Origin of the sequence: Streptomyces sp. NPDC051677 (assembly GCF_044453465.1) — a bacterium.
GTDB lineage: Bacteria > Actinomycetota > Actinomycetes > Streptomycetales > Streptomycetaceae > Streptomyces.
In genome coordinates, this window is record NZ_JBITCT010000032.1 from 57672 (window position 1) to 112849 (window position 55178).

Here is a 55178-nt window from a genome sequence, read left to right on the forward strand (position 1 = left end):
TCCTCAGCAGCGACCGCCTCCGCAAGGAACTGGCGGGCATTCCCCCCGAGCGGTCGGCGGCGGCCGCCTACGGCGAAGGGCTGTACACCGCCGAGTGGACGGCCCGGACCTACGCCGCCCTGCTCGACCGTGCGGCGGCCCTGCTGGCGTCCGGTGAGTCCGTCGTGCTGGACGCCACGTGGTCCAGCACGGAGCAGCGTGTGGCGGCCCGGCGGGTGGCCGAGCGCACCAGCGCCGATCTGGTGGCCCTGCACTGCCAGGCGCCGGGCGAGGTCTCGGCGGCCCGGCTGAGCACACGTGCCCCCGGGCCGTCCGACGCCGACCTCGCCGTCGCCACCGCCATGGCGGCCGAAGAGCCCCCGTGGCCCGAGGCCGTCGCTGTCGACACCAGTGGGCCTCTGGAATCGGCCGTCTCCCGGGCGCTGGCCGCCGTACGGCCGTGGGGCACCGGCCAGGCGCCGGTCTTCCGCCGCCCCTACATGGAGCCGGACTAGGCATGGAACCGGAGGCCATGATGAGTGAACAGAGACCGCTTCCTTCGGGGGAGGCATGGCGAGCCGTGGCCGCGTGCTTCGTCTCCACCTTCCCCTTGCTCGCACGCCACCGCATCCACCTGGCCAAGGGCCGTGTCGGGACGCGGCTGCGCTTCACGGACGGGACCTCGGGCCGGGTGTACCGGGAGACCCGCCTCGGCAGCGGCCTGGCGAAGGACCCGTGCACGCTGCTGGTCACCTTCCGGCTGCGTGTCGTGCGCGGACCCGCGCACCTGCTGTTCCGCAGGGAGAGCCTGCTGAACACACCCCTGTTCGTCGGCTTCCCCGGCTTCACCTCAAAGCTGTGGCTGGCCCACGACGAGCAGGGCCGGTACCGCGGCGTGTACGAGTGGGACGGCCCCCGGCGCGCCGAGCACTACGCACGCTGCCTGTGGCGCGTTCTGGCGCTGGTGAGCGTGCCCGGTTCGATCCGGTACACGATCCTTCCCGGACTGCGTCGCGACGACGTCATCACCGAACCCGGGCTCCTCGATGACGTCGCGGATCGCGACACCACAGCTGAGGCGGCCTGGTGGCGCATACGGACCGGGACATGACGTCAGCCGTGGACGTCCTCGTCGTCGGCGCCGGTACGACCGGGCTCACTCTGGCGCTACAGGCTCATGCCCATGGAGCGCGCGTCCGGGTGGTCGAGCGGCGGCCCGAGCCGTTCCGGCCCTCCAGGGCGCTCATTCTGCACCCCCGGACGCTGGAGGTCCTGCGCCCGCTCGGCGTGACCGAGGCCCTGCTGGATCTGGCGGACACCGCCCCGACGGCCCGCCTCCATCTCGGTTCCCACAGCGTCGAGGCCGGACTCGGTGACCTGACACTGCCCGACACCGCGTTCCCTCATCTCTCACTCGTGCGGCAGACACACGTCGAAGGCGTGCTGGCGCGTGCACTCACCGAACGAGGGGTGACGGTCGAGCGGGGCACGGAACTGGTGACCACCCGCGACGACGGGCACAGCGCGCGAGCCGTGCTGCGATCGGCGCACGGCATCGAGGAGGCCCGCTGCTCCTACGTGGTCGGCTGTGACGGCCCGGCCAGTACGGTGCGCGAGAGCGCGGTCATCGGGTGGTACGGCAGGCCGTACGCCGAGGAAGTGATCCTCGCCGACGTCGATTTCGGCAGTGCGTACGACCCCTCCGGCGCCCAGGTGTTCGCGGGCCGCGACGGGCTGCTGTTCCTCTTCCCGCTCGGCGAGCAGGCCCCCTGGCGACTGCTGGCCACCCGGGCGTCCGCCGACAGATCCGCACGCGACTTCGGCCAGCCCGGACCGGCCGTCCCGCGGGCCGAGCTCCAGCGCCTTCTGGACGACACGGGTCTGCAGGCGGGCATCGAGCGTCTCGCATGGTCCGCCCGGGTGCCGCTGCAGTGCCGCCTGGCCCGGCGGTTCCGCCAGGGGCGGCTCTTCCTGGCTGGGGACGCCGCGCACAACTACTCGCCGGCCACGGGGCAGGGCATGAACGCCGGCATCCAGGACGCGGTGAACCTCGGCTGGAAGCTCGGCCTCACAGCGGACCGCCTCGGGCCCGGCACCGACGTACTCCTCGACTCCTACGACGGCGAGCGCCGGCCTGCCGCCCGCGGACGGATGGCTCTCACCCACGCGGCGTTCTGGGCAGAGGCGTCGACCGGCCGTGTCCCCTCATGGCTGCGCGCGGTGGGCGCTCCTTTGGCGGCCCCGGTCATCCCCGCCCTCCTGGACCGGCGACGGCTGGTCGCCGAAGCCGTCCGCCTCATCTCCCAGCTGCGGGTGAACTACCGGCGCAGTCCCCTGTCGGTCGACGGGACACCGCGCCTTTCGGGTGCTCCTCGCCCGGGAGACCGTCTGCCGGACGCCAGGGTGAGCATCGGCGGGCCTCCCCGACGGCTGCACGGGCTCCTGGCCCGCCCCGGAGTCCACGTGCTGCTCCAACGCGACGCGGACCCGCCACCGGACGTGGTGACCGGCCCTCAGGTCACCGTCCTCCGGCTGACGAACAGCCCCGGGCGCGGCCTCCTGGCCGTCCGCCCGGACGGGCACGTCGGCTTCCGCTGTGGGGCCACAGACCCGGCCGCGCTGGCCGACTGGCTCTCCCTGGCCGGCGCGACGGCAGCAGGCTGAGAAGACCGACGGGAGAGAAGGCCCCGGTTTGCCCGGCCGCCCGGCCGGTAGTGACCGTTGAACGGGGCAGCGAGGGAGTGAGTACCGTGCGAGCGCTCGTCTACCACGGCCCGGGACAGAGCTCCTGGGACACCGTCCCCGACCCGACGATCGAGGAGGCGACCGACGTGATCGTCCGCGTCCCTGATGTCCGCCGCCCCCGACACCTTCCCCATTCCACCGACGTCCCCCGGCGACATGGCGCTGCTGCGATGGTCGCCCACTGCTGAGCTCGAGCGGTGGAAGTCCCTTGACCCGATCACCCTGCTCATGGACCGCATGCGCGAGAGCGGTGCGCCGGTCGACAAGGACGTCGCCCGGATCGAGCGGCGGCCCCGTACCGCCCGCCACACCACCGGAGACGTGGCGATGACCCCGAACCGGGCCCTGCGCGTCGACCGCATGGCCTGCACCGGTCAGGGTCTGTGCGGCGAACTGCTCCCCGAGCTGATCGACCTCGACGAGTGGGGCTACCCCATTCTCAAGGACCGCATCGTCCCCGACCGGCTGCGCAGTCACACCCGACGGGCCGTCGCCGCCTGCCCCCGCCTGGCCCTGCACACCGACGACACATGAGGGTGGCGCGCAGGCCGACCACTTCCCTCGCTCTTCCCGGCCGTCGAAGCGAGCCGACGGCGGGTCAGTCGTCCCCGTCGCCCGACGCCGTCTTGGAGAAGCCTCCCTGCCACGCCGCCTTCGCCCCCGAGTCACCGATGCGGTAGACGTCAACGACGGCTCCCGCGGCCACCGCGAGCGACAGCACCGCCGCCGCGACGCGCACCGGCGTGGCGGACCACCGTGTGCTGCCGGAGGCGGGGGATCCCGACGCGGCGGCCCGGCCGGTAGCCCACCAGACGGCGACCGCCAGGAGGAACAGGCCCCCGGCCCAGGGGAGCAGGCCGTCGCCGAGTTCGGCGTGCCGGCGCACCAGCGCGTTGCCGTCGACGTGTGCCTCCAGCCATTCGCCGGCCTGCGTGGTGAGCGGAACGCTCACGAGCGTGACCAGGGCGAGCAGGGGCAGGACGACGCCCATGCGCTGTGCCGCCCTGGGCCGGATCGCACAGACCACGAGTGCCAGAGCGGTCAGGGGAACGAGGACCACGACGAAATGCACGAGCAGTATGTGTGCGGGCAGGCCGTTGACCAGGCTCATCTGCGAAATCCTCCAGCGAGTTGGGGTTCCCGTGTCGATCAGGCGCGCCAGCCTGGCACAGGAACTTCTGAGCTTCTTCTGAGGAGTTCCTGTGCCGTCCGTCCGGCCCGGAAGCAGGGCCCGACGTCCCCTTCCGCAAGGGCCGGGTGCCACGATGGGATGGGGGGAGACCGATCCGGCAATGACCGTGCCGGACCGAGGTGTGCCATGAACCACTCCACTCTCACAGCGCGGCTGCACCGCCTGACCGCCCCAGGCATGTCCCGACTGCCGTGTGGAAAGCGGCGCCGCCGTGCTCGACGGATCGGTGCTCACCGGTGAGCCCGTCCAGGTCGAGCGGCTCCTGGGTGAAGGAGTGCGCAGCGGTGTGGTCAACGCCGGTGGCGCCTTCGAACTGTGCGCCACAGCCGCCGCGCGGGACAGCACCTACGCCCGTATCGTGCGGCCGGCCGAGCAGTCCGGGGCCGAGTCCGCGCCCGTCGTGCGGCTGGCCGACCGCTACGCCGCCGGGTTCCTTCCCCTCTCCCTCGTCGTCGCCGGACTGGCGTGGCTGACCAGTGGCTCCGCCGTCCGGGCAGTCGCCGTCCTGGTCGTCGCCACGCCCTGTCCGCTGCTGCTGGCCGCCCCGGTCGCGATCGTCTCCGGCCTCTCCCGCGCCTCCCGTCTCGGCGTGGTCGTCCGCGACGGCGGCGCGCTGGAGAACCTCGGCCGCGCCCGCACCCTGCTGCTCGACAAGACCGGCACCCTCACCCGGGGCCGCCCGCGCGTCCTCGACGTCACCGCCGCCCCCCGATCTGAAACCCGCGGAAGTCCTGCGTCTGGCGGCCTCACTCGACCAGTACTCGCCCCACGTCCTGGCTCAAGCCATCGTCGACACCGCCAGAAAAACGCGGACTGGAGCTGGCAGCCCCCGGTCCGCTTCGTCGGCGGCCCAGGCGAGAGCCAGCCGCTGCGAGGGGTCTGTATCGACGCCCACGACGATCGGCCGACGTCCGTCCGCACCGCTCATGACGCCTCCAGGTGATCTCTGCGCCGCCTCCTGTCCGCTCTCCATCCAGCCTCACTTCTTCCGCCGAGCGCCCGCACGCCACACCTTGACGAGGGCGACGCCCTGGACGGCGTGGCGAAGGCCGTCGTCGCGTTGCCGTTCGGTCGGGACCGTCCGGCCCATGCGGCTCACGCCCACCGAGCGGAGAGTGGAAGCAGGAACGCACGCGACACAAGGAGGCGGGGAGCCATGTGGCACCGGACCGTGAGCGACCTCATGACCACGTCGGTTGTGAAGGTGCACCGGGACACCGGCTTCAAGGAGCTGGCCAAGCTGCTCGCCGAGCACGACATCACCGCCGTGCCGGTCGTGGACGACGAGGAACACGCCGTAGGCGTGGTCTCCGAGGCGGACCTGCTGCGCAAGGAGGCCGCCCAACTGGATCCGGCGGGTCTGCTGCCGGTCCTGCGTCCCCGGCCCGCCGACCGGGCGAAGGCGGAGGCCACGACCGCAGGAGGGCTGATGAACTGCCCGGCCGTGACAGCCAGGCCGCAGTGGACGGCGGTGGAGGCCGCCCAGGTCATGGAGCGCCACCATGTCAAACGGCTGCCGGTGGTCGACGAGGCGGACAGGCTGGTCGGGCTGGTCAGCAGGGCCGACCTGCTCCGTGTCTTCCTGCGGGGCGACAGCGCCATCCGGGAGGAGATCTCGGGAGAGGTCCTTCTGCGCACGCTCGGCATCACGCCCGGTGCGCTCACCCTGCGGGTCGTCGACGGCCGGGTGTCGCTGAAGGGCACCGTCGAGCGCAAGTCGCTCGTCCCGGTCGTCATCCGCCTGTGTCAGGGCGTGGACGGGGTGGTCGACGTCTCCGCGGAGCTGAACCACCGGGTGGACGACACCTCCGCGGCGCCGGAGCCCGAGGGGTCACGCCGTGCCGGACTGGCCACGTGAGCGGGGCTGGAGTCGATCGCCACGGTCATGGCGGTGATCGCCGCCGTGGTCCTCGCCTTCACCGAGAAGTACCCCCGGGACCTGTTCGACCTGATCACGGGTCTCAACCGCTGGGTCCTGCGGGTCGCCGCCTGTGCCGCCCTGATGCCGGACGCCTATCCCCCGTTCCGCCTGGACATGGGCGCCACCGAACCGTGACCTGACGAACTCGAGACGAGGTGGTCGGACATGACCGGCACTCCGCACATCGTGAGCGATGTGATGACCCAGACCGTCGTGGCCGTCGGACGCGAGGCGCCTTTCAAGGAGATCGTGCGGACCATGGAGCAGTGGCAGGTCAGCGCCATGCCGGTACTGGAGGGGGAGGGGCGCGTCATCGGTGTCGTGTCCGAGGCGGACCTGCTGCCCAAGGAGGAGTTCCGCGATGAGGAGCAGAGCCTCTCCCGGCAGCGACAGCGGCTGGTCGATGTCGCCAAGGCCGGTGCGACCCGGGCGGAGGAGCTCATGAGCACACCCGCCGTCACCGTCCGTCCGGGCGCCACTCTCGCGCAGGCCGCGAGGATCATGGCTGTCCGGCACGTCAAGCGGCTGCCCGTGGTCGACGACATCGGCATGCTCCAGGGCATCGTCAGCCGTGCCGATCTGCTGAAGGTCTTCCTGCGGTCGGACGAGGAGATAGCGGAGGAGGTCCGCCGCACGGTGGTGTCCTACCTGTTCCCGGGCTTCAGCCACGCCATCCACGTGAACGTGCACGATGGCGTCGTGACCCTGCGCGGACACATCCGCGACACCTCGCTCATCGCGGTCGCCGTGCGCCTCGTTCGCGCCGTCGAGGGCGTGGTGGACGTCGAACCGCAGCTCACCGGCGCGTCGACGGATCCCGGCGGACCACAGGCGCACGGTTCCTGAGCCGTCGTTTCATCGGCTCCCCCACGATGAACCTCTTCCGGCCAGACGACTGCCACCCCTTCTCCGCGACGACGGAACGATGCTGACGGACACCGCCGACTGACCGCGCGGCGGTGGGCCCCCGCCATGAGACGGGGGCCCACCGCTGCGTGGGATCTCAGCCGACGAACTCTCCGACGGCCGCCTTCAGTTCGCTCAGTCCCTTCTTTGCGTCGGTGAAGAACATCCCGGTCTTCGGGTTGCTGTAGAGCTCGTTGTCGATGCCCGCGTAGCCGTGGCCCATCGACCGCTTGATGACGACCACGCTCTTCGCCTTGTCGACGTCCAGGATCGGCATCCCGGAGATCGCGTTGCCGGGGCGGCGGGCGATCGGGTTGGTGACGTCGTTGGCGCCGATGACGAGGGCCACGTCGGCCTGGGAGAACTCCGGGTTGGCCTCGTCCATCTCCTTCAGCTGGGTGTACGGCACGTTGGCCTCGGCGAGAAGTACGTTCATGTGTCCCGGCATGCGCCCGGCGACCGGGTGCACGGCGTAGCTGACGTCGATGCCGTGGTCGGTGAGCAGCTTGGCCAGGGCACCGAGTTCGTGCTGGGCCTGGGCGGCGGCGAGGCCGTATCCGGGCACGAAGACGACCTTGTTCGCGTAGGCCAGCTGGACCGCCACATCGTCCGCGGAGACCGACCGCACCTGGGCCGGGGCCCCGGCCGTACCGGCCGCCGCCGGTGCGTCGTCGCCGGTGCCGAAGCCGCCGACGACGACGTTGGCGACGGACCGGTTCATGGCGTCCGCCATCAGCTTGGTGAGGATCCCGCCCGAGGAGCTGACGAGCATGCCCGCGATGATGAGGGCGGTCTCGTCGAGGACGAACCCGGCCATGGCGACGGCGGATCCGGTGAAGGCGTTCAGCAGGGCGATGACGACCGGCATGTCGGCGCCGCCGATGGGCAGCACCATGGTCACGCCGAACAGCAGCGCCACGGCGGTCAGCCCGTACAGCGCCGTGCGGGAGTCCGGCGCCAGCACCAGCCAGACCGTGCCGGCCACGAAGGACGCCGGCAGCAGCGCGTTCAGCAGCCGTGCCCCCGGGAAGACGACAGGCGCCCCGGACACGGTCCCCTGGAGCTTGCCGGCCGCGATCAGCGATCCGGAGAAGGTGACCGCGCCGATGACGATGTCCAGTGCGCCGGGCAGGGAGACCCTGGCGCCGAGTGCGGCCGGGTCCTCGGCCTGGAGCAGGTCGTTGACGGCGATGAGCGCGGCCGCGCCGCCGCCGACGGCGTTGAAGAGGCTGACCAGTTGGGGCATGGCGGTCATCCGCACCTCGCGCGCGGCCCACAGGCCCAGTGCCGCGCCGACGAGTCCGCCCGAGGCGAGCACGAGCCAGCCGGCGCCGCTGATGACGTCCTCGTCGGCCACCAGCCACACGGTGGCCCCGACCGCGACGGCCATCGCCAGGGCGGACAGGGTGTTGCCGCGGCGGGCGGTGCGCGGGTGGTTCATCAGGTGCAGGCCGAGCACGAAGCAGGCGGCCGCGGCCAGGAAGACGTAGTGGACGGCGTTGGAGACGGTGTCCATGTCGATCACACCTCCGCCTTGTCATGCTTGTCGCTCTTGTCGTTGCTCTGGGGCTTGGCCTTGAACATCTCCAGCATCCGGTCCGTGACGACGTATCCGCCGACGACGTTCATCGCGCCGAAGACCATGGCCACGAAGGCCAGGACATATCCGAGCCACGTGTGGGACTCCGCCGCGATCAGCATGGCGCCGACGACGACGATGCCGTGCACCGAGTTGGAGCCGGACATCAGCGGGGTGTGCAGGGTCGCGGGGACCTTGCTGATGACCTCGATGCCGACCAGCACGCTCAGCACGAACACGGTGATCGCGGTGAGGAGGTCGAGGTCGTTCATGACGTTTCACCTCCCAGGAGGGCGCCCGTGATCTCGTCGGCCGGGTCGAGGACGAGTTCGCCGTCGTGCACCAGGTGGCGCAGCAGGGCGACGAGGTTGCGGGCGTAGGCCGTGGACGCGGCGGTCGCCATCGCGGACGGCAGCCGTCCGGCGCCGATGACGGTGACGCCGCTGTCCAGGACGGCGGTCTTGTCGGGTTCGGAGTTCTCGACGTTGCCGCCGAGTTCGCTCGCGGCGAGGTCGACGACGACCGAGCCGGACCGCATGCGTTCCAGCACGGATGCGGTCACCAGGAGCGGCGGCTTGCGGCCGGGGACCTGGGCGGTGGTGATGACGATGTCGGAGCGGGCGATGTGCGTGTCGAGCGCCTCGCGCTGGGCCCGTTGCTCCTGCGCCGTCAGCTCTCGTGCGTAGCCTCCCCGTTCGGTGTCCGGTTCCCCGTCCGGCGGGCGCTGGACGTCGAGGAACCGGGCACCCAGGGATTCCACCTCCCCTCGTGACGCGGGGCGTACGTCGTACGCCGAGACGACGGCGCCGAGGCGGCGGGCGGTGGCGATGGCCTGCAGTCCCGCCACTCCGGCGCCGAGGACCAGGACCTGCGCGGGGCGCATGGTGCCCGCCGCGGTGGTCAGCATCGGGAGGAAGCGGTCGTAGGTGTCGGCGGCGAGCAGGGCCGCCTTGTAGCCGGCGATGTTGGCCTGGGAGGTCAGGGCGTCCATGGACTGGGCGCGGCTGAGGGTGCGCGGCAGCAGGTCGAGGCTCACCGTGCGCACTCCGCGTGCGGTCAGCTCCTCGGTCAGCGCGGGGTGGCGCAGGGGTTCGAGCAGGCCGATCAGGGTCTGTCCGGGGCGCAGGGCGCCGGCGGTCTCGGGGTCGGGCGCCGCCACGCACAGGATCAGGTCGGCCCGGTCGTACAACTCGTCCGGGGGTACGACGGTCGCGCCGGCGTCCGTGTAGTCGGCGTCGGTGAACCAGGCTCCGGAGCCCGCCCCGGTCTCGACCAGCACGTCGAGCCCGGCGCGGCGCAGAAGGGTGACGGCCTCGGGGACGAGGGCGACCCGGCGTTCGCCGGGGGCCCGCTCCCGTAGGACGCCTACGGTGACGGTGGGCATGGTGTGCTGCCTCTCCCCGTGGCCCGGTGGCTGCCGGGTCACGGATCTCTCAGAGGTCTCGGACCTCTCAGAACTCGAAGACGAGCCGGGCTTCGGCCCGCCCTCCGAGGACCTCGTCGAAGGAGTCGTTGACGTCCTCCAGACGACGGGTCTCGGCGATGACCTGGGTACGTCCGGCCGCGTGCAGCGCGAACACCTCGGTCAGGTCCTGCCGGGTGCCGACGATGGAGCCGATGACGGAGATCCCGCCGACCACGGTCTCGAAGATCGGCACGTTGACCGCCGCGTCGTCGGCGGGCATAGCTACCATGACCAGGCGTCCGCCGCGGTTGAGCGACTTGTACGCCTGCTCGAAGGCCTTGGGCGCGGCGGCGAGCACGATCGCCACGTCCGCTCCGCCGGTCTTCCTGATCTCCTCGACCGGGTCGTGGGTGCGGGCGTTGACGAGTACGTCGGCACCGAGCCGGTGGGCCAGGCCCAGCTTCTCCGGTTCGAGGTCGACAGCCGTGACCAGACCGCCGACGAGGCGCGCGTACTGCACCGCGAGGTGGCCGAGTCCGCCGATGCCGAAGACGGCGACCCGCTCGGCCGGGACCACGCGGGCGACCTTGATCGCCTTGTAGGTGGTGACCCCGGCGCAGGTCAGGGGGGCCGCGTCCAGCGACGACACGGCGTCGGGGACCCGGACGACCGCGCCCGCGCTCGCGACGGTGTACTCGGCGTAGCAGCCGTCCACGGAGTAGCCGGAGTTGACCTGCGACTCGCACAGGGTCTCCCAGCCGGACACGCAGTAGCGGCAGCTGCCGCAGGACGAGCCGAGCCACGGCACGGCGACCCGCTTGCCGAGGAGGTCCGCGGAGACGCCGGCGCCGACGGCCTCGACGGTGCCGATGCCCTCGTGGCCGGGGATGAACGGCGGCTGCGGCTTGACCGGCCAGTCGCCGTGGGCCGCGTGGATGTCGGTGTGGCAGAGCCCGGAGGCCTCCATCCGGACGAGCACCTGTCCGGGGCCGGCCTCGGGGACGGGCAGGTCCTGGATCTCCAGGGCCTTGCCGAATTCGGTGACCACTGCTGCCTTCATGGTTCTGCTCCTCAACTTCGCTGACGCCGGGGCGTCTTGATCCGGGTGACGAACCGCAGTCCGTCCCCGGCGGGGAGGGAGAAGCCGCCCGGTGTGCCCGGTTCGACGTCGAGGACGAAGAGGGGGCGGCCGAGGGCCTCGTAGTGGTCGGCGTTCATGTGGAAGGTGCAGCCGTGCACCACGCCGATCAACATGTCGCCGTCGCCCAGGGCGAATTCGCCGCCGGGGAAGCACATCGGGTCGCTGCCGTCGCAGCAGCCGCCCGACTGGACGAACATCACCGGTCTGCCCTGGGCGGCGCGCAGGGCCTCGATGGCCTTGCGGGCCGCCCGGGTGGCGGTGACGTGGCCCGCGGTGCCGTTCTCGACATTCACCGAACCGACGGACATGTCACCCCGCTCCTTCCTAGAACAGCCCGAGCGGCTTGGTGCCGTAGCTGACCAGGAGGTTCTTGGTCTGGCTGTAGTGCTCGAGCATCATCTGGTGGTTCTCGCGGCCGATGCCGGAGACCTTGTAGCCGCCGAAGGCGGCACCGGCGGGGTACTGGTGGTAGCAGTTCGTCCAGACCCGGCCGGCCTTGACGGCGCGGCCCATGCGGTAGGCGAGGGCGCCGTCGCGGGTCCACACGCCGGCGCCGAGGCCGTACAGCGAGTCGTTGGCGATCTCCAGGGCCTCGGCCTCGTCCTTGAACGTGGTGACGGCGAGGACGGGGCCGAAGATCTCCTCCTGGAAGACCCGCATCTTGTTGTGGCCCTTGAGGACGGTCGGCTCGTAGAAGAAGCCGTCCGCGAACTCCCCGCCGAGCGTGGGCCGGTGGCCCCCGATCAGTAGTTCGGCGCCCTCCTTGACGCCGATGTCGACGTAAGAGGCGATCTTCTCGACCTGCTGCTTCGACACCTGGGGGCCGATCATGGTCGCGGTGTCGAGGGGGTCGCCCTGCTTGATGGCGCGGATGCGCTCCAGGCAGCGGCCCATGAACTCCTCGTAGATGTCCTCCTGGACGAGGGCGCGCGAGGGGCAGGTGCAGACCTCACCCTTGTTGAACGCGTACAGGACGAGTCCCTCGACGGCCTTGTCGAGGAAGTCGTCGTCGGCCGCGGCCACGTCGTTGAAGAAGATGTTCGGCGACTTGCCGCCCAGCTCCAGCGTGACCGGGATGATGTTCTGGGACGCGTACTGCATGATCAGGCGGCCGGTGGTGGTCTCGCCGGTGAAGGCGACCTTGGCGATGCGCTTGTTGGTGGCGAGCGCCTTGCCGATCTCGGCGCCGGGACCGTTGACGACGTTGAGGACACCGGGCGGCACGATGTCGCCGACGACCTCCATCAGCTTCAGGATCGACCACGGGGTCGGAGAGGCGGGCTTGATGACGGTGGCGTTGCCGGCGGCGAGCGCCGGGGCAAGCTTCCACGCGGCCATCAGCAGCGGGAAGTTGAACGGAATGATCTGCCCGACCACGCCGAGCGGCTCGTGGAAGTGGTAGGCGATGGTCTCCTTGTCGATCTCGGTGATCTCGCTCTGCTGCGCGCGGATCGCGGCCGCGAAGTAGCGGAAGTGGTCGGCCGCCAGAGGGATGTCGGCGGCCAGGGTCTCGCGGACCGGCTTGCCGTTCTCCCAGCTCTCGGCGACGGCGAGTTCCTCGCGGTGCGCGTCGATGGCGTCGGCCATCCGGTTGAGGACGGCGGCGCGCTGAGTCGTGGAGGCCTCGCCCCACTCGTCCTTGGCGGCGTGCGCGGCGTCCAGGGCGAGTTCGATGTCCTCGGCCCCGGACTTCGGGATCTCGCAGATGGGCTTGGCGGTGGCGGGGCACAGGTTGGGCGTGTACCGACCCGTCGTGGGCGCCTGCCACTTGCCGCCGATGAAGTTCTCGTAGCGGGGTGCGACGTCGACGGGGCTGCCCGGTGCTCCCGGAGGCTCGTACTTCATGACCGTCTCCTCTCGAATGACGCCCGACCACGACGATCGGGGTGATGCTGTGAACGCTAGAAGGAGGAACGCTGCAACACCGCTGCATGCCGCCGGACCTGGGGGAACACGGCCGTCTCCAGGTTCAGCGCGCGGGCCCGCGCCGCAGCGGCGGCATGCTGGGGCGTGCCGACCGGCAGCGTCCGGGCCAGGGCGGCCCAGGCGCCGAGGTCCTCGGCGCCCCAGTCCGCCTCCACCCAGCGGCGCAGCAGCCCGGCGTCACCGCTGCCGAGGACGGCCCCGCGCAACAGCTGTTCCAGGCAACGGCGGTGCGCCACGACGGCCGGTGCCTCGGAACGCGGCAGCAGCGGACCCGGGTAGCGGGCGAGCGCCTCGCCGGCCCGGCCCTCGGCCAGCAGCCGGGACACCTCCTCGAAGTCCGTCCGCACGGGGCGCAGCAGCGTGTACGGGCGGGAGCCGAGCAGGTCCGGTCCCAGCGCGGCGCGCAGCCGCGTCATCTCGGCACGCAGCGTCGAGGCGGGTATCTCACGTTCCGAGAGATCCACGGCGAGCCGGTCCCCGGTCACGCCCCGGCCCGCCAGGGCCAGCGCCAGCATGATCTCGCTGTGCCGCGGGCTGAGGTGGCGCACCTGGCCCGCGTGCTCCAGCAGGGCGCTGTCCCTGCCCAGGGCCCACAGACGGGCCTCGGCCAAGGGTTCCTCCCCGCTGCGGCACACCTGCCCGTCCGGTCCGAGGAGGGGCACGGACGGCAGACGGGCCAGCTGCGCCTCGGCCGCCAGCGCGGCGGCACGCACCGCGGCCAGGGCCGGCGGCGTGGCGATGGTGGCACCGCCGGACAGATCGACCACGCCCAGCACGCGCCCCGTGCCGGGGTCGCGCACGGGGGCGGCGGCGCAGGACCAGGCGTGCACGGGGGCGCTGAAGTGCTCGCCCGTCACGATCTGTACCGGACGGCCCAACTCCAGTGCCGTACCGGGGGCGTTGGTGCCGGCCTGTCGCTCCGACCAGACGGCTCCCTCGACGAAGTTCATGCGCTCGGCCCGTCTCATGGCCCCGGTGTCGCCCTCGACCCAGAGCAGGGTGCCGTCGGCGTCACCGACCGCGAACACATGCCCGTCGTCGGCGGCGCCGGAGCCCAGCAGCTCCCGGAACAGGGGAAGCACGGCGGCGAGGGCATGGACCCGGCGATGGGAGTTCAGTTCGTCGGACGCCCAGCGCAGCGGCGGCGGACGGCTGCCGTCGGGATGTACGCCGCATGCCTGGCAGCGTCGCCAGGATTCGGCCACGAGACCGCGCACGTCCTGCTCCTGGCCGGCCTCCGTCACGAACCGCTCGTGGGCGGCGCGCAGTGCGGAGACCGAGGCGGCGCCGGAAGCGTCCATGGCGTCCTCCCTCGAACCTTTGTGCCGAACCGGTCGCATCAGCCTCACCCGTACGCCGCAGTGGCCGCAGAGGCCGAACGGCCCCATTTCCAGGGACGGTCGGTCCCGGCGCAGGGCTCTGGCGAAAGGGAGCAGGCCCCAGCTCCCAAGCTCGTCCGCCGAATTGGCCGGCGGAACGGGCCGTGGGCCCTACTTGTCCTGACCCTCCCACTCGGAGTTCGCCGATCGGCGAGGACGCCCCGTCCCCGGCACGCGCCGCCAATTCGGCAAGGACCACCACGATGTTGCCGCAGATGGCGCGGCCCTCGCCGACGGCCCGCACGATGGTGGAGAAATCGTCGTCGGTGAGGAGCATGTCCGCGGCTTCCTTGGCCGGACCGCGCCATGACGGTGCGTTTCCCGCGAGTTTGCCGTCGTCGGCCCGGTCACCGGTTCGTCCCCTCTTCATGGATCACCGCGACGGGGCAGTCGGCGTGCCGCAGGGCCGCTCGGCTGATCGTGGCCCGCAGGGCGGCGGGCCATCCGCCCCGGTGCCGCGTGCCGACCACGACGAGCTGGGCGTGCGTGCTCGCTTCGATGACCGCTCGGCGGGTCCCGCCCCGGACGCGAGGACGGCGCACGGGGACGTCCCAGTACTTCTCCCGCAGCGCGGCCACCGAGTCGTAGCGCCCGTCCTGGGGCCGCCCGTTCCGCGTCGCGGACCCGTTCAGCACCACCACGTCGGTCTCGCGAGCCGATGCCTCGGCGAGGGCGAACTCTGCCGCTTGCCGGCCGACTTGACCGTCGTCGCAAGCGAGCACGATGGGACCCGCTTCAAGCGGTCCGCCCCGGACCATCAGCACCGGAGAACCTCCGCCGGCGGCCAGCCGGGAGGCGACCGAGCCACGGCGTCCGCTGCCGAACCGACTCACGGGTCGGCTGCCCACGACGATGAGCGACGAACCGTGGGACTCGGTCTCCAGCACCGACGCGGGTTCACCCATGAGGACCGTGTGTGTGACACGCACACCGGGCGCGGCGCCGCGAGCCCGGCGCTCGGCCGCTGTCAGCGCGCTGCTGGCAGGGCCGCGTGATCCGCTTCCACCCGGATCCCACGGAGGCACGCCCGGCGACACTGAGGCAGCCGGCCACTCGCAGGCGTGCGCCAGCCGGAGCTCCACCCCCAGACGATCGGCCTCCCGTGCGGCGGCCTCCACCGCTGCCAGGCTCGTCGCCGAGCCGTCCACTCCCACGAGTACAGGGCCGCTCATGACGGCTCCCCCTTTCCCCTCGGGCCAGGCGGCCCCGTCCTTCTTCCTCGCTCCACCGTCCCCTCGCGCAGATCGCTCCGGCAGGGGCCGGTCGGTCCCTGGCACGCACCGTCCGGCCCCGTCCCGGAGGGCTCGCCGCGGCCATCTGTCGCGCCGGACACGGGAGGTGTGTCATGACGGCTGCGCACCGCGGGACACGCGACACCGCAGGCCTGGGCCGTGGACGCGTGGACGACCCTGCTGTCCCGGAATGGCGATCTGCGCTCGATCCTGGGAAACCTCGGCGTGCTGAGCGCCTTCGCGGTGGCTCTCCTGACCCTCGCTTCCCTCGCGCTGCGGCGCCGGTTGACCGGCAGCCGTCCGGCATGACGGCTACGCACGCAGCGACCTCGTCCGAAACAGGTCCGCGGCTCAAGCCAGGTCGGCGCCGGCCGCCCTGAGGACTTCGACGACCGGGCGCCGGGGCAGCGGCCGTACACACGGCGGATACCCAAGGCGGAAGATCATCTGCGGGAAGGCCCCGCCGCTGAGCGCCTGCCGGATCCTCACCCTCAGGAAAGGCACTTCCAGCGGCTGGGTGTGGAAGGCCGCCATGACCCCGTGGTCCGCCGCTTCGAGCAGGATCCGCTGGAGGGCCTCCCCGGCCCGGAGCCAGGCCGCCGGGCCGTCACGGTCCGTACTGAGGATCGCAATCAGCCCGGTTCTCAAGGGCCGTCGCTGCGGAGGGACGGGGAACATCCTGGTGAGGCCGGCATAGTCCCGTCCGGGGAAGATCGTGACATCCGGGTGTGTCACGTCGGTGTCGACGGGGATCCCGTCGTACCGCGGCTCGCCGGGCCTCCAGGTCCACCGCCTCTGCTCGGCGGCGTACTCCGGACGGGACCTGTGCGCGTCCTCGGCGATCCGGACCAGCTCGGCCAAGTGCCGTCGGCCCGCCCGGTCGGTGACGAAGTCCAGGGTGGCGCCCGCGCGGTGTGCGTGATCACGCAGATCGTCGGCCAGCGACGGCGGCAGCGGCTCCGCCAGGAACGTTCCGCGTACCGTGTGGCGGCGCCGCAGGGCACCGAACAGGCGCTCGACCTCGGGCGAGGGGCGCTGGTACGCGCCCCACGCCACCCGGGTCAGGAACGCCGGGTCCGCCGGGCTCGGAAATCGCTCGACGACCGGGTTGAAGCCCAGGTGGCGCATCGCCAGCCGGACGTTGAAAAGAGCAGCACCACAGCTGATGACCAATTCCCGGCCGGCGGGGTCGACGAGAGGAAGTCTCCGGGCTCCGTCGGCGTGCACCTCGATGCCCCTGTCCCCGTCCTCGGCGACGAAGGTCCAGGGCTGTGTGTTGTACGGAGACGGCGCGGTGACGGCGGCTCGGACCAGGTAGGCGGATGCGTGGCAGGGGTCTGCGTGGACGGCGAACATGATCAGGACCACCTTTTCTCCGGCTTGCTCCTACGGGCGGCCCCCAGAGCTGTGACGTGCTCGCCCCAGCCGCGATCTGCCCGGGACCTCGCCGTTCGGCCACACGACGTCGACTCGACGACACCGTGCGGCCGGCGGGTCGGACGGGGCCCTGCCGGCGAACGTCAGTCGTGCGGGACCGACACGACCGGCCGGTGCACGTGGTGGAGCAGTGTGTGGGCCACCGGGCCGGTGTGCGAGCCGATCGCGGCCCGCCAGCGACGACGGCCCACGACCAGTAGCCCGGCCCCGCCCGTCGCGCGTACGAGGACGTGGGCGGCGCGTCCCTCGTGGAGGTTCTCGCGGACGACCACGCCGGGGTACTTGGCACGCCAGGGTTCGAGCAGCTCCGCGAGTTCGCGTTCCGCCTCCGCCCGGATCCGGGTCCGCTCCTCGACGCCCGGGACGCCCTTGGTGAGCGGCACGTGCCAGGCGTGCACGGCGCGCAGCGGCGCCTTGCGGAGTTCCGCCGCGCGGAATGCGAAGTCGAGGACCTCGTCGCAGGGCCCGCCGATGTCGACGGCGATCGCGACGTCACGGTAGGGGGTAGCGGCCGACGCCCTTCCCGAACCGTCGGGGAGGTGTTCGTCCGCCGCCGTCTCGTCCGCCCGGACGAGGACGACGGGCCGGTCGACGTGAGCGACGGTGGCCATGGCGACCGACCCCGACATGAACCCGCCGACGCCGCCCGTCCCCTGACTGCCTATGACCAGCAACTCCGCGTTCTCCGCCGCAGCGAGAAGCGCGGGACCCGGCTGCCTGCGCACCTGCTCGGCGGCGATGTACAGCCCGGGGTATCGCTCGTTCAACAGTTCGAGGGCTCCGAGCAGCACCCGCCGCGCGTGGTACTGCGGTACTCGGATCTCGGGCAGGTCAGCGTCGGCGCCGTCGTCGGGCAGGCCCTCCCAGGCGTGTACCAGACGGAGCGGCAGTCCGCGGCGAAGGGCTTCCCTGGCCGCCCAGTCGGCCGCGGCGAGACTCTCCCTCGAACCGTCCAGACCGGCCACCACTGACCTCGTCATGGCCGTCACCTCCCTCTTCTGTCCGCTCCTACTTCTGTCCGCGCTGTCGCGGGTCCTTCGGCAACCGGCCCGCGCACGGTCCGGGGCTCTTCCTAGAAGTGGGGCACCACGGCGACGGGGCAGCCGACGTGGTGGATCGCGGCATGGGTGACGGGCCCGGTACGGGGGCCGACGGGGCGTTCGGCGAGGCGGTGTCCCACGACGAGGAGGCTCGCTCCGGTGGCGGCCCGGACGAGCGCCGTGGAAGGCTTCTCGTCCACGACCGTCTCCAGGACCTCGACGTCGGGGTACTTGTCGCGCCACACCTGGAGCACGGCCTTGAGGAAGCCCAGCCACTCCTCGCCCTGCCAGGTGTCCTTCACCAGGCCGATGTCGCCGGGGCCGAGGCCGCTGGGGCCGGCCGTGTGCCAGGCGTGCACGGCCCGCAGGCGGGCGTGCCGGAGCCGGGCGGCTTCGAAGGCGAACTCGATGACCTCGTCGCATGCCTCACCGAGGTCGACGGCGAGTACGACGTCCCGGTAACCGGTGTCCGTCGCGGCGCTTCCGTCCCCTGCCGGCACGTGTTCGTCCGCCGCCTCCTCGTCCGCCCGGACGAGGACGACGGGGCACGTCGACTTCGCGACCACGCCGAGCGCCACCGAACCCACGAGGAACCCGGTGAACCCGCTCAGTCCACGTGAGCCCAGAACCATCAGATCGGCCTGGTCCGCCGCCTTCAGCAGGGCGGCGACGGCCGGGCCTTCCGTCTGCTCGTCGGTGAGACGGACGTCGGGGCACTCGGCGCGGACGTGTTCTTGCGCCTGCCGCAGGGAACGCCGGGCCAGATGCCGCTGGGCGGCACTGGCGATCTCGCGCTCCTCTCGGCGGGGGTGCCAGTCCCAGGCGTGCACCAGGTGAAGCGGTTTGTCCCGTCGCTCGGCCTCGCGAGCCGCCCATGTGGCTGCGGCCAGGCTTTCGGCGGATCCGTCGACTCCGGCGACAACGGGTCGAAGCATCTCGGCACCTCCAACGCTCGGTCTGTCATCCGGTACCAGCGTCACTTGGCGGCCTGTGCGGGGGCAGAGGCTGCCCGGTCCCCTCCGGGGGCCGTACGGCCCCTCTCCAGGAGGCCCGCCGTCAGTCCGGAAGGAGGAGGTGACGCGTCTCGCCCGGTTGCACGCAGGCCACTCGGTCCGGCATCCGGATGTCGATCGGTGAGCGGTCGGACGGCGGTACCGTCACCTCCAGCCCTCCGCGCTCCAGGCGCAGCCGGACACCCCAGTGCCCCTGGTAGCGGAGGGAGAACCCGTAGGACGACAGCTTGGGCAGCGGCACCGGATCGAGCCACAGCGCCCCCTCGCGGGTCTCCAGTCCGGTCAGTCCCCGCTGGACGAGGTCGAGGGTGCCGGCCATAGCGCCCAGGTGCATGCCCTCGCCCGTGGTGCCGCCCTGCAGGTCGGCGATGTCGCCGCGCAGGGCCTCCTGGCAGTACCTCCACGCCTCGGCGCGCCGGGCACGGGCCAGGACCCAGCCGTGGACCAAGCCGCTCAGCGTGGAGCCGTGGCTGGTGCGGTGGAGGTAGTGGTCGACGGTGCGCCGCCACATGTCGTCGTCGAGTCGATGGCCCAGTCTGCCGAAGAGATCGCGCAGTTCGGCCGGTGAGAAAAGGTAGCCGAGCATCAGGACGTCGGCCTGCTTGGACGCCTTGTAGCGGTTGACGGTGTCGCCCTCCGCCTCCAGGATCCGGTCCAGGCGCCGGATGTCGCCGTACCGCTCGCGGTAGCCGTCCCAGTCGAGTTCGGCGAGGTCGCCGTAGCCCTCGAACTGGCTGATGACGCCGTCGTGGAAGGGCACGTGGAGCGTGCGTGAGACGTCCTCCCACTGTTCGAGCTCGCCCTCGTCCAGGCCGGTGCGCTCGGCGAGTTCGCGCCGCCGGGGCTCCGGCAGGGTCCGCATCACGTCGAGGGCACGGGTGAGCACCCAGGCGGCGGTGACATTGGTGTACGCGTTGTCGTCGAGACCGGGCTCCCGGGCGCCGGGATAGCCGTCGTGGTACTCGTCCGGTCCCATCACGCCCCGGATGCGGCGCCGGCCGAACCGCTCGTCCCAGCTGGCCGAGTCCGCCCAGAACCGGGCGATCTGCAGCAGCATCTCGGCGCCCTTGGTGTGCAGGAACTCGGCGTCGCCGCTGGCCTCGCAGTACCGCCACACGTTGTACGCCACGGCCGAGCCGATGTGCCGCTGAAGCCGCGAGTGGTCCGGCAGCCAGCGTCCCGACCGAGGGTTGAGGTGCAGCTCTTGCGTCTCCTCGCGCCCGTCGCTTCCGCTCTGCCAGGGGTACAGCGCGCCGCGCCGGCCGACCGCGCGGGCGGCGGCACAAGCCTGGCCGAGGCGTCGATGCCGGTAGCGGAGCAGGGCGCGGGACACTTCGGGGAAGTGCAGGTTGAGGTACGGCAGCACGAACAGCTCGTCCCAGAAGACATGGCCGCGATACGCCTCACCGTGCAGACCCCGGGCCGGGACGCCGACATCCAGATCAGCCGTGTGCGGGGAGAGCGTCTGCAGGACGTGGAAGAGGTGCAGCCGCAGAATGTCGCCGGCCTCCCCGGCGACCTCCAACTCGGCCCGCCGCCACAGCTGGTCCCAGGCCGTCAGATGCTCTTCGAGCAGCGCGTCGAAAACGGGCGCCGCGCCCACCCGGTCGATCGCGGCGTCCAGCGGGTCGCTGATCGCGGGATCACGGGAAGTGTGCAGGGCGACGGTCTTGTCGACGGTGACGGCACGGCCGGGAAACAGCCGAAGACGCACCCGCTGGCCGACGCGCGATTCCTCGTGCCGGTCGGTGACCGGGACGTCGGCACTCAGCCGGGCCGCCATGCCGATCCGGACGTCGGAGGTGCGGGTCCGGCAGCGCAGCCACACCGTGTCCGGCTCGACGGACCCGGTGTGCAGCCGGGTGAGGTGACGGCCATCCAGGTCCCGGTAGCGCGCGACCCCGGAGTTGGTGACACCGCCGTCCAGCGCCGCCTCCACGTCGAGGTCCCCGCCGAAACCCTCGGCCGTGAACTCGGAGCGCAGCGCCGCCAGATGGGGGTCGGCCATGTGCACGAGCCGCTGCTGCCGCACCGCCAGCACCCGCCCCTCGCCGAGCGCGTACCGCGTCCGGCGCTCCAACAGCCCGGAGTCCAGGTGCAGCACCTGCCGGTGATCCAGCACCTGTGCGGTGTCCGGGGTGAGCCACTGCCGCCCGGCGAGGCGGAACCGGAGCGGCAGCCAGTTCGGGACGTTGACCATGTCCTCGTTCTCCACCCGACGCCCCGCGACGTCCGTGGTGAGGCGGTCATAGCAGCCGGCCACGTAGGTGCCGGGGTAGTGCACGTCGTCCGCGGCACACTCCGGCAGCGCCCCTCGGGTGGCGAAGTAGCCGTTGCCCAGCGTGCACAACGACTCGCGCAGGCGCTCCTGAGCCGGGTCGTAGCCGTCGTACTCCCACGTCCAGCCCGTCACCGCCGTCCCTCCTCGTCGAGCAGCTCTTCCAGGTCGTGTACGACGATGTGGGCGCCGTGCCGCAGAAGTCTGTCCCGGGTGTCCGGACCGACGGCCCGGTCCACGCCGACGACGAGGCCGAAGCCACCGCGGCTGCCCGCTTCGACGCCGGCCAGGGCGTCTTCCACGACGGCGGCGCGGGCGGGCGGAACGCCGAGCCTACGTGCCGCTTCGAGGAACAGGTCGGGCCGCGGTTTCCCCTCGAGTCCCAGGCGGACCGCCTCGCCACCGTCGACCAGGACCTCGAAAAGGTCCAGCACATCCGCCCCGGTGAGGAGCTCGCGGGCATGCCTCGACGCGGAGGCCGCGGCGACGGGCACCCCCGCCGCGCGCAGGGCTCGTACCAGCCGCACGGTGCCCGAAAAGGCATCGACGCCGTGCTCGCGGAGCCGCTCGGTGAACAGTCGCTCCTTGTCCGCCGCCACGGCGCGCACGATCGGCTCCGTCGGGTCGAGGCCGCGTGACGCGAGGAAGGCGGCGGCGCCGTCGAGCCGGGACTTGCCGTCGACATACCGCAGGTAGTCGTCGCCCGGGTCGAAGGGGCGCCGCTGCGCAACGTCCTCGGGCGGGTGCTCGGCCAGGTAGGTGTCGAAGGCGGTCTTCCAGGCTGCCGCGTGCACCTTCGCCGAGTCGGTGATCACTCCGTCCGTGTCGAACACGACCGCCTCGATGCCCCGCAGTACGGGCCCGAGCACGTCACCGGACCAAGCAGCCGTCATCACTCCCCCTAAGGCGGGCACGTACAACGTTCACACCGTCTGCGGCACGACCGCCACCGGGCAGTACGCGTGATGGAGCAGAGCGTGGCTCACCCGGCCCAGCTGGAGCCCGAGATGGCCGTGGCGGCGGCAGGCGCCGACGACCACCAGGTCGGCGGCGGCCGTGCGGCGCACGAGGACGCGGTGGGCCGGTCCCTCGGCCGTGACCCGCCGCACCCGGACAGCGGGATGGTCCGCCAGGGCGTCCCGCAGCAGCGTGTCGAGCAGGGCCGAGGCCCGCTCCTCGTGCCGACGCACCGATGCGTCCGCGAGGGCGGGATCGTCGACGCTCTCGTGCGCGGGGCAGCGCCATGCCCGTACGACGTCCAGGGTGCAGCCGCGCGCCTCGGCCTCGCGGAAGGCGAAGCGCACGGCCTCGGCGCCGGTCACGGGCTCTCCCGCGCCCAGCAGGATCCGCTCGTGGGAGCCGGCCAGGCCCGCCTTGTCACCCCGGACCACGATCACCGGGCAGTGCGCGCGGGCTGCCACGGTCAAGCTCACGGAGCCGAGGAGCAGCCCCACCAGCTCACCGTGACCACGTGCTCCCGTCACCAGGGCGAACGCGTCGTCGCCCTCGCGCAGGAGGGTGTCCACCGGGTCGTCGGGGACGATGTCGGTGGTGATCTTCAGATCAGGGCTGCGCCGCCCGGCGCGTTCCGCCGCGGAGGCGACGAGGTCCTCGACGAGCACGCGCTCGGACGGGCGGCTGAGGCTGGTGGACGGAACGGCTCGCTCGTAGCGCTCCCAGCGGGAAGCGTGCACCAGCCGCAACGGGAGGCCGTGCCGGGCGGCCTCGTCCACCGCCCAGTCGACCGCCGTGAGACTCGCGTCGGATCCGTCGATGCCCAGGACCAGGGGAAACGTCATCGTCCCCACCGCCTTCCAAACAGCACAGGGAGCAGCACAGGGGTCCACCCTCACGGTCGCACCGACCGGCGGGCCGCACGAGGGGGCGGATCGGCCCTCGGCCGGGACGTTCGACCCATGTGGGCCGCGCACCCGTGGCAGGAAGCTGAAGTCGAGGCCCCTGAACGGGGTTCGTGACCTCTGCCACCCACGAAAGCGAGGCTCAGCCATGAAGCCCACGAGGACAGGCGCCCTCATGGTCGGCGACGTCGTCACCGCACGGTGCGACACGCCGTTCAAGGAGGTGGTGCGGCTGCTCGAGGAGCACCGCATCAGCGGACTCCCGGTGATCGACCAGGACCGCAGGGTCGTCGGTGTGATCTCCGAGACCGACCTCGTGCTGCGGCAGGCTCGCGAGCCGGAGTCCGCCGGCCTCTGGGCGCACTGTCGGCGTCTGCTCAGCGTCAGCGCCCGGCGTGCCGAGGCCAGGAGCCGTGCCAGGACGGCCGACGGAGTGATGTCGAAGCCCGCGGTCACGGTCCGCGCCGAGGCCACGGTCGCCGAGGCCGCCCGGCTCATGACGGAGCACCGGATCGAGCGGCTGCCCGTGGTGGACGAGGAGGGCGCGCTCGTCGGCATCGTCACGCGCCGGGACCTGCTCCAGGTCTTCCTGCGCACCGACGACGCCATCCAGCGCGACGTACAGCAGGAAGTCTTCCTCAACACGCTCTGGCTGGCCCCGCACACCGTCGAGGCGTCCGTGCGGGACGGTGTGGTCACGCTCACCGGTCAGCTGGAACGGCGCAGTGAGATCCCCATCGCGATCGACATGACGCGTCGGCTGGACGGCGTCGTGGACGTCGTCGACCACCTCTCCTACCGCATCGACGACAAGCCCCCGCAGCCGACCGGCCTGGCCGTGCGCGGCGTCGCCGACGACTGGCTGCGGGGGCTCTGAACAGGGAGCGCGGAAGAAAGGACCACGGCCATGATCCCCCTCCTCCTGATCGTCGCCACCGTGCTGGGCGCCTGCCTGGTGTTCGGCTACAGCTCGTTCGTCGTCGGCTTCGCGCTGATGGCGGTCGGTGTCCTGGGGCTCATCGCCTTCCTGTCGACTCCGGGTGCGGTCCTGCGCCCCGGTGAGCGGGAGTTCGTCGAGGAGCGGCACTACTTCGGCAAGGACGACGACCACCGGGAGTACCGGAAGTGATCGTCGCCGTTCGTGGGCACTCCGAGGAGGAGATCATGAAAACCGGCCCGCACGTCGTGAGTGACGTGATGACACGTGCCGTCATCGCCGTCGGCCGCGACGCGCCGTTCAAGGAGATCGTCCGGCTCATGGAGCGGTGGAAGGTCAGCGCGCTGCCCGTACTCGAGGGCGAGGGGCGGGTGATCGGGATCGTCTCGGAGGCCGACCTGCTGCTCAAGGAGGAGTTCCGGGACGGTGTTCCGGACCGGTTCACCCAACGGCAGCGCTTGTCCGACCTGGGGAAAGCCGGCGCGCTGACCGCCGAGGAACTGATGAGCAGCCCGGCCGTCACCGTGCACGGCGCCACCACGCTGGCCGAGGCGGCACGCATCATGGCCAGGCGCGACGTCAAGCGGCTGCCCGTCATCGACGACGAGGGCATGCTCGAGGGTGTCGTCGGCCGCTCGGATCTGCTCAAGGTGTTCTTGCGGGACGACGAGGACCTCACCGCGGAGGTACGTCACGAGGTCGTCGACCGCCTGTTCCCGCTGCCCGCCGACCACATCCGGGTCGAGGTCTCCGACGGGGTCGTGACCCTCACCGGATGGGTGGACGGCGCGGAGCTGATCCCGGTGGCCGAGCGCCTGGCGCGGGCCGTCGAGGGAATCGTCGACGTCCACTGCCACCTCACCGGCGCGATCGGCGCCCGCTAGCACGCGGTGCCGTGTGCCGCTGGCTCTTGGGCGCGGCATCAGGTGTGCGCGGCCGGTGGATCGCCGGCCGCGCACACCTGATGCCGCCCGACACGCCCTGTCTCAGCCGCGCCGCACCGGGACGGTCCTGGTCCCCGCCTTCTCCTGCGGGACCGGGACCGTGATGGTCAGAACACCGTCCTTGTACTCCGCGTCCGCCTCCTCGCCCTTTGCTCCGGCCGGCAGTCGAACGGAACGGGCGAAGGTGCCGTAGCGGAACTCCGTGCGGTGCTTCTCGGTCGTCTCCTCCCCTCGTTCGGCCCGCAGGGTCAGAACGTCGTCCTCCACGGTGATCTCGACGTCGTTGTCGGGGTCGAGTCCGGGGAGCTCGGCGCGCAGGACGTAGGTACCGTCCTTCAGTTGCTCCTCGACGCGGATGCCGTGCAGCCCCGCAGCCAGGTGCGTCCCGGGGAATCCGCCCTCGGCCCAGCCGAACAGCTCGGGCAGGGGCGGGAAGCCGGTCAGCCGCCCCATCACACCGGTCATGCCTGCCCCCTCTTCTTCCTGATCCCTTCCAGCGTCCCGCGCGGGAGTCACCGAATGCGTGGGCCGACCGGGCCTCTGGTGGACCCGGCCGGCTGTGGCGCCGGGTCCGTCAGCCGTGCGGCACCACCGCCACCGGCACGGAGGCGTGTTGGAGCACCGCGTGGGTCACCGGGCCGATGCGACCGCCGACCAACGCGTGGTTCCTCTTCCGCCCGACGACGACCAGCGACGCGTCCCGCGAGGCGTGCACGAGATGACGGCCAGCGCTGCCGACGACGGCCTGCGCGCGCACCTCCACACCGGGGAACTTGTCATTCCACGGACGCAGGAGGTCGCTCAGTCCATGCCGTGTCTCCTCCGCCAGCTCGGCGTTGAGTCCCGAATCCAGAACGGCGCCGTAGCCGTAGACGGCCGCCGGGTTCCAGCCGTGGACCACCCGCAGGCCGGCCGCGCGACGCCGGGCGGCCTCGAAGGCGAACTCGACGACGGCGTCGCCCGGTTCCTCCAGGTCCAGCCCCAGCACTACGTCGCGGTACGGGGTGTTGCTCGACACGGCGCCCGTGGCGTCCGGCAGATGCTCGTCCTCGGCATGCTCCCCGGCCCGCACGAGGACGACGGGCCGTTCCGTACGTGCCACCACGGCAAGGGCGACGGAGCCGACCACGAACCCGGCCACCGTGCCGAGGCCCCGGGACCCGAGGACCAGCAGTTCGGTGTCCTCCGTGGCCGCCAGGAGAGCCGGGACGGCCTCGTCCTCTGCCTGCCGGGCGGTGATCCGCAGGTCAGGGTGGCGTTCCGTGAGCCGGGATTGCGCCTCGCGCAGCAGGTGAGCGGCCCAGTCGCGCTGCGCTTCGAGCACGCCCGGTGCCGAAGCCCCCATGAAGGGGGTGTACAGAGACCCCAGCGAGTCCCGGGCATGCACGAGACACAAGGGCGCCTCTCGTTGCGTTGCTTCGCGAGCTGCCCAGTCTGCGGCGGCGAGGCTTTCGGGCGAGCCGTCGAGGCCGACGGTGATGGCTGGCATGTGCGGACCTCCTTCAGGGGTGCGCCGTCAGTTTCCAGGCCGCGCGGCTGCCGCAGGAGGGGCCAGGAGTCCCGGTCGGGGGCCGATAGGCCCCCAGGGAACGGCGACCCGCGCTGTGCCTGTCACGGCGGGATCAATCAGCGGACGCAGCATGGGCCGGGAACCAAGTCCCGGCCCACGAAAGCAATGCCGGTCAGGCACCTCAGCAGTGCACCGACGTGCGGTGCTCGTTCCGAACCGGCCGGTGCGGTGCGGTGCCGGCGGCAACGCCTCGGAAGTCCGGCGGCGCAGCAGCCGGACGGCAAGACTGTCGAAGGCCGCCGCGAGGACACATGTCAGCCCCATGGCCAGCACGAGCAACACCACGAACCGTTCCCAGAACTCCGGTGTGAGACTGGTACCCACTGTCCTCAGTCCTCCCTGGTCGGCGTTGTTCTCCCTGCTTCCAGCCAACGCCTCGACAGGTCGGGGCGCATGAGCCGAGGGGACCGCAAAGAGGTCCGAAACGCCCTTGTACGCGGGGCCGCACGGCCAGGTGCGCGTCGAACTGGGGCCGGTCGGCCCTGGCGGCCGTGCCGGTCCTGGTGGTGTGCTGAAGGTGGCGGGAAGGACCCGACACAGACGCGGAGAAGCGGCCACGAAGTGCCGCGCACCGCGCAATCAGGATCCGCGAGAAGCGGGTGGCGTCCTTCCCGCCCCTGGGCCCCGGCCCAGAGCGCCGACATCGACACGGGTTCAAGAGCGACCTACACCAGCGAGAGCTGCCGCGAGTCACTCCGGTCAGCGCTGGACTCCCAGGCCGCCGACGCCCGCCGGGCCTACTGTTTCTGCGCCGGCACCCGCCACACCAGCGTGGTGCCGCCGCCCTCGGGCTCCCCCAGTTCCAGTCGGCCGCCGAGCTGCTCGGCGCGCTCCGCCATGTTGCGCAGCCCGCTGCGGCGGCCGTCGGACGACACGACGACATCGTCGAGGCCTGGATCGTGCTGGCCGTGTGGGCGGTGTTCGCCGTGGGCGGCTGATTCTCGCCTGTACGGATCCGCCGACGCGGAGCCGTTCCGCGGTCGGCGGGGCCAGGGCACAACTGGGCGGTCTGCCGATCTGTGTGGCCCTCGGCCCACCGCCGGACCTCCTGCCGGTCCTGCGGCGGGCGGAAATGATCGCGTGCGTCCCTCACAAGGCCGACGCCACCGGCCGGCCTCCTGCTGCCGGCGGCCGACCGCTCGGCCTCGTTCTTCCGTCCCGTGTCATCGAGTGGCCTTTCGGCGTGCCGGCGAGGGAGCGTGCGACCTGGGTGGTACCGGACCCGGGCGACGCCATGAGCTCGGCCCGAGGCCCGGTTCTCGCCGGGTGCCGGGGCCGTCTCAAGGGGCCGAACCGCACCTTTGCTCCTTGCGCTATGTGTGTGTCAGTGCGTCGGCGATGCCTCCCGCCCAGGCCTGGATCGCGCCGAAGTCCCGGAAGTCGCCGCCCTTGCCGGAGCGGAGGATCATCCCGGCCACCCACCCTTTGGCGCCGTCTTCCAGGCATCCGCCGAAGGTGACGTGGTCCCGGACGTCCAGACGCGTCATGGCCCGCTGTACGCCTCGCACGGGCGGGATGTCCCGCTCGGAGGCGGAGGCGTCGAGCGGTCCGCTGCTGAAGAACCACACCGGACGCTCCGCGAGGAGGACGCGGTTGCGGCGGACGAACCGCCGTGCGTCCTTGTGCCAGCGCCCCGCGTAGAGCCCGCCGCCGACCACGACGGCGTCGTAACGCGCCATGTTCGTCACGGACCGGGCAGGACGCGCCTCGACGGTCAGCCCGCTCTTGCTCAGGACGTCGGCGACGGCTTCGGCGATCTCCGCCGTGGATCCGTTCGTCGTTCCGTAGGTGACCAGCACGGTGTCGGTCATGGCGGTCCGCCTCCTCTCACAGTCGGCGCAGCCAGTCGTCGGCCACGCCGTGCATCGTCTGCGCCTGCTCCTCGGTGCGCAGGCGTGCGTCGTCCAGTCGGTAGGTGAGCTTGCCGACCACGTCGACCACGCCGTCGATCCGGCGGGTCATGGCCACGGCGATCTCCGTCTCGCTCTTGCGTTCCATGTGTCCGGTGAGCGTGACGACGCCGTCCGCCACGGAGACCTCGACACTGCGCGGCGGCAGCCACAGCGCGCGACCCACGACTTCCTCGATCACCTCGGTGCGGATCTCCTGGTCGGGCCGCAGGAAGACCTGGAGGAGGTCGCGGCGGGTGACGATGCCGACGAGCCGGTCCTCCTCGTCGAGGACGGGGAGCCGTTCCACGTGCTTCTGGGCCATGGTGCGGGCGGCGAGGACGATGGTGTCGTCGGCGTGCACGGTCACGGGCGGCCGCGTCATCAGCTCACCGGCCGTACGGGCCTTGCCCTTCACGGTCTGGCGCTTGGCGCCGGGCGTCAGCTCGGCGAGCCTCGCGCGGTGCTTGGGCTCGTACGGGTCGGGGGTGGTCACCCGGTGCATCATCAGGTCCGTCTCGGACAGCACGCCGATGACCTTGTCGTCCTCGTCCACCACCGGCAGTCCGCTGATCCGGTGGGTCGCAAGCAGCCGGGCCACCTCCTTGAACGGGGTGCCGTACTCGGCGCGGACGACGTCCGTGGTCATCACGGTGCCGACCTTGTCGTGTCGCATGGCTGTTTCCTCCTCAGCGCAGTCGGCGCAGGTAGGGGTCCTGGGGGCGGCGCGGCAGCAGGCGTATGCGTGCGTCGAGCACGCTGACGCCGTCCGGTGTCGCCAGGACGGGGTTGAAGTCGGCCTCGGCGAGTTGCGGCAGGTCCGCCGCCATCCGGGACAGCCGCTGGAGCAGCTGTTCCAGTTCTTCGAGGTCGACGGGGGTGTGTCCGTTCGCGCCCAGGAGCAGCGGGGCGCACCGCGGCGAGGTGATCAGTTCGTGGACGTCGCGGTCGGTGAGCGGGGCGAGGCGGGCGGCGTGGTCGGCGAGGACCTCGGTGGCGGTGCCGCCGAGCCCGAACAGGACGAGTGGGCCGAAGACCTCGTCCTGGACCACGCCGGCGAAGAGTTCGGTGCCGCGGGCGGCGAGCGGTTGCAGGACCACGCCGGTCATCAGCCCGGCGAACCCGGTCTCCAGGTCACGGAACGCGGCCCGGACCTGGGCGTCCCCGCGCAGGTCGAGGTGGACGGCGTGCTGCTGGGACTTGTGCAGGAGCCCAGGCCAGTGGGCCTTCATGACCACCCGGCCGTCGAAGCCGCGCAGCCGGTCGGCGGCGAGCACGGACTCGTCCTCGCTCTCGGCCCAGGCCCACGGGATCTGCGGGACGCCGTAGCAGGCGAGCAGGTCGGCGCAGGTGCGCGGGTCGAGCCAGCCGCCGTCGGGGAGCGTGGCCAGGTACTCCGCCACGACGGTGCGGGCCCGGTCGGTCTCGATGTCGTCGAGGTCGGGGACGACTCCGGCGGGCCGGGCGAGCCAGGCGGCGCGCTCGGCGGCGTGGGCCAGCGCGCGGGCCGCCGCCTGGGGCTCGGCGTACGAGGGGATCGTGCCGCCCTCGGCGGCGGGCAACAGCCGCACCGGCCGGTCCTGCTCCAGGCGTACGGCGAGCACGGGCCGCGCCCGCCGGCCAGGAGCGGCGGTGACCGCCCGCACCAGGTCGTCACCGGTGGCGGCGGCGACCGCCGTGGGGACGAGCGCCACGATCACGGCGTCGATGCCGGAGCACCGGGTCAGGCGGTCGACGCACTCCGTCAGCTGTTCCTCCGACACGGCGGCGGTGGCGTCGACCGGGTTGCCGACGGCCGCGCCGTCCGGGAGCACTGCGAGCAGTTCGTCGATCATCGCGGGGGTGAACGTGGGAAGGGTGAGTCCTGCCTCCGCGCAGGCGTCGGCGGTGAGCACTCCGGCGCCGCCCGCGTTGGTGACGATCGCGACGCGGCTGCCCTCCGGCAGCGGCTGGGAGTGGAAGAGGGCCGCCGTTTCGAGGAGCTCGCCGACCGAACGGGTCGCGGTGACGCCGGCCTGGGTGAACAGCGCGCCGCGGGTCATGGTGCGGGTGGCGGCGGCAGCGGTGTGCGAGGCGGCGGCCCTGCGGCCCGCCTCGGTACGGCCGGCGTCGACGGTGAGCACCGGGATACGGCGCGTCACGCGGCGGGCCGTGCGGGAGAAGGCTCGCGGGCTGCCGAAGGACTCCAGATGCAGCAGGGCGAGGTCAGTACGGCCGTCGCTCTCCCACCACTGGAGCAGGTCGTTGCCGCTGACGTCGAACTTGTCGCCGAGCGAGACGAAGGAGGAGACGCCGATGCCGAGCCGGGACAGTCCGTCGAGGAGCGCGATGCCGACCCCGCCGGACTGCACCGCGACTCCGGCCGTCCCGGGGCAGGGGTGCTCGGCGGCGAAGGTCGCGTCGAGGCTCAGCTCCGGGTCGGTGTTCGAGATGCCCAGGCAGTTGGGTCCGACGAGCCGCATGCCGTAGGTGCGGCAGGCGGTCAGCAGTGCCTGTGCCTGGGTGTGGTCGAGGCCGGCGGTGACGACGACGAGGGCGCGTGCCCCGGCCCGGCCGGACTCGTCGGCGACGGCCGGGACCGCGGCGGCCGGCACGGCCACGATCACAAGGTCCGGGGTCATGGGCAGCGCCGCGACGGACGGATAGGACGGCACCCCGAGCAACGACGTGACTTTGGGGTTCACCGCGAACAGACGCCGGGTGAAACCGCCCGTGTGGAGGTGATGCAGGATGGCCCGGCCCACGGACCCGGGGGTGCGTCCGGCACCGACCACGGCGACAGCGGACGGCCTCAGCAGGGGCAGCAGGCTGGCCACGTCGGCGGCCCGGCCCCGGGCCTCGACGGCCGACAGGTAGGCGTCGTCCTGATCGAGACGGATGGTGCAGCGCACCTCCGGGCCCTCGAAGCGGCGGGAGGTGCGCAGCCCGAGGTCGGCGAAGAGCCGGAGCACCTCGTGGTTCTCGCTCAGGGCGTCGGCGGCGAAGGTGGTGATGCCCTCCGCGCGCGCCGCCGAGACCAGGTGCTCGACGAGCAGGGTGCCCACGCCCCGGTGGTGCAGGCCGTCGGCGACAGCGATGGAGATCTCCGCGCCATCCTTGTCCGCGCCGTCCCTGTCACCGCCGTTGTCGTACTCGGCGAGGCCGATCACCCTGCCGTCCACCTCCGCCAGCAGGGCCCGGTACCCCGGGCGGGCCGGGGCACAGGCCCGGTCGGCGGCCATCGCGGCCGAGCGCCGGCTCGCCGCGAAGAAGCGCAGGCGGAGGTTCTCCGGCGACATCTCCTCGTAGAGCCCTCGCAGCTGTTCGTGGTCATCCGGCAGCACAGGCCGGATGCACACGGTGGTGCCGTCAGCGAGCAGGGCGTGCACCCTGGGCCGGTCGAGCAGGTCGTCCGTCATCGCAGGTCTCCTCCATGGCTTTCGGTACTTCGATCGTCCGGCGGAGCGGAGGAGGAGCCCATGGGCTGTACGGGGCCGACCCGGGGCCGGTCGGCCCTCCTGGGCCGCCGACCGGTCCCGCTTCCGCCGTCACGACGAGCGATCGGGACGTGTCAGTCGTCCGCCACCAACGCCGTCAGGTCCAGGAGTCGGTTGGTGTAGCCCCACTCGTTGTCGTACCAGCCGAAGACCTTGGCGAGGGTGCCGTTGGCCTGGGTCAGCGCCGGGTCGAAGACGCACGACGAGGGGTCGCCGATGACGTCGCGGGAGACGATCGGAGCCTGGGAGACACGCAGGATGCCGTTCAGCGGGCCGTTCGCGGCCGCCTCGAACGCGGCGTTGATCTCGTCGGCGCTCGCCTCCCGGGTGAGGACGACGGCGAGGTCGGTGAGCGAGCCGTCCTCCACGGGCACCCGGACCGCGATCCCGTCCAGGGCCCCTGCCAGCTCCGGCACCACCAGGCCCACGGCGCGGGCGGCGCCGGTGCTGGTGGGGATGATGCTGAGGGCGGCCGAGCGGGCCCGGCGCAAATCCTTGTGCGGGCCGTCGAGGAGGGACTGGTCGTTGGTGTAGCCGTGGATGGTGGTCATCACCCCTCGCTCGATACCGAAGGCGTCGTCGAGCACCTTCACCATCGGGGCGACGCAGTTGGTGGTGCAGGAGGCGGCGGAGACGATCCGGTCGCGGTGCCGGTCGTAGGCGCGGTCGTTGACGCCCATCACGATGGTGGCGTCCACGCCCTTGCCGGGCGCCGACAACAGCACGGTGTGGGCGCCGCCCTTCAGGTGCAGGGCCGCGGAGTCCCGGTCGCGGAAGCGGCCGGTCGACTCGACGACGATGCCGGCGCCGTAGTCCGACCAGTGCAGGGCGGCCGGGTCACGTTCGGCGGTGACGGCGATGCGGCGCCCGTCGACGGTGATGGAACTGTCGTCATGCTCGACGTCGCGTCCGATGCGGCCGAAAGTGGAGTCGTACTCCAGCAGGTGGGCCAGGGTGGCAGGCGAGGTGATGTCGTTGATCGCGACCACCTCGACGTCCTGGGCGCCCTCCTCGGCGCGGTCGAGGGCGGCGCGCAGATAGGTGCGGCCGATTCGGCCGAAGCCGTTGATGCCCACTCGTGCGGTCATGGCAGTGCATTCCTTCCGGCAGTGAGGGTGTTCAGGCGTCCCAGGCCCAGTCGGCGACCTCGGGCAGGTCGGTGCCGTGCTCGCGGATCCAGGCCTGGTGCCGGGTGCGGGCATCGGCCATCTGCTGCCGTACGGCGGCGGCGCGCACGGCGAGGCCGGGTACGCGGTCGATGACGTCCATGACGAGGCGGTAGCGGTCGAGGTCGTTGCGGACGACCATGTCGAACGGGGTGGTCGTCGTCCCCGACTCCTTGTAGCCCCGTACATGCAGGTTCTTGTGCCCGGTGCGGCGGTAGGCGAGCCGGTGGATCAGCCACGGGTAGCCGTGGTAGGCGAAGATCACCGGCTTGTCCGTGGTGAACAGGCCGTCGTACTCGAAGTCGCTCATGCCGTGCGGGTGTTCCTCGCGCGGCAGCAGTCGGGTCATGTCCACGACGTTGACCACCCTGACGGCGAGTTCCGGGAGGTGGCGGCGCAGCAACTGGGCGGCGGCCAGCACCTCCAGGGTGGGCACGTCTCCGGCGCAGGCGAGGACGACGTCCGGCTCGGCGCCGTTCTCGGTGCCGGCCCACTCCCAGATCCCGGCGCCGCGCGCGCAGTGGGCGCGGGCCTGGTCCATGCTCAGCCAGTCAAAGCAGGGCTGCTTGCCGGCCACGATGACATTGACATAGTCCCGGCTGCGCAGCGCGTGGTCGGCGACCGACAGCAACGTGTTGGCGTCCGGCGGCAGATAGACCCGTACGACCTCGGGGCTCTTGTTGAGGACGTGGTCGACGAACCCGGGGTCCTGGTGGGAGAACCCGTTGTGGTCCTGCCGCCATACGTGCGAGGTCAGCAGGTAGTTGAGGGAGGCGATGGGCGCGCGCCACGGCAACTCCCTCGATGTCTTGAGCCACTTGATGTGCTGGTTGACCATCGAGTCGACGATGTGGACGAACGCCTCGTAGCAGGAGAACAGTCCGTGGCGGCCGGTCAGCAGATAGCCTTCCAGCCAGCCCTGGCAGGTGTGCTCCGAAAGGATCTCCAGCACCCGGCCGTGATGTTCGAGGTGCTCGTCGACCGGAAGGTGCTGGGCCTGCCAGGCCTTTCCACTGGCGTCGAAGACGGCCTGGAGCCGGTTGGAAGCCGTCTCGTCGGGCCCGACCAGCCGGAAGTCGCGGCGCTCAGCGGTGTCCTTCATCACCTGAGCGAGGAGGTCGCCGAGGACACGGGTGGGCTCGTGCAGTGTCGTGCCCGGCTTGTCGACGGGAACGGCGAAGTCGTCGAGCGAGGGGATGGGGAGGTCTCGGACGAGCAGGCCGCCGTTGGCGTGCGGGGTGGCGCCGAGCCGCTGGGCGCCGTCGGGGAGGCAGGCGAGGACATCGGCGACGGGACGGCCGTCGGGGCCGAAGAGCTCCTGCGGCTTGTACGAGCGCAGCCACGTCTCCAACTGCCGCAGGTGGTCCGGGTTCTCCCGCACCTCGGACAGCGGAACCTGGTGGGCGCGCCAGGTGCCCTCGACGGGCACGCCATCGACCTCGGCGGGTCCGGTCCAGCCCTTCGGGGTGCGCAGCACGATCATGGGCCAGTGCACGCGCTCGGTGACACCGTCCTCGCGGGCGGTCCGCTGCATCACGGCGATGCGGTCCAGCGCGTCGTCCATCGCCGCCGCCATGGCACGGTGCACCTTCGTGGCGTCGTCGCCGGTCACATGGATCGGCTCGTGCCCGTATCCCCGCAGCAACTCGTCCAGCTCGGGCTCCGGCAGGCGGGAGAGCACCGTCGGGTTGGCGATCTTGTAGCCGTTGAGATGCAGGATCGGCAGGACCGCCCCGTCGTGGACGGGATCGAGGAACTTGTTGGAGTGCCACGACGCGGCCAGCGGCCCGGTCTCCGCCTCGCCGTCGCCGATGACACAGGCGACCAGCAGGTTCGGGTTGTCGAAGGCGGCGCCGTAGGCGTGCGAGAGCGAGTAGCCGAGCTCACCGCCCTCGTGGATCGAGCCGGGCGTCTCCGGGGCGACGTGACTGGGCACACCGCCGGGAAAGGAGAACTGCCGGAACAGCCGCGCCATGCCCTCCCCGTCACGCGGCACGTCCGGATAGGTCTGGCTGTAGCTGCCCTCCAGCCAGGAGTTGGCCAGGATCGACGGACCCCCGTGGCCCGGACCCCACACGCACACCGCGTCCAGCCCCCGGGCCTTGATCACCCTGTTGAGATGCGTGTACACGAGGTTGAGACCGGGCGAGGTGCCCCAGTGGCCGAGCAGCCGGGGCTTGATGTGCTCGGGCCGCAAGGGCTCGGTCAGCAGCGGGTTGGCCATCAGATAGATCTGTCCGGCGGCCAGATAGTTGGCGGCCCGCCAGTGCGCGTCCAGGGTGCGCAGCTCGTCGTCGGAAAGTCCGGTGACGTCCTGGTGTTCGACCTTGGTCATGGTGGGGCTCCGAAAGTCGTCGGCGTTGGATCATCGGGCGGGGGGCGGCATGGCCGGCAAGAAGGCGGTACAACTGCAGCGCAAGGCGTACCCGAAGGAACTGCTGGTTCTCGGTGAGCGACACGGTGCTAGCCGGTCACTTCTCTCACGCCTGCTCGGGTACGACCGCGACGGCGCAGGCGGAGTGGTGCAGTACCGCGTGGGCGACGCGCCCCAGCTGGAGTCCGAGGCGCCCCGGGTTGCGCCGGGCGCCGACCACCAGCAGGTCCGCCTCGTGCGAGGCGTCCAGGAGGACCCTGCGAGCATGACCTTCGACCGTGCGTCGGCGCACGTCCACGTCCGCGGGCGTGTTCTTCAGTGCCTTGTCCAGGACCTCGGTGGCATGCTGCTCGTGCAGACGGGCGGGTTCACCGGCGAGCAGGGGATGGTCGGTGGTCTCGTGCGCGGGGCACCGCCAGGCCCGCACGGCGTCCAGGGTCGCGTGGCGCAGCTTCGCCTCCTCGACGGCGAATCGCAGGGCAGCGGAGTCGGTCGCCTTCTCGCCGATGCCCACGACGACCCGGCCGCGCGCGCCTGCCCGGACCTGGTTGTCGTGGCTGCCGCGCAGCACGATCACCGGACAGTCCGCGTGGGCGGCGACGGTCAGGCTGACCGATCCGAGCAGCATCTCGACGAAGCCGCTGCGCCCGCGGGTGCCGAGCACCAGCGCGGAGGCGCTACCGCCCTCGTGGACGAGCGCGTACTCGGGCTCCTCCGGCAGTACGTCGGTGGAGACCGCGACATCGGGTCGGCGCAGGTGGGCCCGCTGTGCGGCCGTTCGCACGATGTCCTCGGCCGTGACCTGCTCGGACGGCTTGCCGAGAGCGTCCGCGAGGGACTCGCCCTCGTACCGCTCCCAGAGGGAGGCGTACACCAGCCGCAGCGGCAGCGCGCGCAGGGCTGCCTCGTCGGCCGCCCAGTCGACGGCCCGCAGGCTCGGCTCGGACCCGTCCACTCCGACGACGATCGGGAGCACCACGGCACTCACCGCCCCGCGTCCAGGTCGAAGACGATCCGGGCCTTCACCTCGCCGCGCAGCACCTCGTCGATGGAGTCGTTGACGGAGGCGAGGGGACGGGCCTCGTAGATGACCTTGGTACGGCCGGCCGCGTGCAGCTGGAAGACCTCGGCGAGGTCCTGGCGGGTGCCGACGATCGAGCCGATCACCGAGGTGCCGTTCAGCACGGTGTCGAAGATGGGCACACGGACCGTGCCGTGCGCCGGCAGGGCCACCATGACCAGCTTGCCGCCGCGCCGCAGTCCGGAGTTGACTGCTTCGAAAGCCGCGTCGTTGACCGCGAGCGCGATGGCGGCGTGGGCGCCGCCGTGCCGCTTGAGCACCTCGCCGACGTTCTCCTTGCGGGCGTCGATGACGATGTCCGCGCCGAGTTCGGCGGCCAGTTCGAGCTTCTCGTCGGTGACGTCGATCGCGGCGACCGTGGCGCCGGCGATCTTCGCGTACTGCACGGCGAGGTGGCCCAGGCCACCCACGCCGGAGATCGCGACGAGCTGCGTGGGCTTGACGTCGGCGACCTTCAGCGCCTTGTACGTCGTCACACCCGCGCAGGTCAGCGGGGCGGCCTCCAGGGCGGTGATCCCGTCGGGCACCGGCTGGGCGAAGTCGGCCCAGGCCAGCATCTTCTCGGCGTAGCCGCCGTCGCAGCCGTAGCCGGTGTTGATCTGCTGCTCGCACAGCGTCTCCCAGCCGGACAGGCAGTGCTCGCACCGCCCGCACGCCTTGCCGAGCCACGGGACGGCGACCCGTTGGCCGACCGACAGGTGGGTGACGCCCTCGCCGAGCGCCTCCACCAGGCCGACGCCCTCGTGGCCGGGGACGAACGGCGGGTTCGGCCTGACCGGCCAGTCGCCGTGGGCCGCGTGGATGTCGGTGTGGCACAGCCCGGACGCCTCCACCCGGACGCGGACCTGGCCGGGGCCGGGCTCGGGGTCGGGGCGCTCCTCGATGACCAGGGGCTCGCCGAACGCTCGTACGACCGCTGCCTTCATGATTCTCTTCTCCTCGCGAGTGATCGGGAGTGACCCGGAGTGGGTCAGCCGTGGGGGACTACGGCGACGGGGGCGGTGGAGTGGTGCAGGACGGCGTGCGTGACATGGCCGATGTGCGCGCCGAACGGACTGCGGCGGATACGCCGGCCCACGACGACGAGCGAGGCGCCACGGGCGGCTTCCACGACGTGGACGGCCGCACTGCCGTAACGGGAGTCCTCGACGACGTCCACGTCCGGGTACTTCTGCCGCCAAGGCCGCAGCGCTTCCGCCAGGGCCTCGGCGTCGCTCAGGGCCAGCGCCTCGTGCAGCGCGGGGTTGGCGGGCGTGCCGTACGCGTAATAGGGCGGCGGGTTCCAGCCGTGGACGGCCCGCAGGGACGTCGCGCGGCGCTCGGCAGCGTCGAAGGCGAACTCGATCAGCGTCTCGTCCGGGTGCTCGACGTCGAGTCCGAGGACCACGGGCAGGAAGGGCGTCGCGGCGGAGGGGATGCCGGCCGGGTCCGGCTCGTGCTCGTCGGCGGCCGCTTCCAGCGCGCGCACCAGCACCACGGGCCGGTCCGCGTGGGCGACGGCGGTCAGGCCCACGGAGCCGACCATGAAACCACCGATGCCGCTGAGGCCACGCGAGCCCAGGACGAGCATTTCGGCGCTCTTCGCCGCTTCGGCCAGGGCGTCACCGGGGTGACCGGAGACCTGCTCGGTGCGCACCTCGATGCCGGGGTGACGCATCCGGAGACCTTGCGCGGCTTCCCGGGGGATCCTCTCGGTCCAGTGCTGCTGGGTCTCCGCGCCGAGGAGCGGCGCCTGGGCCATGGGCTCCGGCACCGGCTCCCATACGTGGACGATCTTCAGGGGAAGGTCGCGCAGCTTCGCTTCGCGGGCCGCCCATTCGGCGGCTGACCGGCTTTCCTGTGAGCCGTCGAGACCTACGGTGATGGTGCGGAGCATGATCTCCACCTCCTGGGGCGAGGGATCTGATTCCAGAGTCGTCTTCGGGCGGCTCCTCGTGCAGGGGCCACTGGTCCCGGATGGGGTCCGACCGACCCCCTGCACGGCTCGGCGCGGTGGGCCGGATGACGGGCACACCGCGTCGGCGACGTTCAGCGCAGCCAGCCGTACTCGCGCACGATCGGCAGCCGGGCCCAGAGCCGGCCCGCGCCGAGGGTGTCGCCGGCTGCGGCGGCGGCCACGACGATCAGGGCGACGGCGTAGATCAGGTGGTAGTCGACGAACGGGTTCGTCGACATGCTCGCCGAGCCGTCCGAGAGGTGCTTGGCCGGCGGCCACTCGGCGATCCACATCAGCGCCATCATCGCGGTCCCGGCGACGGCGGCGATCCGCAGCGCGACCCCCGTGATCAGGGCGAGGCCGATCCCGAGCAGACCGAGCATGAACAGCCAGTCCGCCCACGGGTCGCCGGCCCAGGAGTGGAAGGTGGACTCCATCGGCCCGACGGCGACGGAACCGAGGAAACCCTTCGTCGGCGACCCTCCGTCGATCCAACCCTTGCCGGACGGGGTGGCGTAGCCGAGACCGAAGGTCTTGTCGAGGAAGGCCCACAGGAAGACGAACCCGGTGAGCAGACGCAGTGACGCGAAGGCGTAAGCCCGCACGGTGTGCGTGCCGGTGCGAGCCGACACGCCCGACTCAGCGGCGGGGGCGGTCCGGTTCCGGCGGAACGAGGGCAGGTGGAAGCCGGAGCTCCGGTGCGGGTGCTCGTGAACGGCCACAGTCGTGGTTCCCTTCGAGGACGGTCGGGTCGTTGCCTGACGCGCCTTACTCTGGTCCCGCGCGCAGGCCGGCGCCGGATGCCGAAGGGCCAGGTCGATGGGGCCGAACGGCCCTGTGTGCGCGGGCCGTTGGGCTCGACGCGGCACTGCGGGCGCGCCGGAACCGGCCACGGTTTTCGTACCTGGTCACACAGCGGCGGATCATGAGGGCAAACAGCTGAGGGCAGACGGCGGAGGACGGCAGATGTCGAAGGGTTCGGCCAGGTGGGTCTCGGGGTGGCGCCGACTGGCGCCCGGGCTCATCGCCCTCCTCGGTTACCGGCGCGCGTGGCTCACGGGTGATCTGCTCGCCGGGGTGACCGTGGCCGCGTACCTGGTGCCGCAGGTCATGGCCTACGCGGGCGTGGCCGGGCTGCCCCCGGTCACCGGTCTGTGGGCGATCCTCCCGGCACTCGCGCTGTACGCCCTGTTCGGTTCCTCACGACTGCTGTCGGTCGGCCCCGAGTCCACGACCGCCCTCATGACTGCCACGGTGGTCGCACCGCTCGCCGCCGGAGATCCCGGGCGCTACGCCTCCCTGGCAGCGGCCCTCGCGGTCACGGTCGGGCTGCTCTGCCTGGCCGCCCGGGCGGTGCGCCTGGGCTTCCTCGCGGACATGCTCTCCCGCCCGGTCCTGATCGGCTATCTGGCGGGCGTGGCACTCATCATGATGGTGGACCAGCTGCCCAAGCTCACCGGAGTGCGGACGACCGGCTCGGAGTTCTTCCCGCAGTTGTGGTCCTTCGTCACCCACGTGCCGGACGCAGACCTCGCCACCGTCCTGTTCTCCGCGGCCACCCTCGTGTTTCTCTTCGTGACGGCCCGGTACGTCCGTGTCGTGCCCGGTCCGCTGATAGCGGTCGTCCTCGGCACGGCCGCCGTGGTGGCCTTCGACCTCGACGGCCGGTACGGGCTCAAGGTGATCGGCGAGGTTCCGGGCGGTCTGCCGAGCCCTGCCGTCCCGGACCTGAGCGAGCTGCCGCACCTCGTGCTGCCCGCGCTCGGCGTGCTCCTGGTCGCCTACACCGACTTCATCCTCACCGCGCGGGCCTTCGCCGACCACGACGACCAGGGTCCCGGGCTCGACGCCGACCAGGAGTTCCTCGCCCTGGGCGCGGCCAACCTGGGGGCCGGGGCACTGCACGGCTTCCCGGTGAGCAGCAGCGCCAGCCGCACCGCGCTGGCCTCCTCGACGGGCGCCCGCAGCCAGGCGTACTCACTGGTCGCGGGCGCGGTCGTGCTCGCCGTGCTGCTCTTCCTGAGCCCGCTGCTGGCGCGCACTCCTTCCGCGGTGCTCGGCGCGCTCGTCGTCTACGCGGCGGTCCGCATGATCGACCTCGCCGGCTTCCGGCGGCTCGCCTCCTTCCGCCGCCGGGAACTGCTCCTGGCGCTCGGCTGTCTCGCGGCCGTGCTCGCCGTCGACATCCTGTACGGGGTGATCGTGGCCGTCGGCCTGTCGGTGACCGAGCTGCTGACCCGGGTGGCGCGTCCGCACGACGCCGTCGAAGGCCTGGTCCCCGGCATGGCCGGCATGCACGACGTCGACGACTACCCGCAGGCCCGGACGATCCCGGGGCTGCTGGTCTACCGCTACGACTCGCCCCTGTTCTTCGCCAACGCGGAGGACTTCCGGCGCCGGGCCCTGGCCGCTGTCGGCGACCAGCGCGAACCCGTGCGCTGGTTCGTCCTCAACACGGAGGCCAACGTGGAGGTGGACATCACCGCCTTGGACGCGGTCGACGAAGTGCGCCGCGAACTGACGCACCGCGGCATCGTGTTCTGTCTCGCCCGGGTGAAACAGGACCTGCTGGACGACCTGGAGGCCTACGGCCTGACCGACTCGGTCGGCAGGGAACGGATCTTCCCGACGCTCCCGACCGCCGTATCCGCGTACCGCAGGTGGCTCGGTGAGCGTCCTGGAGAGGTCTGAGCATACCGGCGGGTCAGTAGACCTTCAGGCCCTGGCCCCGGAACTGATCTCGCACGCGCTCGACCAGTTCGGGCTCCGGAGTGGGCGTGTCCTTCAGCGGGAAGGGGATCCCGAGGGCCTTGTACTTCGGGGCCCCGAGTTTGTGGAAGGGCAGCACGTCCACCCTCTCCACCGTCTCCAGCCCCGCGACGAAGCCGGCCAGTGCGCCCACGGAACGCGGATCGTCGGTCCAGCCGGGAACCAGCACATAGCGGATCCACACCGGGACACCGAGACGGTCGAGACGGGTGGCGAAGTTGAGGGTGGGGGCGAGGCGGCCGCCGGTCAACTTCCGGTAGGCGCCGACGTCGAAGGCCTTGATGTCCAGCAGGACCAGGTCGGTGTCGGCGAGGAGCTCGTCGGTGGCCCGGGCGCCGAGGAAGCCGGACGTGTCCAGGGAAGTGTGCAGTCCGGCTTCCTTGCAGCGGCGCAGCACCTCGCCGGTGAAGGCCGGCTGGAGCAGCGGCTCTCCTCCGGTGATCGTCACGCCGCCACCGGCGGTGGCGATGAAGGCCCGGTACTTCTCGATCTCCGCCATCACCTCGTCCACGGTCGTCTCCCGGCCGTCCCGCATATGCCAGGTGTCGGGGTTGGCGCAGTACAGGCAGCGCAGGGAGCAGCCACTGACGAAGAGGACGAACCGGGTCCCGGGACCGTCCACGCCGGTGGACAGGTCCCAGGAGTGGATCCGGCCGGTCGTCACGGCCTTCACAGCGTTCCGTGGAAGGTGCGGCTGATCACGTCGAGCTGCTGCTCCCGCGTCAGGCGGACGAAGTTGACCGCGTATCCGGAGACCCGGATGGTCAGCTCCGGGTACTTCTCGGGGTGCTCCATCGCGTCCTCCAGCACCTCCCGGTTCAGCACATTGACGTTCATGTGGAAACCGCCGGAAGCCATGTAGGCGTCGAGGATGCCCACCAGGTGTCCGGCACGCTCGTGTGGGGCGTGTCCGAGCCCTTCCGGGGTGATGGTGGTCGTCAGTGAGATGCCGTCGCGGGCCTGCTCGTACGGCAGCTTGGCGACCGAGAGCGCGGAGGCGGCCACCCCGTGCCGGTCACGGCCGTTCATCGGGTTGGCCCCCGGGGCGAAGGGCTGGCCGGCCCGGCGCCCGTCGGGGGTGTTGCCGGTGTGCTTGCCGTAGACGACGTTGGAGGTGATGGTCAGCACCGACTGGGTGTGTTCGGCGCCCCGGTAGGTGGGATGCCGGCGGACCTTGGCCATGAAGGACTCCACCAGGCCGACGGCCAGGGCGTCGGCGCGGTCGTCGTTGTTGCCGTACGCCGGGAACTCGCCCTCGGTCAGGAAGTCGACGGCCAGGCCTGTGGCGTCCCGGATGACCTTGACCCGGGCGTACCTGACGGCGGACAGGCTGTCGGCGGCGACGGAAAGCCCGGCGACGCCGCAGGCCATGAACCGGTGCACGGGATGGTCGTGAAGCGCCATCTCCAGGCGCTCGTAGGCGTACTTGTCATGCATGTAGTGGATGACGTTGAGGGTGTTGACGTACGTCTGCGCCAGCCAGTCCAGGACACGGTCGTACGCCGCCGACAGCTCCTCGAAGTCCAGGTACTCGCCCGTCAGCGCGGGCATCTCGGGGGTGACCTGGTCGCCCGTCATCTCGTCGCGGCCGCCGTTGACGGCGTAGAGCAGTGCCTTGGCCAGGTTGACGCGCGCGCCGAAGAACTGCATCTCCTTGCCCACCGCCATGGCGGAGACACAGCAGGCGATCGCGGTGTCGTCGCCGTTGCGGGGACGGATGAGCTCGTCGGACTCGTACTGGACGGCGCTGGTGTCGATGGAGACCTGAGCGCAGAACTCCTTGAAGCCGGCGGGCAGCCGCGGCGACCACAGCACGGTCAGGTTGGGTTCGGGCGCGGGGCCGAGGTTGTAGAGGGTCTGGAGGAAGCGGAAGGAGGTGCGGGTGACCAGTGTGCGGCCGTCGTCGCCGACACCACCGATCGACTCGGTCACCCAGGTCGGGTCGCCGGAGAACAGGGCGTCGTACTCGGGGGTGCGCAGGAACCGGACGATCCGCAGCTTGATCACGAAGTCGTCGATCAGTTCCTGGGCGCGGGACTCGTCGATGGTTCCCGCGTCCAGGTCCCGCTGGAGGTAGACGTCGAGGAAGGTCGACGTGCGGCCCAGCGACATCGCGGCTCCGTTCTGCTCCTTCACCGCGGCGAGGTAGCCGAGGTAGAGCCACTGCACGGCCTCGTGCGCGGTGGCCGCGGGACGGGACACGTCACAGCCGTAGGTCGCCGCCATACGGGTCAACTCGCGCAACGCCTTGACCTGTTCGGCGAGTTCTTCACGGTCACGGACGACGTGCTCGCTGGACGGCTGACCGTCCAGTAGGGCCTTCTCCGCCCTCTTGGCCTCGATCAGCCGGTCGGTGCCGTAGAGGGCGACACGCCGGTAGTCGCCGATGATCCTGCCGCGGCCGTAGGCGTCGGGCAGCCCGGTGATGATGCCGACCTTGCGTGCGGTCCGCATGGCGGGCGTGTACGCGTCGAAGACACCGTCGTTGTGGGTCTTGCGGTAGGTCCCGAAGACCCTGGTCACAAACGGGTCGGCCTCGTAGCCGTACGCCTTCAGACTGTTCTCCACCATCCGCAGGCCGCCGTTGGGCATGATCGCCCGCTTCAGGGGGGCGTCCGTCTGGAGACCGACGACCAGCTCGCGGTCTCGGTCGATCCAGCCGGGCGCGTGCGAGGTGATCGTCGACGGCGTCGTGGGGTCCACGTCGAGGATGCCGCGCGCCCGCTCCTCGGGGAACAGCGAACCCACCCGCTCCCAGACCACCCGGGTGCGGGCCGTGGCACCGGCGAGGAAGGAGGCGTCACCCTCGTACGGGGTGTAGTTGGCCTGGATGAAGTCGCGCACGTCGATCAGCTCACGCCAGCGGGCCCCGGCGAAGCCTCGCCAGGCCTCGGTGGTCCGGTCGCCGGCTGTCACGGTTGCGGTCATCGCCGTTCCCCTCCTCGGTTCGTGTCCTGCACTTCGATGCTCGTCGTTCGTGATCGTCACGGGGAGTGCCGGACAGCGCCCGCGGGCGGGCCGTCCGGCCCCCGGGCCGAGGGCCGGACGGCCCGGCTGTGCCCCGGGCCCGGGTGTCAGCCGGCCGCGAGATCCGGACGGATCAGGGTGCCCGACCGGCCGTGCACGATCTCGTACGCCGCGTCCAGCGCTCCGATGGCGGCGAGCCCGCCGGTTCGCTCGACGAACCGCGCCGCCGCCTCCGTCTTCGGCCCCATGGAGCCTTCGGGGAAGCCTCCATGGCGGAGTTCGGCGGGCGTGGCGTCGAGGACGGGCTGCTGGGCGGGGGCGCCGTAGTCCTCGTACACGCACGGGACGTCGGTGAGGATGAGCAGGAAGTCGGCCTTCAGGTCCTCGGCGAGCAGCGCGGCGGTGAGGTCCTTGTCGACGACCGCCTCCACGCCGGTCAGCGCCCCGGTGTCGCTGTCCGCGGTGACGGTGACACCTCCTCCGCCCGCGCAGATCACGATCGTGCCGCTGTTCAGTAGCTCGTGGACCGTGTCCGTCTCCAGGATCCGTTCCGGCGCCGGGGACGGGACGACCCGGCGCCAGCCGGTGGTGTCCTGCGCCATGTGCCAGCCGCGCTTGCGGGCGAGGGAGCGTGCCATGTCCCGGGAGTAGACCTGGCCGACGAACTTGGTGGGCCGGGCGAACGCCGGGTCGTCGGTCCGTACGAGGGTGTGGGTCACGAGAGTCGCGATGTGTCGGCCGGGCAGGGCGTCGTGCAGGGTGCAGGCCAGCAGTGAACCGATCATGCCCTGGGTCTGGGCGCCGAGCAGCTGGAGGGGGTAGGGGGCGGTGAGGGCCGGGTCGCTCGCGCTCTCCGTGGCAAGCAGGCCGATCTGGGGGCCGTTGCCGTGAGTGAGGACGATCTCGTGCTCGTGGGCCAGGGCGGCGAGGGCGGTGGCGACCCGGTCGATGTTGGCCTGCTGGACCGCGGCGTCGGGGCGTTCACCTCGGTGCAGCAGGGCGTTGCCGCCGAGGGCGACGACGATGCGCATGGCTTCAGTCCTCCAGGGTGGCGACAAGTACGGCTTTGATGGTGTGCAACCGGTTCTCGGCCAGGTCGAAGAGGTCCTGACCGAGACGGGTGCGGCGGTCGTGCAGGGCCGGCAGGCAGTGCACGAACTTCACGTCCGGGTTTCCGGTGGCGGCCAGGCACGCTGCGCTCGGCCAGTTCCCAGCAGGTGGTGACCAGCCCGGGGTCGGGCCACAGCGCGGCGGGGGGCGGCGATGAGCACGTCCATGACGTACGGCCCGCCGCTCGCCGGGACCCTCTTCGACAGGGCCCCGAAGGTCAGGGCCAGGGCCAGGGCGCCCAGGGTCACGACGACGAAGGCGACGAGGGAGACGGGCCCGTAGGGGGCAAGGGCGGAGAGGAGGGCGAAGATCCCGGTACCGATGACGGTGCCGATCACGAGGGCGGAAGCGGCCGGGAGGCCGAGCGTCGCCTTCGGCCAGGGCGCCGCTTGTCCACCGGTCGCTGAAGTCCTGGGCATGGCTGTGCTCCTTGCGCAGGTCGCTGCGAACGAGTCGATCCGCGAACGATGTTTCTACGCCATGCCGGATCGAGGCAGCGGCCACACGGGCCTGCCGGGTGCCCGAAGGTCCCGGTCCGGGAGGTCCGTGCAGCCCCAACTCGCCGTAGAAGCGGGCGAAATGGCTGACGAGGCATGACCGCACGTCTCTCTACGGCGTGCCGAAATCGACCGATCGGGACCGAAAGGCCCGATCACTGGACCATATGGCCCATGGCCCTCGCCAAGGGCCGAGCGCACGCTGGCCTTGCACGTTCGAAGCCCCGCAAGGAGGCACGTCATGCCCGCCATCTCCACCCCCGACATGGTGCGCTCGCTGTCCGTCGAACACCGCGAGCGGCTCATGCGCTTCGCCCGCGAGGTCTCCGTCCCCCAGGGGACACGTCTGTTCGAGGAGGGCGGACGCGCCGACCGCTTCTGGATCATCCGCACCGGCAGGATCGATCTCGACATGCACGTGCCGGGCCGTCGGGCGGCCGTCATCGAGAGCCTCGGCCACAACGAGCTGGTCGGCTGGTCCTGGCTGTTCCCCCCGCACGCCTGGCAGATGGGCGCCGAGGCGATGACACCGGTGCGGGCCTACGAGTTCGACGCCACGGCCGTCCGGTCCATGTGTCAGGACGACCCGGCCCTGGGTCACGAAGTCGGCCAGTGGGTGGGCCGGGTCCTCGCCCACCGTCTGCGCTCGGCCAGGACCCGCCTGCTCGACCTGTATGCCCCCTACGGCGCCGGCAGCCTCATCTGACCCGGCCGGTCCCGAACGGTTAGCGAAGGAGTCGCCATGCCCGGCGCCCCGCACATCGTCAGTGATGTCATGACCCACACGGTCGCCGCGATCGGCCGTGGGGCGGCCTTCAAGGAGATCGTGCAGCTGATGCAGGACTGGAAGGTCAGCGCCCTGCCCGTCATCGAGGGCGAGGGCCGGGTCGTCGGTGTCGTCTCCGAAGCGGATCTCCTGCTCAAGGAGGAGTTCCGCGACAGCGACCCCGACAGATACACGCAACTGCGCCGCCTGTCCGACCTGGCGAAGGCGGGGGCCATGACCGCCGGGGAACTCATGACCTCCCCCGCCCTCACCGTCCGCCCGGACACCACACTCGCCCAGGCCGCGCGGACGATGGCCCGCGCGAAGGTCAAGCGGCTTCCCGTGGTCGACGCCGCGGGCCTGCTGCAGGGCGTCGTCAGCCGGGCCGACCTGCTCAAGGTCTTCCTCCGCACCGACGAGGAGATCGCCGAGGAGGTTCGGCGCGAGGTCGTCTCCTACCTGTTCCCCACCCCGGACTCGTGCGTGCGCGTGGAGGTACTGGACGGCGTCGTGAAGCTCGCCGGCCAGGTCCGGGACGCCTCCCTGGTGCCGGTGGCGGCACGGCTGGTCCGCTCGGTGGAAGGGGTCGTGGACGTGGCATTCGACCTCACGCGGCTGGTGCGCGTGCAGGAGTAGGGCCGGTCGGCCCTGGTGAATTCGACCCTGGCGCGTGATGATCGGAATCACGGGCAGGTAGCAGTCTGCCCTCCGCCGGGGAACGAGGGTCACCATGCCAGAGCCACGCACGTTCAGCGAGCAGAACCCGATCCGGGTGTTCCTGCTGGACGACCATGAGGTCGTCCGCCGCGGTCTGGCCGACCTGCTCGAGGCCGAGCCGGACATCTCGGTGATCGGTGACGCGGGCACCGTCGACCACGCGCTCGCCCGGGGCCCCGCGCTGCGCCCCGACGTCGCCGTCCTGGACGTGCGGCTGCCGGACGGCGACGGGATCTCGGTCTGCCGGGAGCTGCGCAGCCAGATGCCGGAACTGGCCTGTCTGATGCTGACCTCGTTCGACGACGAGGAGGCCCTGCTCGACGCGATCATGGCCGGCGCCTCGGGCTATGTCCTCAAGCAGATCAAGGGATCCGACCTCGTCGCGGCGGTGCGCACGGTGGCCTCCGGCCAGTCGATGCTGGACCCCGCGACCACGGCCCGCCTGATGCGTTCGCTGCGGGCCGACCCGGCGGACGCCCCCGCCGTGCCGTCCGAGCTGGCGAGCCTGTCACCGCGCGAGAGGGACATCCTGGCCCTCATCGGTGAGGGGCTGACCAATCGCGAGATCGGCAAGAAGCTCTACCTCTCCGAGAAGACCGTCAAGAACCACATCTCCCGCCTCCTGGCCAAGCTGGGCGTGCAGCGCCGGGTACAGGCCGCGGTCCTCGCCTCCCACCTGGAGCAGCCGGAGGCGGGGGAACGCCGGGCGAAGTGACGCAGGGAAGTCCTGGCGAAATCCAGCCGTCGGCCTCGGAAACCCCACCCGTCCCTGTGACCCGCCGACGTCGCTCCTCATACGGGCGCGTTGGCGGCGGGCCTCATGACCCCACTCGTTCCCAGCCACGGCGCGGCGGGCGGGTGCCGAGCCTGGTGTCGGTGGCGGAGAGGACCGGACCGACGGTGCGGCGCCGGTAGATCAGGATGGCCGGCCCGCCGAGTGTGGCGACGCCCGCGATCGCGCCGAGGACGACCGCGCCGATGTGGTACGTGTGCTCTCTGACACCGGCCGCTTCGGTCCAGTTTTGGGGATGGCCAGGCCGCCGAGGTGGCCGACGAACACCACGAGGATGCCGAAGTGGAACAGCGGGCTGCCGATGCGCAGCAGCCGCCGGCCTTCAATGCCAGTTTCCCGCGCTGGTTGACCTCCCAGCCGCCGCGCCACTGCTCCCGGTCCTCGTAGCGGCGCGGACAGCCCTGGCCGGGCCGCGTCTCGACGTTGTCGAACCACATGTACTCGACGCCGGTGCGGTTGGTCCACGCCCGCTTGCAGGTGACCGAGCAATGTGGCAGCCGATGCACTTGTCGAGGTTCATCACCATCGCCATCTGGGACATCACCCGTCCGATGGCGGCTTCGTCGCGGGGCATCAGTACGTCACCTCCTGGTCGCTGCGGCGGCGGATGACGGTGACCTCGTCGCGTTGACTGCCCGTCGGGCCGAGGTAGTTGAAGGCGTACGACAACTGGGCGTAGCCGCCGATCAGACGGCTCGGCTTGATCAGCAGGCGGGTCAGGGAGTTGTGGATGCCGCCGCGCCGGCCGGTGGTCTCGGTGCGGGGCACATCGAGACCACCGGTCCTGGGCGTGGTGCATGTAGACCGTGCCTTACGGCATGCGGTGCGAGACGACCGCGCGGGCGTGGCCAGAGCGGGGAACAACCCATGCTCCTCGACCTGAGTGTGCGGGCCACCTCGTCATGCTCACGGGTCAGCTCGGCGTCCGCCGGCCCTCAGGCGGTGGTACCGGCGGCGCGGTGCTCGCGCCGACCGCCGGTAGACGGCTTCCCCCTGCCGCCTTCGGCCGCGACGCGGACACGGGTGAGGGTGAAGGCCAGCGCCGTGGCGGCAACGATCGCGAGCAGGGCGAGACCGGCCGCGTACGTCCCGTACTCGCCGTACAGCGAGCCCATCACCAGCGGCGGCAGGAAGCCGCCCAGCCCGCCCGCGGCGCCGACCACGCCGGTGACCGAGCCGACCTGGTTCGCCGGGGTCCGCAGGGCCACCAGGGCGAAGGTCGCCCCGCTGCCCGCGCCGAGCGCGCCGGCCATGGCCAGGAAGGCAATGGTCCCCACCGGGGCCAGCGCCGGGGTGAACGACTGCACGACCGCACCGGCCACGACCACGGCCAGGGCCCCGGCCAGGACCCGGACCGGGCCCACGCGGTCCGACAGCCAGCCACCGATCGGGCGCATCGCCACCGCCAGCAGCACGAAGCCGGCCATACGGTTCGCGGCGTCCGCCTGGGGCAGCGCGTAGCTGGTCTTGAGGTAGGTGGGCAGGTAGACGGAGAAGGCCACGTAGCCGCCGAACGCGACCGCGTACAGGGCGGATGCCTGCCAGGTGACGCCCAGCCGGGCGGTGGCGGCCAGTCGGCGGGCCAGCGGCTCGGTCGGCACCGTGCGGCCGGGGGCGTCGCTCAGCAGCAGCGCGGCGGCCACGGCGTACACGGCCAGGACCGCGGCGGTGATCAGGAACGGGGTCGACATGCTGTTCGCGTCGACCAGCTTCACGGTGGTCAGGGCGCTGACGGCGGTGCCGCCCATGCCGGCGCCGAACACGCCGATGGCCAGGCCGCGCCGCTCGGGCGGGAACCAGGCGTTGACGAAGGGCACGCCGACGGCGAAGGCGGTGCCTCCGATGCCGAGGAAGAACCCGCCGAGCAGCAGTGCCGTCAGGGAGGAGTGGCCGGCCAGGCCGAGGTAGAGCACCGGCACGATGGTGACCGCCGACACGATCGGGAACATGACGCGTCCGCCGAACCGGTCGGTCAGCGCGCCCACCGGAATCCGGCCCAGGGAACCGACCACGACCGGCACCGCCACCAGCAGAGACTGCTCGAACGACGACAGGTCGAGGCCGTCCTTGAACCGCGGGCCCAAGGGGCTCAGCAGCGCCCACGCCCAGAAGTTCACGGCGAAACCGACCGTGGCCAGAGTCAGCATCAGCCACGCCCGGCCAGACACCGGAGCACCTGACTGCGAACTCCCGCTCTTCGACTTCAACGACTGGACCATGTTGTCCGTCCCTTTCCTCTGCTTGGTGGTACTGCGCCATCCGGATGGCACGCGCACAGCAGGGCCCTTGCCTGCCCCAACGGCATCCGGTAGCCACTGTCCGCATGTGGAGCCACGGACGGGATGGGCCATGAGTCCCTAGGGGCGGACAGACGGGCCCCGGGTTCGGGTCCGGCCGTGGCCTCTCAAAAAGGAGGGCCGGTCGGCCCTACCCCCTCGCAGCGCCTGCGCAGACCATGGACTGATGTCACAGAACGACGCCTTTCGCGCACTCGACCGGCCGGAGTGCCTGCGCCTGCTGGCCAAGGTGCCTGTCGGCCGCGTGGTGTACACCCAGCAGGCACTGCCCGCGGTCCTGCCCGTCAACTTCTCCCTGGACACGGACGCCTCCGTCCTGCTGTGCACCTCGTCGGACTCGGACCTCGCACATGCCATCGACGGCGTCGTGGTCGCCTTCGAGGCGGACGAGTTCGACGCGGCCACCCGCTCCGGCTGGAGTGTGGTCGTCACCGGACGGGCCGCCGTGGTGACCGACCCCGCCGAGCACGAACGCCTGTCGCAGACCGGCCCCAGCTCCTGGATGCCCTTGCAGGACTCGGCGTTCGTGCGGATCGAGTCCGAGATGGTCACCGGACGCGAGCTCACAGGAGCGCGCGGCATGCAGTGAGCCGCCAAGCCGGGGCGTCGGCGGAACTGCGCAGGCGCGCCGCGGCGACTGTTGCCACAGAGCGCTGTCAACTCCGGAGATACGGCCGCCGTTCACCGGCCGCCGCTACGACGGCGGCTTTCCTTCCACCCGCGCGGTCTGCAGGTCGGCGAGAAGCTCCGCCTGGCCGGCCAGCACCCCGGACAGGATGGTCCGCGCCACCCGGAGCAATTCGGCCACGTGCGGGCTGGTCAGCGAGTAATACACGGTCGAGCCCTCCTTGCGGGTCTTGACCAGGTTCGCGCGCCGCAGCACGGCCAGCTGCTGGGAGAGGTGCGCGGGCTCGATGCCCACCTCGGGCAGCATCTCCGCGACCGCATGCTCGCGCTCACTGAGCAGTTCCAGGACACGAATGCGGGCCGGGTGACCGAGGGTTTTGAAGAACTCGGCCTTCAGCTGGTACAGCGGCGTACTCATCTGGCCGTGCCCTCCCCGGTACAGCGACACGGCGTCTCCGGCCGGGCCTCGGCGCCTCGCATCCATCCACTCGTCGAGAACATGCGGCCCATCCTCGCGCGCGGCACCGGCAGCACCGAACTCACGGTGAGGAACCGTGCCGCCGAATCAAGCGGTGACAACCTCAAGAATTGCCAATATTAGCAATTCGTGAGGTTGTGTGAGGGAGGTTCTTGCGTCAGGGGCACCCCCGACTGCCACCCCACCGCCGACGCTGCTCGGACAACTCCTGCCCGCGCTGCGGCGTACCCCCGCATGCTGAAAAACGTCCCTCGGCGGCCATGCCCATCAGCCGGCGCCGACGAACACCGAGCGCGACTGCCCCCTCGGGCCTCCCCGCCGGAGACCTCGACCCTACGGCGGGTGGCGCGGGTGGCGGGGGCGGTGCTCATCGCAGGGCTTCCTCGTCGGAGGTTCGGGACTTCCGGGAAGTCGGGACGGGCAGGACTCCGGCTGTCTGCAGGTGCTGGTGGGCGGCGTGGATCGCTTCGGGGGTGGTGGCGTACTCCCGGCCCTCGTGCCGCAGCAGGTCCAATGCGCCGACGGAGTCCAGGACCTGGCGCTGGCCGGTGCGTATCCCGGAGCCGAGGACGAGGATGCCGCGGCGCCGCAGCTTCTCCACGGCGTCCTTCAGGACGAGGGCGCCGGTGGCGTCCATCGTCGACACCCGGGACATGCGCAGGATGACGACCCGGACGTCGGCGACGTCGGTCAGCTCCAGCAGGAAGCGGTGGGCGGCGGCGAAGAACAGCGGGCCGTCGATGCGGTAGGCGACGATGTGCTCGGCCAGCAGGGCGTGTTCCTCGGCGCTGTGGTCGCCCCGGTCGAGCGGCACCTGGTCGAAGCGGGCCTGCTTGGCCACCGCGCGCAGGGCGAGGGCGCCCGCGACGGCCAGTCCGATGATCACGGCGTACACGAGGTCCAGGGCCAGGGTCGCGACGGCAGTGAGGACGAGGATCAGGGCGTCGGAGCGGGTGGCCTTCGCCATGGCCTTCAGCGAGCCGACCTCGATCATGCGGACTGCGGTGGCCAGCAGGACGCCGGCGAGGGCGGCGAGCGGGATCTGCGAGACCAGGGGCGCCGCGGCGAAGACGATCGCGGCGAGGATCGCGGCGTGGGTGAGGGCGGCGAGGCGGGAGCTCGCGCCGGTGCGGACGTTGACCGCGGTGCGGGCGATCGCGCCCGTGGCCGGGACGCCGCCGAAGAGCGGGGCGAAGATGTTCGCGAGGCCCTGGCCGAACAGCTCCCGGTCGGGGTCGTGTCGCTGTCCGACCGTCATGCCGTCGGCGACCGAGGCCGAGAGCAGGGACTCCAGAGCGGCCAGGGCGGCGACCGCCACGGCCGGGGCGAGCAGGGAACCCAGAGCGCCCAGGTCCAGGAAGGACAACGAGGGCGCGGGCAAGCCTTGAGGCAGGTCACCGATCGGCTTCGCCGCGTCCAGTCCGGCGGCCTTTGCGACCACCGTCGCGCCGATCACGGCCAGGATGGAGAACGGAACGGTCGGCCGCCACCGCGCCCCGGCCAGCATGACCAAAGCAACCGCGGCGGCGAGGCAGAGAGCGGTCCAGTTCGGGGACCGGACGAACTCCTCGACGGCCCGCCAGGTCACCACCAGCACCCGGTCGCCCTCGGGCTTGGCCACGCCGAGGGCGTTCGGGACCTGCTGCAGACCGATCACGCAGGCGATGCCGAGGGTGAAGCCCTCGACCACGGGGGCGGGAATGTACTGCATGTAGCGGCCGGCCTTCAGCGCGGCCAGCGCCACCAGCATCACGCCGGCCATAAGACCGACCGTGAGAACACCCGTCGGCCCGTGCTCGCCCACGATGGGGACGAGGACCACCGTCATGGCGCCGGTCGGCCCGGACACCTGCAGATTCGATCCGCCGAAGAGCGCGGCCAGCGCGCCCGCGACCACCGCGGTCGCCAGTCCCGCCTCCGCACCGAGCCCGGAGGAGACGCCGAAGCCGAGGGCCAGCGGCAGCGCCACGACGGCCACGGTCAGCCCGGCCAGCAGGTCCCGACGAGGATCGCGGCGCATCTCCGCCAGATCGGCGCGGGTGGGCGACAATGCGACGATCCGGGCCCAGACCCGGCTGATCTGCGAGGTCATCGCGCGGCGACCTCGGCTTCCCGCAGCTCGGCGAGCAGCTCGCCCTGCCCGGACAGCATCTCGGTCAGGATCCGCCGCGCGGCCTTCATCAGGTCGGCCACGTCCCCACCGGCCAGCTCGTACACGACGGTCGCCCCCTCCCGTGTCGAGGCGACGATCCCTGAGCGGCGCAGCACCGCCAGTTGCTGCGACAGGCCGGAGGGCTCCACCTCGATGGCGGCCAGCAGGTCCCGCACCGGCATCGGCCCGTCCTGCAGCAGCTCCAGCACCCGTATCCGTACGGGATGCCCCAGCATCCGGAAGAACTCGGCCTTGGCCTGGTACAGCGGAACGGACACGACCCTCGGCTTCCTCTACGAGCCCCGCCGTGAGGGCGGGCGCGAAAGGCTGGACCCGCGGCTACCTGCGAACTCAGCAAACACAGCATCTAACCAATTGCGAAATTTAGCAATTCAGCAGAACTGAAGGGCGGGTCGGCTGGATCAGCAGGGCTGGGCGTTGTGGATCGACGGTGCCGCGGCGGCTGCCAGGAGCGACTCCACGGTGGCTGCGTCCAGCAGGGTTCGGTGGTGATCACGAGGGCGAAGACCGCCCGGGCCCGCGCCAGGTCCGCGCGGCCCCCGGCGTGGACGATTCAGTGTCCGGCCGCGGCAAGCATCACCAGAACGAACAGGGCCCGGTGTCCGGCTCGCGCGGGTCGCGGTCGGGCACGGCCTCGGCGTTGCAGTGCAGGCAGGCCGGTGGGCAGGCCCGGGTGGACTCCCAGATGACGATGAACGGGTGCTCCCCCGCGTCGTGCCGCTGACGGCGGACGGCGTGGGCGGCGGCGCTCATCGCCCGGCCCTTCCCAGCGCCCGCGTGCTGTGTCCGGCCGCCCTGGAGTCAGGGCAGACGAGGCGGGCGGCCGGACGATGGCCGGGCCGGACCGTGCGCGGTACCCACCGCGAGCGACAGCGGTGGAATCGGCCTTGGGCGCGGTCGATGTGGTCGTGCACGGAACTGCCTCCGGATCGGTCGCCGTCAGCATCCACCGGCGGCGGTGGGCGGCGCGGCGGCCGATGGTCTTCCCCGACAGGGCCGACAGTCCCGCCCCGGAGTGGGCCGGACGGCCATCCGGCCGGGACCGTCGGCCCCAGGTGGGCCAGGGCCCGCTCCGCCTAGCGTTCCCGGCCATGGAGAACGATCAGAACGCACGGCGTCGGGCGGCGAGCGCCGGTGAGGGCTGGCCGCTGGCCGCCCGCAGGCTGCTCACCCGCCGTGAGGTGTCGGCCGACGGACGCGCCGTGTTCGGCGAGAACGACGGTAAGTGGGAGGGCTTCTACCGGGACCGGTGGGCCCACGACAAGGTCGTGCGCTCCACCCACGGCGTGAACTGCACCGGCTCCTGCTCGTGGATGGTGTACGTCAAGGACGGCATCATCACCTGGGAGCACCAGGCCACCGACTACCCGTCGATCGGTTCCGACTGCCCCGAGTACGAGCCGCGCGGCTGCCCGCGCGGGGCCTCGTTCTCCTGGTACACGTACTCCCCCAGTCGGGTCCGCTACCCGTATGTGCGCGGCGCGCTGCTCAAGCTGTGGCGCGAGGCCCGCAAGCGGCTCGGCGACCCGGTGGCGGCCTGGGCCGAGATCACCGGCGACCCGGCCAAGGCCCGCGCCTA

The 55178-nt window shown here is 71.5% G+C and carries 54 protein-coding genes and 5 pseudogenes (2 of these 59 cut by a window edge); 18 read left to right on the forward strand and 41 right to left on the reverse strand.

What is annotated here, in order from left to right; translation table 11 throughout:
• The 4 genes from ACIBAF_RS31490 to ACIBAF_RS31505 all read left to right on the forward strand — a co-directional run.
• Positions 1-494, forward strand: the end of a protein-coding gene (locus ACIBAF_RS31490) for an AAA family ATPase (RefSeq protein ID WP_399467568.1). The gene continues 1027 nt to the left of window position 1, outside the view; 494 of the gene's 1521 nt are visible here — the last part of the coding sequence; its start codon lies off the left edge, out of view; it ends in the stop codon at positions 492-494.
• A gap of 65 nt (positions 495-559) precedes the next feature.
• Positions 560-1090, forward strand: a complete 531-nt coding sequence (locus tag ACIBAF_RS31495) for a hypothetical protein (protein ID WP_399467569.1) — start codon at positions 560-562, stop codon at positions 1088-1090.
• Positions 1087-2643: an FAD-dependent monooxygenase gene (locus ACIBAF_RS31500; RefSeq protein WP_399467570.1), complete on the forward strand. Its 1557-nt coding sequence runs from the start codon at positions 1087-1089 to the stop codon at positions 2641-2643. Before ACIBAF_RS31495 ends, ACIBAF_RS31500 begins: the two co-directional genes overlap by 4 nt.
• 186 nt (positions 2644-2829) lie before the next feature.
• Complete coding sequence (locus tag ACIBAF_RS31505; RefSeq protein ID WP_399467571.1) at positions 2830-3258, forward strand: ferredoxin; 429 nt, start codon at positions 2830-2832, stop codon at positions 3256-3258.
• 64 nt (positions 3259-3322) lie between these two features.
• On the opposite strand, the gene ACIBAF_RS31510 is transcribed toward ACIBAF_RS31505, so the two are convergent.
• Positions 3323-3835, reverse strand: a complete 513-nt coding sequence (locus ACIBAF_RS31510; protein WP_399467572.1) for a DUF2231 domain-containing protein — start codon at positions 3833-3835, stop codon at positions 3323-3325.
• Between the two features lie 262 nt (positions 3836-4097).
• On the opposite strand from ACIBAF_RS31510, the pseudogene ACIBAF_RS31515 reads away from it, so the two are divergent.
• A pseudogene (locus tag ACIBAF_RS31515) lies at positions 4098-4774 on the forward strand (HAD-IC family P-type ATPase); the annotation flags it as partial.
• A 121-nt stretch (positions 4775-4895) separates the two neighbouring features.
• On the opposite strand, the gene ACIBAF_RS31520 reads toward ACIBAF_RS31515, so the two are convergent.
• Positions 4896-5021, reverse strand: coding sequence for a hypothetical protein (locus ACIBAF_RS31520; RefSeq protein ID WP_399467573.1), 126 nt, complete (start codon positions 5019-5021; stop codon positions 4896-4898).
• A 51-nt stretch (positions 5022-5072) separates the two neighbouring features.
• On the opposite strand from ACIBAF_RS31520, the gene ACIBAF_RS31525 reads away from it, so the two are divergent.
• Genes ACIBAF_RS31525 through ACIBAF_RS31535 form a run of 3 tightly spaced genes read left to right on the forward strand, consistent with a single transcriptional unit; the run spans position 5073 to position 6683 of the window.
• The gene (locus ACIBAF_RS31525) at positions 5073-5774 is read left to right on the forward strand and encodes a CBS domain-containing protein (RefSeq protein WP_399467574.1); all 702 of its coding nucleotides are present in this window, start codon (positions 5073-5075) and stop codon (positions 5772-5774) included.
• 6 nt (positions 5775-5780) lie between these two features.
• Positions 5781-5972, forward strand: a complete 192-nt coding sequence (locus ACIBAF_RS31530; RefSeq protein ID WP_399467644.1) for a DUF4389 domain-containing protein — start codon at positions 5781-5783, stop codon at positions 5970-5972.
• Between the two features lie 30 nt (positions 5973-6002).
• Entirely contained in the window at positions 6003-6683 is a 681-nt protein-coding gene (locus tag ACIBAF_RS31535) for a CBS domain-containing protein (RefSeq protein ID WP_399467575.1), read from the forward strand.
• Positions 6684-6840: 157 nt separating this feature from the next.
• Here the strand turns inward: ACIBAF_RS31535 and ACIBAF_RS31540 are convergent, their stop codons facing one another.
• The 8 genes from ACIBAF_RS31540 to ACIBAF_RS31575 form a co-directional block, all read right to left on the reverse strand.
• Positions 6841-8259 carry an NAD(P)(+) transhydrogenase (Re/Si-specific) subunit beta gene (locus ACIBAF_RS31540; protein ID WP_399467576.1) on the reverse strand — a complete coding sequence of 473 codons (1419 nt, stop codon included), beginning with the start codon at positions 8257-8259 and terminating at the stop codon, positions 6841-6843.
• Between the two features lie 5 nt (positions 8260-8264).
• Positions 8265-8594, reverse strand: coding sequence for an NAD(P) transhydrogenase subunit alpha (locus ACIBAF_RS31545; protein WP_399467577.1), 330 nt, complete (start codon positions 8592-8594; stop codon positions 8265-8267).
• Complete coding sequence (locus tag ACIBAF_RS31550; RefSeq protein ID WP_399467578.1) at positions 8591-9706, reverse strand: NAD(P) transhydrogenase subunit alpha; 1116 nt, start codon at positions 9704-9706, stop codon at positions 8591-8593. Before ACIBAF_RS31550 ends, ACIBAF_RS31545 begins: the two co-directional genes overlap by 4 nt.
• 67 nt (positions 9707-9773) lie before the next feature.
• Positions 9774-10787, reverse strand: coding sequence for a zinc-dependent alcohol dehydrogenase (locus ACIBAF_RS31555; RefSeq protein WP_399467579.1), 1014 nt, complete (start codon positions 10785-10787; stop codon positions 9774-9776).
• An 11-nt stretch (positions 10788-10798) separates the two neighbouring features.
• Positions 10799-11176 (reverse strand): DUF779 domain-containing protein, encoded by a 378-nt coding sequence (locus ACIBAF_RS31560; protein ID WP_399467580.1) that lies wholly within the window; start codon positions 11174-11176, stop codon positions 10799-10801.
• 16 nt (positions 11177-11192) lie between these two features.
• On the reverse strand, positions 11193-12713 hold the full coding sequence (locus ACIBAF_RS31565; protein ID WP_399467581.1) for an aldehyde dehydrogenase family protein: 1521 nt from the start codon (positions 12711-12713) through the stop codon (positions 11193-11195).
• Positions 12714-12769: 56 nt separating this feature from the next.
• A complete protein-coding gene (locus tag ACIBAF_RS31570) occupies positions 12770-14095 on the reverse strand; it encodes a GAF domain-containing protein (RefSeq protein WP_399467582.1) in 1326 nt (441 codons plus the stop codon).
• A 425-nt stretch (positions 14096-14520) separates the two neighbouring features.
• Positions 14521-15345, reverse strand: a complete 825-nt coding sequence (locus ACIBAF_RS31575; protein ID WP_399467584.1) for a universal stress protein — start codon at positions 15343-15345, stop codon at positions 14521-14523.
• A 219-nt stretch (positions 15346-15564) separates the two neighbouring features.
• Here ACIBAF_RS31575 and ACIBAF_RS31580 point away from each other — a divergent pair, with 219 nt between their 5' ends.
• Complete coding sequence (locus ACIBAF_RS31580) at positions 15565-15714, forward strand: hypothetical protein (protein ID WP_399467585.1); 150 nt, start codon at positions 15565-15567, stop codon at positions 15712-15714.
• A 42-nt stretch (positions 15715-15756) separates the two neighbouring features.
• Here ACIBAF_RS31580 and ACIBAF_RS31585 read toward each other — a convergent pair whose 3' ends face one another.
• From ACIBAF_RS31585 to ACIBAF_RS31610, 6 genes are all read right to left on the reverse strand, one after another.
• Complete coding sequence (locus tag ACIBAF_RS31585) at positions 15757-16761, reverse strand: Acg family FMN-binding oxidoreductase (protein WP_399467586.1); 1005 nt, start codon at positions 16759-16761, stop codon at positions 15757-15759.
• Between the two features lie 164 nt (positions 16762-16925).
• Positions 16926-17822, reverse strand: coding sequence for a universal stress protein (locus tag ACIBAF_RS31590; protein ID WP_399467587.1), 897 nt, complete (start codon positions 17820-17822; stop codon positions 16926-16928).
• 92 nt (positions 17823-17914) lie between these two features.
• On the reverse strand, positions 17915-18817 hold the full coding sequence (locus ACIBAF_RS31595) for a universal stress protein (protein WP_399467588.1): 903 nt from the start codon (positions 18815-18817) through the stop codon (positions 17915-17917).
• 121 nt (positions 18818-18938) lie between these two features.
• On the reverse strand, positions 18939-21308 hold the full coding sequence (locus tag ACIBAF_RS31600) for a glycoside hydrolase family 65 protein (RefSeq protein WP_399467589.1): 2370 nt from the start codon (positions 21306-21308) through the stop codon (positions 18939-18941).
• Entirely contained in the window at positions 21305-22066 is a 762-nt protein-coding gene (locus ACIBAF_RS31605) for an HAD family hydrolase (protein WP_399467591.1), read from the reverse strand. Before ACIBAF_RS31605 ends, ACIBAF_RS31600 begins: the two co-directional genes overlap by 4 nt.
• 30 nt (positions 22067-22096) lie before the next feature.
• Entirely contained in the window at positions 22097-22972 is an 876-nt protein-coding gene (locus ACIBAF_RS31610; protein WP_399467592.1) for a universal stress protein, read from the reverse strand.
• 208 nt (positions 22973-23180) lie between these two features.
• Here ACIBAF_RS31610 and ACIBAF_RS31615 point away from each other — a divergent pair, with 208 nt between their 5' ends.
• From ACIBAF_RS31615 to ACIBAF_RS31625, 3 genes are read left to right on the forward strand one after another with little or no spacing between them, the layout of a single operon-like run.
• Entirely contained in the window at positions 23181-23909 is a 729-nt protein-coding gene (locus ACIBAF_RS31615) for a CBS domain-containing protein (protein ID WP_399467593.1), read from the forward strand.
• Positions 23910-23939: 30 nt separating this feature from the next.
• Complete coding sequence (locus tag ACIBAF_RS31620; RefSeq protein ID WP_399467594.1) at positions 23940-24161, forward strand: hypothetical protein; 222 nt, start codon at positions 23940-23942, stop codon at positions 24159-24161.
• Positions 24162-24196: 35 nt separating this feature from the next.
• The gene (locus tag ACIBAF_RS31625) at positions 24197-24853 is read left to right on the forward strand and encodes a CBS domain-containing protein (RefSeq protein WP_399467595.1); all 657 of its coding nucleotides are present in this window, start codon (positions 24197-24199) and stop codon (positions 24851-24853) included.
• 102 nt (positions 24854-24955) lie between these two features.
• Here the strand turns inward: ACIBAF_RS31625 and ACIBAF_RS31630 are convergent, their stop codons facing one another.
• From ACIBAF_RS31630 to ACIBAF_RS31685, 12 genes are all read right to left on the reverse strand, one after another.
• Entirely contained in the window at positions 24956-25378 is a 423-nt protein-coding gene (locus tag ACIBAF_RS31630) for an Hsp20/alpha crystallin family protein (protein WP_399467596.1), read from the reverse strand.
• Between the two features lie 109 nt (positions 25379-25487).
• Complete coding sequence (locus tag ACIBAF_RS31635) at positions 25488-26402, reverse strand: universal stress protein (protein ID WP_399467597.1); 915 nt, start codon at positions 26400-26402, stop codon at positions 25488-25490.
• Between the two features lie 818 nt (positions 26403-27220).
• Positions 27221-27358 (reverse strand): hypothetical protein, encoded by a 138-nt coding sequence (locus tag ACIBAF_RS31640; protein ID WP_399467648.1) that lies wholly within the window; start codon positions 27356-27358, stop codon positions 27221-27223.
• A gap of 438 nt (positions 27359-27796) precedes the next feature.
• Positions 27797-28294: a flavodoxin domain-containing protein gene (locus ACIBAF_RS31645; protein WP_399467598.1), complete on the reverse strand. Its 498-nt coding sequence runs from the start codon at positions 28292-28294 to the stop codon at positions 27797-27799.
• A gap of 16 nt (positions 28295-28310) precedes the next feature.
• Positions 28311-29048 (reverse strand): CBS domain-containing protein, encoded by a 738-nt coding sequence (locus tag ACIBAF_RS31650; RefSeq protein ID WP_399467599.1) that lies wholly within the window; start codon positions 29046-29048, stop codon positions 28311-28313.
• A 13-nt stretch (positions 29049-29061) separates the two neighbouring features.
• Positions 29062-31770 carry a GNAT family N-acetyltransferase gene (locus tag ACIBAF_RS31655; protein ID WP_399467600.1) on the reverse strand — a complete coding sequence of 903 codons (2709 nt, stop codon included), beginning with the start codon at positions 31768-31770 and terminating at the stop codon, positions 29062-29064.
• Between the two features lie 152 nt (positions 31771-31922).
• Positions 31923-32936, reverse strand: a complete 1014-nt coding sequence (gene gap, locus ACIBAF_RS31660; RefSeq protein ID WP_399467601.1) for a type I glyceraldehyde-3-phosphate dehydrogenase — start codon at positions 32934-32936, stop codon at positions 31923-31925.
• Positions 32937-32967: 31 nt separating this feature from the next.
• On the reverse strand, positions 32968-35349 hold the full coding sequence (locus ACIBAF_RS31665; protein WP_399467602.1) for a phosphoketolase: 2382 nt from the start codon (positions 35347-35349) through the stop codon (positions 32968-32970).
• A 145-nt stretch (positions 35350-35494) separates the two neighbouring features.
• On the reverse strand, positions 35495-36367 hold the full coding sequence (locus tag ACIBAF_RS31670; RefSeq protein WP_399467603.1) for a universal stress protein: 873 nt from the start codon (positions 36365-36367) through the stop codon (positions 35495-35497).
• 5 nt (positions 36368-36372) lie between these two features.
• The gene (gene adhP, locus ACIBAF_RS31675; protein ID WP_399467604.1) at positions 36373-37395 is read right to left on the reverse strand and encodes an alcohol dehydrogenase AdhP; all 1023 of its coding nucleotides are present in this window, start codon (positions 37393-37395) and stop codon (positions 36373-36375) included.
• A gap of 44 nt (positions 37396-37439) precedes the next feature.
• Positions 37440-38345 carry a universal stress protein gene (locus ACIBAF_RS31680; protein WP_399467605.1) on the reverse strand — a complete coding sequence of 302 codons (906 nt, stop codon included), beginning with the start codon at positions 38343-38345 and terminating at the stop codon, positions 37440-37442.
• A gap of 152 nt (positions 38346-38497) precedes the next feature.
• Positions 38498-39127: a hypothetical protein gene (locus ACIBAF_RS31685; protein ID WP_399467606.1), complete on the reverse strand. Its 630-nt coding sequence runs from the start codon at positions 39125-39127 to the stop codon at positions 38498-38500.
• Positions 39128-39371: 244 nt separating this feature from the next.
• Between ACIBAF_RS31685 and ACIBAF_RS31690 the strand changes: the two genes are divergently transcribed.
• Positions 39372-41096, forward strand: coding sequence for a SulP family inorganic anion transporter (locus tag ACIBAF_RS31690; protein WP_399467607.1), 1725 nt, complete (start codon positions 39372-39374; stop codon positions 41094-41096).
• A gap of 13 nt (positions 41097-41109) precedes the next feature.
• On the opposite strand, the gene pflA is transcribed toward ACIBAF_RS31690, so the two are convergent.
• The 5 genes and pseudogenes from pflA to ACIBAF_RS31715 form a co-directional block, all read right to left on the reverse strand.
• Complete coding sequence (gene pflA / locus ACIBAF_RS31695; RefSeq protein WP_399467608.1) at positions 41110-41847, reverse strand: pyruvate formate-lyase-activating protein; 738 nt, start codon at positions 41845-41847, stop codon at positions 41110-41112.
• Positions 41844-44102, reverse strand: a complete 2259-nt coding sequence (gene pflB, locus ACIBAF_RS31700; protein WP_399467609.1) for a formate C-acetyltransferase — start codon at positions 44100-44102, stop codon at positions 41844-41846. The genes pflA and pflB overlap by 4 nt, the downstream gene beginning before the upstream one ends.
• A gap of 146 nt (positions 44103-44248) precedes the next feature.
• Positions 44249-45172, reverse strand: a complete 924-nt coding sequence (locus ACIBAF_RS31705) for a carbamate kinase (protein WP_399467610.1) — start codon at positions 45170-45172, stop codon at positions 44249-44251.
• A 4-nt stretch (positions 45173-45176) separates the two neighbouring features.
• A pseudogene (locus ACIBAF_RS31710) lies at positions 45177-45329 on the reverse strand (ornithine carbamoyltransferase subunit F); the annotation flags it as partial.
• Entirely contained in the window at positions 45302-45670 is a 369-nt protein-coding gene (locus ACIBAF_RS31715; protein ID WP_399467649.1) for a hypothetical protein, read from the reverse strand. The gene ACIBAF_RS31715 and the pseudogene ACIBAF_RS31710, both read right to left, overlap by 28 nt.
• 319 nt (positions 45671-45989) lie before the next feature.
• Between ACIBAF_RS31715 and ACIBAF_RS31720 the strand changes: the two genes are divergently transcribed.
• The 3 genes from ACIBAF_RS31720 to ACIBAF_RS31730 all read left to right on the forward strand — a co-directional run bounded on the left by ACIBAF_RS31720 (position 45990) and on the right by ACIBAF_RS31730 (position 47946).
• The gene (locus tag ACIBAF_RS31720; protein ID WP_399467612.1) at positions 45990-46454 is read left to right on the forward strand and encodes a Crp/Fnr family transcriptional regulator; all 465 of its coding nucleotides are present in this window, start codon (positions 45990-45992) and stop codon (positions 46452-46454) included.
• Between the two features lie 36 nt (positions 46455-46490).
• Complete coding sequence (locus tag ACIBAF_RS31725; RefSeq protein ID WP_399467613.1) at positions 46491-47150, forward strand: CBS domain-containing protein; 660 nt, start codon at positions 46491-46493, stop codon at positions 47148-47150.
• Between the two features lie 94 nt (positions 47151-47244).
• Positions 47245-47946 carry a response regulator gene (locus tag ACIBAF_RS31730; protein ID WP_399467614.1) on the forward strand — a complete coding sequence of 234 codons (702 nt, stop codon included), beginning with the start codon at positions 47245-47247 and terminating at the stop codon, positions 47944-47946.
• A gap of 103 nt (positions 47947-48049) precedes the next feature.
• Here ACIBAF_RS31730 and ACIBAF_RS31735 read toward each other — a convergent pair.
• The 4 genes and pseudogenes from ACIBAF_RS31735 to ACIBAF_RS31750 form a co-directional block, all read right to left on the reverse strand.
• Positions 48050-48393: pseudogene (locus ACIBAF_RS31735) on the reverse strand (respiratory nitrate reductase subunit gamma).
• Positions 48336-48598: pseudogene (gene narY, locus ACIBAF_RS31740) on the reverse strand (nitrate reductase subunit beta); the annotation flags it as partial. The pseudogenes narY and ACIBAF_RS31735, both read right to left, overlap by 58 nt.
• Positions 48598-48868, reverse strand: a pseudogene (locus ACIBAF_RS31745) (nitrate reductase subunit alpha); the annotation flags it as partial. The pseudogenes ACIBAF_RS31745 and narY, both read right to left, overlap by 1 nt.
• 91 nt (positions 48869-48959) lie before the next feature.
• Positions 48960-50171 (reverse strand): MFS transporter, encoded by a 1212-nt coding sequence (locus ACIBAF_RS31750; protein ID WP_399467645.1) that lies wholly within the window; start codon positions 50169-50171, stop codon positions 48960-48962.
• Between the two features lie 316 nt (positions 50172-50487).
• Here ACIBAF_RS31750 and ACIBAF_RS31755 point away from each other — a divergent pair, with 316 nt between their 5' ends.
• Complete coding sequence (locus tag ACIBAF_RS31755; protein ID WP_399467615.1) at positions 50488-50910, forward strand: pyridoxamine 5'-phosphate oxidase family protein; 423 nt, start codon at positions 50488-50490, stop codon at positions 50908-50910.
• 105 nt (positions 50911-51015) lie between these two features.
• Here ACIBAF_RS31755 and ACIBAF_RS31760 read toward each other — a convergent pair whose 3' ends face one another.
• The 4 genes from ACIBAF_RS31760 to ACIBAF_RS31775 all read right to left on the reverse strand — a co-directional run bounded on the left by ACIBAF_RS31760 (position 51016) and on the right by ACIBAF_RS31775 (position 54352).
• Positions 51016-51366, reverse strand: coding sequence for an ArsR/SmtB family transcription factor (locus tag ACIBAF_RS31760; RefSeq protein ID WP_399467616.1), 351 nt, complete (start codon positions 51364-51366; stop codon positions 51016-51018).
• Positions 51367-51793: 427 nt separating this feature from the next.
• A complete protein-coding gene (locus ACIBAF_RS31765; RefSeq protein ID WP_399467617.1) occupies positions 51794-53518 on the reverse strand; it encodes a SulP family inorganic anion transporter in 1725 nt (574 codons plus the stop codon).
• Positions 53515-53856 (reverse strand): ArsR/SmtB family transcription factor, encoded by a 342-nt coding sequence (locus ACIBAF_RS31770; RefSeq protein WP_399467618.1) that lies wholly within the window; start codon positions 53854-53856, stop codon positions 53515-53517. The genes ACIBAF_RS31765 and ACIBAF_RS31770 overlap by 4 nt, the downstream gene beginning before the upstream one ends.
• 319 nt (positions 53857-54175) lie before the next feature.
• Positions 54176-54352 (reverse strand): hypothetical protein, encoded by a 177-nt coding sequence (locus ACIBAF_RS31775; protein WP_399467619.1) that lies wholly within the window; start codon positions 54350-54352, stop codon positions 54176-54178.
• Positions 54353-54690: 338 nt separating this feature from the next.
• Here ACIBAF_RS31775 and ACIBAF_RS31780 point away from each other — a divergent pair, with 338 nt between their 5' ends.
• Positions 54691-55178, forward strand: the start of a protein-coding gene (locus tag ACIBAF_RS31780) for a nitrate reductase subunit alpha (protein ID WP_399467620.1). Its footprint extends 3211 nt past the window's final position; 488 of the gene's 3699 nt are visible here — the first part of the coding sequence; the start codon lies at positions 54691-54693; its stop codon lies beyond the right edge, outside the window.

What these genes read in the sequence shown, in the direction of transcription:
- ACIBAF_RS31705 (WP_399467610.1), bottom strand. Translation starts at nt 45,172, where the DNA reads ATGCGCATCGTCGTCGCCCTCGGCGGCAACGCCCTGCTGCACCGAGGT.
- ACIBAF_RS31715 (WP_399467649.1), bottom strand. Translation starts at nt 45,670, where the DNA reads ATGCCCAGGACTTCAGCGACCGGTGGACAAGCGGCGCCCTGGCCGAAG.
- adhP (WP_399467604.1), bottom strand. Translation starts at nt 37,395, where the DNA reads ATGAAGGCAGCGGTCGTACGAGCGTTCGGCGAGCCCCTGGTCATCGAG.
- ACIBAF_RS31540 (WP_399467576.1), bottom strand. Translation starts at nt 8,259, where the DNA reads ATGGACACCGTCTCCAACGCCGTCCACTACGTCTTCCTGGCCGCGGCC.
- ACIBAF_RS31595 (WP_399467588.1), bottom strand. Translation starts at nt 18,817, where the DNA reads ATGCTTCGACCCGTTGTCGCCGGAGTCGACGGATCCGCCGAAAGCCTG.
- ACIBAF_RS31690 (WP_399467607.1), top strand. Translation starts at nt 39,372, where the DNA reads ATGTCGAAGGGTTCGGCCAGGTGGGTCTCGGGGTGGCGCCGACTGGCG.
- ACIBAF_RS31625 (WP_399467595.1), top strand. Translation starts at nt 24,197, where the DNA reads ATGAAAACCGGCCCGCACGTCGTGAGTGACGTGATGACACGTGCCGTC.
- ACIBAF_RS31730 (WP_399467614.1), top strand. Translation starts at nt 47,245, where the DNA reads ATGCCAGAGCCACGCACGTTCAGCGAGCAGAACCCGATCCGGGTGTTC.
- ACIBAF_RS31615 (WP_399467593.1), top strand. Translation starts at nt 23,181, where the DNA reads ATGAAGCCCACGAGGACAGGCGCCCTCATGGTCGGCGACGTCGTCACC.
- ACIBAF_RS31585 (WP_399467586.1), bottom strand. Translation starts at nt 16,761, where the DNA reads ATGTTCGCCGTCCACGCAGACCCCTGCCACGCATCCGCCTACCTGGTC.
- ACIBAF_RS31750 (WP_399467645.1), bottom strand. Translation starts at nt 50,171, where the DNA reads ATGCTGACTCTGGCCACGGTCGGTTTCGCCGTGAACTTCTGGGCGTGG.
- ACIBAF_RS31560 (WP_399467580.1), bottom strand. Translation starts at nt 11,176, where the DNA reads ATGTCCGTCGGTTCGGTGAATGTCGAGAACGGCACCGCGGGCCACGTC.
- ACIBAF_RS31620 (WP_399467594.1), top strand. Translation starts at nt 23,940, where the DNA reads ATGATCCCCCTCCTCCTGATCGTCGCCACCGTGCTGGGCGCCTGCCTG.
- ACIBAF_RS31655 (WP_399467600.1), bottom strand. Translation starts at nt 31,770, where the DNA reads ATGACGGACGACCTGCTCGACCGGCCCAGGGTGCACGCCCTGCTCGCT.
- ACIBAF_RS31590 (WP_399467587.1), bottom strand. Translation starts at nt 17,822, where the DNA reads ATGACGAGGTCAGTGGTGGCCGGTCTGGACGGTTCGAGGGAGAGTCTC.
- ACIBAF_RS31575 (WP_399467584.1), bottom strand. Translation starts at nt 15,345, where the DNA reads ATGAGCGGCCCTGTACTCGTGGGAGTGGACGGCTCGGCGACGAGCCTG.
- ACIBAF_RS31650 (WP_399467599.1), bottom strand. Translation starts at nt 29,048, where the DNA reads ATGCGACACGACAAGGTCGGCACCGTGATGACCACGGACGTCGTCCGC.
- ACIBAF_RS31555 (WP_399467579.1), bottom strand. Translation starts at nt 10,787, where the DNA reads ATGAAGGCAGCAGTGGTCACCGAATTCGGCAAGGCCCTGGAGATCCAG.
- ACIBAF_RS31545 (WP_399467577.1), bottom strand. Translation starts at nt 8,594, where the DNA reads ATGAACGACCTCGACCTCCTCACCGCGATCACCGTGTTCGTGCTGAGC.
- ACIBAF_RS31665 (WP_399467602.1), bottom strand. Translation starts at nt 35,349, where the DNA reads ATGACCAAGGTCGAACACCAGGACGTCACCGGACTTTCCGACGACGAG.
- ACIBAF_RS31510 (WP_399467572.1), bottom strand. Translation starts at nt 3,835, where the DNA reads ATGAGCCTGGTCAACGGCCTGCCCGCACACATACTGCTCGTGCATTTC.
- ACIBAF_RS31610 (WP_399467592.1), bottom strand. Translation starts at nt 22,972, where the DNA reads ATGACGTTTCCCCTGGTCCTGGGCATCGACGGATCCGACGCGAGTCTC.
- ACIBAF_RS31755 (WP_399467615.1), top strand. Translation starts at nt 50,488, where the DNA reads ATGTCACAGAACGACGCCTTTCGCGCACTCGACCGGCCGGAGTGCCTG.
- ACIBAF_RS31775 (WP_399467619.1), bottom strand. Translation starts at nt 54,352, where the DNA reads ATGAGCGCCGCCGCCCACGCCGTCCGCCGTCAGCGGCACGACGCGGGG.
- ACIBAF_RS31645 (WP_399467598.1), bottom strand. Translation starts at nt 28,294, where the DNA reads ATGACCGACACCGTGCTGGTCACCTACGGAACGACGAACGGATCCACG.
- ACIBAF_RS31635 (WP_399467597.1), bottom strand. Translation starts at nt 26,402, where the DNA reads ATGCCAGCCATCACCGTCGGCCTCGACGGCTCGCCCGAAAGCCTCGCC.
- ACIBAF_RS31550 (WP_399467578.1), bottom strand. Translation starts at nt 9,706, where the DNA reads ATGCCCACCGTCACCGTAGGCGTCCTACGGGAGCGGGCCCCCGGCGAA.
- ACIBAF_RS31760 (WP_399467616.1), bottom strand. Translation starts at nt 51,366, where the DNA reads ATGAGTACGCCGCTGTACCAGCTGAAGGCCGAGTTCTTCAAAACCCTC.
- ACIBAF_RS31725 (WP_399467613.1), top strand. Translation starts at nt 46,491, where the DNA reads ATGCCCGGCGCCCCGCACATCGTCAGTGATGTCATGACCCACACGGTC.
- ACIBAF_RS31525 (WP_399467574.1), top strand. Translation starts at nt 5,073, where the DNA reads ATGTGGCACCGGACCGTGAGCGACCTCATGACCACGTCGGTTGTGAAG.
- ACIBAF_RS31765 (WP_399467617.1), bottom strand. Translation starts at nt 53,518, where the DNA reads ATGACCTCGCAGATCAGCCGGGTCTGGGCCCGGATCGTCGCATTGTCG.
- ACIBAF_RS31630 (WP_399467596.1), bottom strand. Translation starts at nt 25,378, where the DNA reads ATGACCGGTGTGATGGGGCGGCTGACCGGCTTCCCGCCCCTGCCCGAG.
- pflB (WP_399467609.1), bottom strand. Translation starts at nt 44,102, where the DNA reads ATGACCGCAACCGTGACAGCCGGCGACCGGACCACCGAGGCCTGGCGA.
- ACIBAF_RS31535 (WP_399467575.1), top strand. Translation starts at nt 6,003, where the DNA reads ATGACCGGCACTCCGCACATCGTGAGCGATGTGATGACCCAGACCGTC.
- ACIBAF_RS31570 (WP_399467582.1), bottom strand. Translation starts at nt 14,095, where the DNA reads ATGGACGCTTCCGGCGCCGCCTCGGTCTCCGCACTGCGCGCCGCCCAC.
- gap (WP_399467601.1), bottom strand. Translation starts at nt 32,936, where the DNA reads ATGACCGCACGAGTGGGCATCAACGGCTTCGGCCGAATCGGCCGCACC.
- ACIBAF_RS31505 (WP_399467571.1), top strand. Translation starts at nt 2,830, where the DNA reads ATGTCCGCCGCCCCCGACACCTTCCCCATTCCACCGACGTCCCCCGGC.
- ACIBAF_RS31565 (WP_399467581.1), bottom strand. Translation starts at nt 12,713, where the DNA reads ATGAAGTACGAGCCTCCGGGAGCACCGGGCAGCCCCGTCGACGTCGCA.
- ACIBAF_RS31720 (WP_399467612.1), top strand. Translation starts at nt 45,990, where the DNA reads ATGCCCGCCATCTCCACCCCCGACATGGTGCGCTCGCTGTCCGTCGAA.
- ACIBAF_RS31680 (WP_399467605.1), bottom strand. Translation starts at nt 38,345, where the DNA reads ATGCTCCGCACCATCACCGTAGGTCTCGACGGCTCACAGGAAAGCCGG.
- ACIBAF_RS31605 (WP_399467591.1), bottom strand. Translation starts at nt 22,066, where the DNA reads ATGACGGCTGCTTGGTCCGGTGACGTGCTCGGGCCCGTACTGCGGGGC.
- ACIBAF_RS31500 (WP_399467570.1), top strand. Translation starts at nt 1,087, where the DNA reads ATGACGTCAGCCGTGGACGTCCTCGTCGTCGGCGCCGGTACGACCGGG.